At 70.4% G+C, this 54,756-nt stretch carries 57 protein-coding genes and 1 pseudogene (2 of these 58 only partly in view); 33 read left to right on the top strand and 25 right to left on the bottom strand.

Annotated features, from left to right (window positions below):
- The 4 genes from ABFX50_RS25370 to ABFX50_RS25355 form a co-directional block, all read left to right on the top strand.
- A protein-coding gene (locus ABFX50_RS25370) for an RNA polymerase sigma factor (RefSeq protein ID WP_346149827.1) crosses the window boundary here: on the top strand, positions 1-960 show its 3' portion. It extends 321 nt beyond the left edge of the window; the window shows 960 of its 1,281 coding nt (coding positions 322-1,281); its start codon lies off the left edge, out of view; its stop codon occupies positions 958-960.
- A 97-nt stretch (positions 961-1,057) separates the two neighbouring features.
- Positions 1,058-2,488 (top strand): FAD-dependent monooxygenase, encoded by a 1,431-nt coding sequence (locus ABFX50_RS25365; RefSeq protein WP_346149826.1) that lies wholly within the window; start codon positions 1,058-1,060, stop codon positions 2,486-2,488.
- Positions 2,475-3,056 carry a TetR/AcrR family transcriptional regulator gene (locus ABFX50_RS25360; protein WP_346149825.1) on the top strand — a complete coding sequence of 194 codons (582 nt, stop codon included), beginning with the start codon at positions 2,475-2,477 and terminating at the stop codon, positions 3,054-3,056. The genes ABFX50_RS25365 and ABFX50_RS25360 overlap by 14 nt, the downstream gene beginning before the upstream one ends.
- Positions 3,057-3,358: 302 nt before the next feature.
- Complete coding sequence (locus ABFX50_RS25355; RefSeq protein WP_346149852.1) at positions 3,359-3,946, top strand: isochorismatase family protein; 588 nt, start codon at positions 3,359-3,361, stop codon at positions 3,944-3,946.
- 269 nt (positions 3,947-4,215) lie between these two features.
- Here the strand turns inward: ABFX50_RS25355 and ABFX50_RS25350 are convergent, their stop codons facing one another.
- On the bottom strand, positions 4,216-4,851 hold the full coding sequence (locus tag ABFX50_RS25350; protein ID WP_346149824.1) for a TetR/AcrR family transcriptional regulator: 636 nt from the start codon (positions 4,849-4,851) through the stop codon (positions 4,216-4,218).
- A gap of 104 nt (positions 4,852-4,955) precedes the next feature.
- Between ABFX50_RS25350 and ABFX50_RS25345 the strand changes: the two genes are divergently transcribed.
- The 5 genes from ABFX50_RS25345 to ABFX50_RS25330 all read left to right on the top strand — a co-directional run bounded on the left by ABFX50_RS25345 (position 4,956) and on the right by ABFX50_RS25330 (position 7,323).
- Positions 4,956-5,567: an NADPH-dependent FMN reductase gene (locus ABFX50_RS25345; protein ID WP_346149823.1), complete on the top strand. Its 612-nt coding sequence runs from the start codon at positions 4,956-4,958 to the stop codon at positions 5,565-5,567.
- A gap of 13 nt (positions 5,568-5,580) precedes the next feature.
- Positions 5,581-5,808, top strand: coding sequence for an aldo/keto reductase (locus ABFX50_RS25340; protein ID WP_346149822.1), 228 nt, complete (start codon positions 5,581-5,583; stop codon positions 5,806-5,808).
- A gap of 114 nt (positions 5,809-5,922) precedes the next feature.
- Positions 5,923-6,534: a transposase gene (locus tag ABFX50_RS51395; protein ID WP_379506390.1), complete on the top strand. Its 612-nt coding sequence runs from the start codon at positions 5,923-5,925 to the stop codon at positions 6,532-6,534.
- A gap of 93 nt (positions 6,535-6,627) precedes the next feature.
- The gene (locus tag ABFX50_RS25335) at positions 6,628-6,912 is read left to right on the top strand and encodes a putative quinol monooxygenase (protein ID WP_346149821.1); all 285 of its coding nucleotides are present in this window, start codon (positions 6,628-6,630) and stop codon (positions 6,910-6,912) included.
- A 138-nt stretch (positions 6,913-7,050) separates the two neighbouring features.
- Positions 7,051-7,323, top strand: a complete 273-nt coding sequence (locus ABFX50_RS25330; RefSeq protein WP_346149820.1) for a hypothetical protein — start codon at positions 7,051-7,053, stop codon at positions 7,321-7,323.
- Positions 7,324-7,356: 33 nt separating this feature from the next.
- On the opposite strand, the gene ABFX50_RS25325 is transcribed toward ABFX50_RS25330, so the two are convergent.
- Positions 7,357-8,355: a helix-turn-helix transcriptional regulator gene (locus ABFX50_RS25325; protein ID WP_346149819.1), complete on the bottom strand. Its 999-nt coding sequence runs from the start codon at positions 8,353-8,355 to the stop codon at positions 7,357-7,359.
- 60 nt (positions 8,356-8,415) lie between these two features.
- Between ABFX50_RS25325 and ABFX50_RS25320 the strand changes: the two genes are divergently transcribed.
- Together ABFX50_RS25320 and ABFX50_RS25315 are read left to right on the top strand one after the other, a co-directional pair.
- Positions 8,416-9,003: a DinB family protein gene (locus ABFX50_RS25320; RefSeq protein WP_346149818.1), complete on the top strand. Its 588-nt coding sequence runs from the start codon at positions 8,416-8,418 to the stop codon at positions 9,001-9,003.
- Complete coding sequence (locus ABFX50_RS25315) at positions 9,000-9,461, top strand: VOC family protein (RefSeq protein ID WP_346149817.1); 462 nt, start codon at positions 9,000-9,002, stop codon at positions 9,459-9,461. The genes ABFX50_RS25320 and ABFX50_RS25315 overlap by 4 nt, the downstream gene beginning before the upstream one ends.
- Before the next feature lie 26 nt (positions 9,462-9,487).
- Here the strand turns inward: ABFX50_RS25315 and ABFX50_RS25310 are convergent, their stop codons facing one another.
- The 5 genes from ABFX50_RS25310 to ABFX50_RS25295 form a co-directional block, all read right to left on the bottom strand.
- Positions 9,488-10,459, bottom strand: a complete 972-nt coding sequence (locus tag ABFX50_RS25310; protein ID WP_346149851.1) for an NAD(P)-dependent alcohol dehydrogenase — start codon at positions 10,457-10,459, stop codon at positions 9,488-9,490.
- A gap of 30 nt (positions 10,460-10,489) precedes the next feature.
- Positions 10,490-10,732 carry a DUF4386 domain-containing protein gene (locus tag ABFX50_RS51390; RefSeq protein WP_428834705.1) on the bottom strand — a complete coding sequence of 81 codons (243 nt, stop codon included), beginning with the start codon at positions 10,730-10,732 and terminating at the stop codon, positions 10,490-10,492.
- Between the two features lie 146 nt (positions 10,733-10,878).
- Positions 10,879-11,103 (bottom strand): helix-turn-helix transcriptional regulator, encoded by a 225-nt coding sequence (locus ABFX50_RS25305; protein WP_346149816.1) that lies wholly within the window; start codon positions 11,101-11,103, stop codon positions 10,879-10,881.
- Positions 11,104-11,105: 2 nt separating this feature from the next.
- A complete protein-coding gene (locus tag ABFX50_RS25300; protein WP_346149815.1) occupies positions 11,106-11,525 on the bottom strand; it encodes a hypothetical protein in 420 nt (139 codons plus the stop codon).
- A gap of 275 nt (positions 11,526-11,800) precedes the next feature.
- Complete coding sequence (locus tag ABFX50_RS25295; RefSeq protein ID WP_346149814.1) at positions 11,801-12,229, bottom strand: hypothetical protein; 429 nt, start codon at positions 12,227-12,229, stop codon at positions 11,801-11,803.
- Positions 12,230-12,571: 342 nt separating this feature from the next.
- Here ABFX50_RS25295 and ABFX50_RS25290 point away from each other — a divergent pair, with 342 nt between their 5' ends.
- The gene (locus ABFX50_RS25290) at positions 12,572-13,768 is read left to right on the top strand and encodes a serine hydrolase domain-containing protein (RefSeq protein ID WP_346149813.1); all 1,197 of its coding nucleotides are present in this window, start codon (positions 12,572-12,574) and stop codon (positions 13,766-13,768) included.
- Here ABFX50_RS25290 and ABFX50_RS25285 read toward each other — a convergent pair.
- The 3 genes from ABFX50_RS25285 to ABFX50_RS25275 are packed head-to-tail and all read right to left on the bottom strand — an operon-like array spanning position 13,756 to position 18,959.
- A complete protein-coding gene (locus ABFX50_RS25285; RefSeq protein WP_346149812.1) occupies positions 13,756-16,974 on the bottom strand; it encodes an AfsR/SARP family transcriptional regulator in 3,219 nt (1,072 codons plus the stop codon). The genes ABFX50_RS25290 and ABFX50_RS25285 overlap by 13 nt on opposite strands.
- A gap of 42 nt (positions 16,975-17,016) precedes the next feature.
- On the bottom strand, positions 17,017-17,736 hold the full coding sequence (locus tag ABFX50_RS25280) for a response regulator (protein ID WP_346149811.1): 720 nt from the start codon (positions 17,734-17,736) through the stop codon (positions 17,017-17,019).
- On the bottom strand, positions 17,733-18,959 hold the full coding sequence (locus tag ABFX50_RS25275; protein WP_346149810.1) for a sensor histidine kinase: 1,227 nt from the start codon (positions 18,957-18,959) through the stop codon (positions 17,733-17,735). The genes ABFX50_RS25280 and ABFX50_RS25275 overlap by 4 nt, the downstream gene beginning before the upstream one ends.
- Positions 18,960-19,213: 254 nt before the next feature.
- Here ABFX50_RS25275 and ABFX50_RS25270 point away from each other — a divergent pair, with 254 nt between their 5' ends.
- The 3 genes from ABFX50_RS25270 (at position 19,214) to ABFX50_RS25260 (ending at position 23,915) form a co-directional block, all read left to right on the top strand.
- Complete coding sequence (locus tag ABFX50_RS25270; protein ID WP_346149809.1) at positions 19,214-21,430, top strand: MMPL family transporter; 2,217 nt, start codon at positions 19,214-19,216, stop codon at positions 21,428-21,430.
- Between the two features lie 3 nt (positions 21,431-21,433).
- Positions 21,434-21,814: a dihydrofolate reductase family protein gene (locus tag ABFX50_RS25265; RefSeq protein WP_346149808.1), complete on the top strand. Its 381-nt coding sequence runs from the start codon at positions 21,434-21,436 to the stop codon at positions 21,812-21,814.
- A 622-nt stretch (positions 21,815-22,436) separates the two neighbouring features.
- Positions 22,437-23,915: a SulP family inorganic anion transporter gene (locus tag ABFX50_RS25260; RefSeq protein ID WP_346149850.1), complete on the top strand. Its 1,479-nt coding sequence runs from the start codon at positions 22,437-22,439 to the stop codon at positions 23,913-23,915.
- A gap of 87 nt (positions 23,916-24,002) precedes the next feature.
- On the opposite strand, the gene ABFX50_RS25255 is transcribed toward ABFX50_RS25260, so the two are convergent.
- Positions 24,003-25,193 carry a TolB-like translocation protein gene (locus ABFX50_RS25255; protein ID WP_346149807.1) on the bottom strand — a complete coding sequence of 397 codons (1,191 nt, stop codon included), beginning with the start codon at positions 25,191-25,193 and terminating at the stop codon, positions 24,003-24,005.
- Positions 25,190-25,693, bottom strand: coding sequence for a SigE family RNA polymerase sigma factor (locus ABFX50_RS25250; protein WP_183642842.1), 504 nt, complete (start codon positions 25,691-25,693; stop codon positions 25,190-25,192). Before ABFX50_RS25250 ends, ABFX50_RS25255 begins: the two co-directional genes overlap by 4 nt.
- A gap of 172 nt (positions 25,694-25,865) precedes the next feature.
- On the opposite strand from ABFX50_RS25250, the gene ABFX50_RS25245 reads away from it, so the two are divergent.
- The gene (locus ABFX50_RS25245; RefSeq protein WP_346149806.1) at positions 25,866-26,888 is read left to right on the top strand and encodes a LacI family DNA-binding transcriptional regulator; all 1,023 of its coding nucleotides are present in this window, start codon (positions 25,866-25,868) and stop codon (positions 26,886-26,888) included.
- A 50-nt stretch (positions 26,889-26,938) separates the two neighbouring features.
- Here ABFX50_RS25245 and ABFX50_RS25240 read toward each other — a convergent pair whose 3' ends face one another.
- Positions 26,939-28,333: a hypothetical protein gene (locus ABFX50_RS25240; protein WP_346149805.1), complete on the bottom strand. Its 1,395-nt coding sequence runs from the start codon at positions 28,331-28,333 to the stop codon at positions 26,939-26,941.
- 99 nt (positions 28,334-28,432) lie between these two features.
- On the opposite strand from ABFX50_RS25240, the gene ABFX50_RS25235 reads away from it, so the two are divergent.
- Both ABFX50_RS25235 and ABFX50_RS25230 read left to right on the top strand, forming a co-directional pair.
- Positions 28,433-29,089 carry a response regulator transcription factor gene (locus ABFX50_RS25235; RefSeq protein ID WP_183642851.1) on the top strand — a complete coding sequence of 219 codons (657 nt, stop codon included), beginning with the start codon at positions 28,433-28,435 and terminating at the stop codon, positions 29,087-29,089.
- A complete protein-coding gene (locus tag ABFX50_RS25230) occupies positions 29,086-30,231 on the top strand; it encodes a sensor histidine kinase (RefSeq protein ID WP_346149804.1) in 1,146 nt (381 codons plus the stop codon). The genes ABFX50_RS25235 and ABFX50_RS25230 overlap by 4 nt, the downstream gene beginning before the upstream one ends.
- Positions 30,232-30,298: 67 nt before the next feature.
- On the opposite strand, the gene ABFX50_RS25225 is transcribed toward ABFX50_RS25230, so the two are convergent.
- Together ABFX50_RS25225 and rsgA are read right to left on the bottom strand one after the other, a co-directional pair.
- Positions 30,299-30,868 (bottom strand): GNAT family N-acetyltransferase, encoded by a 570-nt coding sequence (locus tag ABFX50_RS25225; RefSeq protein WP_346149803.1) that lies wholly within the window; start codon positions 30,866-30,868, stop codon positions 30,299-30,301.
- Positions 30,865-31,941, bottom strand: coding sequence for a ribosome small subunit-dependent GTPase A (gene rsgA, locus ABFX50_RS25220; RefSeq protein WP_346149802.1), 1,077 nt, complete (start codon positions 31,939-31,941; stop codon positions 30,865-30,867). The genes ABFX50_RS25225 and rsgA overlap by 4 nt, the downstream gene beginning before the upstream one ends.
- A gap of 405 nt (positions 31,942-32,346) precedes the next feature.
- On the opposite strand from rsgA, the gene ABFX50_RS25215 reads away from it, so the two are divergent.
- Positions 32,347-32,844, top strand: coding sequence for a GNAT family N-acetyltransferase (locus ABFX50_RS25215; RefSeq protein WP_346149801.1), 498 nt, complete (start codon positions 32,347-32,349; stop codon positions 32,842-32,844).
- A gap of 141 nt (positions 32,845-32,985) precedes the next feature.
- On the opposite strand, the gene rox is transcribed toward ABFX50_RS25215, so the two are convergent.
- Both rox and ABFX50_RS25205 read right to left on the bottom strand, forming a co-directional pair.
- Positions 32,986-34,410, bottom strand: coding sequence for a rifampin monooxygenase (rox, locus tag ABFX50_RS25210; RefSeq protein ID WP_346149849.1), 1,425 nt, complete (start codon positions 34,408-34,410; stop codon positions 32,986-32,988).
- Between the two features lie 388 nt (positions 34,411-34,798).
- A complete protein-coding gene (locus ABFX50_RS25205) occupies positions 34,799-35,962 on the bottom strand; it encodes a ricin-type beta-trefoil lectin domain protein (protein WP_346149800.1) in 1,164 nt (387 codons plus the stop codon).
- Between the two features lie 361 nt (positions 35,963-36,323).
- Here ABFX50_RS25205 and ABFX50_RS25200 point away from each other — a divergent pair, with 361 nt between their 5' ends.
- From ABFX50_RS25200 to ABFX50_RS25185, 4 genes are read left to right on the top strand one after another with little or no spacing between them, the layout of a single operon-like run.
- Positions 36,324-37,091 carry an ABC transporter ATP-binding protein gene (locus tag ABFX50_RS25200; RefSeq protein ID WP_346149799.1) on the top strand — a complete coding sequence of 256 codons (768 nt, stop codon included), beginning with the start codon at positions 36,324-36,326 and terminating at the stop codon, positions 37,089-37,091.
- On the top strand, positions 37,076-38,896 hold the full coding sequence (locus ABFX50_RS25195; RefSeq protein WP_346149798.1) for a hypothetical protein: 1,821 nt from the start codon (positions 37,076-37,078) through the stop codon (positions 38,894-38,896). Before ABFX50_RS25200 ends, ABFX50_RS25195 begins: the two co-directional genes overlap by 16 nt.
- Before the next feature lie 35 nt (positions 38,897-38,931).
- Positions 38,932-40,140 carry a sensor histidine kinase gene (locus ABFX50_RS25190; protein WP_346149797.1) on the top strand — a complete coding sequence of 403 codons (1,209 nt, stop codon included), beginning with the start codon at positions 38,932-38,934 and terminating at the stop codon, positions 40,138-40,140.
- A complete protein-coding gene (locus ABFX50_RS25185) occupies positions 40,137-40,718 on the top strand; it encodes a response regulator (protein WP_346149796.1) in 582 nt (193 codons plus the stop codon). Before ABFX50_RS25190 ends, ABFX50_RS25185 begins: the two co-directional genes overlap by 4 nt.
- On the opposite strand, the gene ABFX50_RS25180 is transcribed toward ABFX50_RS25185, so the two are convergent.
- Positions 40,639-41,169 (bottom strand): PadR family transcriptional regulator, encoded by a 531-nt coding sequence (locus ABFX50_RS25180; protein ID WP_346149795.1) that lies wholly within the window; start codon positions 41,167-41,169, stop codon positions 40,639-40,641. The genes ABFX50_RS25185 and ABFX50_RS25180 overlap by 80 nt on opposite strands.
- A 55-nt stretch (positions 41,170-41,224) precedes the next feature.
- Between ABFX50_RS25180 and ABFX50_RS25175 the strand changes: the two genes are divergently transcribed.
- Entirely contained in the window at positions 41,225-41,998 is a 774-nt protein-coding gene (locus ABFX50_RS25175) for an alpha/beta fold hydrolase (protein WP_346149794.1), read from the top strand.
- A gap of 31 nt (positions 41,999-42,029) precedes the next feature.
- Here the strand turns inward: ABFX50_RS25175 and ABFX50_RS25170 are convergent, their stop codons facing one another.
- Positions 42,030-42,551 (bottom strand): CGNR zinc finger domain-containing protein, encoded by a 522-nt coding sequence (locus ABFX50_RS25170; protein ID WP_346149793.1) that lies wholly within the window; start codon positions 42,549-42,551, stop codon positions 42,030-42,032.
- Between the two features lie 59 nt (positions 42,552-42,610).
- Between ABFX50_RS25170 and ABFX50_RS25165 the strand changes: the two genes are divergently transcribed.
- The 4 genes from ABFX50_RS25165 (at position 42,611) to ABFX50_RS25150 (ending at position 46,509) form a co-directional block, all read left to right on the top strand.
- Complete coding sequence (locus ABFX50_RS25165; protein ID WP_346149792.1) at positions 42,611-44,302, top strand: MFS transporter; 1,692 nt, start codon at positions 42,611-42,613, stop codon at positions 44,300-44,302.
- A 164-nt stretch (positions 44,303-44,466) separates the two neighbouring features.
- Positions 44,467-44,772 (top strand): PadR family transcriptional regulator, encoded by a 306-nt coding sequence (locus ABFX50_RS25160; RefSeq protein ID WP_312895326.1) that lies wholly within the window; start codon positions 44,467-44,469, stop codon positions 44,770-44,772.
- Positions 44,769-45,647, top strand: a complete 879-nt coding sequence (locus tag ABFX50_RS25155; protein ID WP_346149791.1) for a hypothetical protein — start codon at positions 44,769-44,771, stop codon at positions 45,645-45,647. Before ABFX50_RS25160 ends, ABFX50_RS25155 begins: the two co-directional genes overlap by 4 nt.
- 31 nt (positions 45,648-45,678) lie before the next feature.
- On the top strand, positions 45,679-46,509 hold the full coding sequence (locus ABFX50_RS25150) for a hypothetical protein (RefSeq protein WP_346149790.1): 831 nt from the start codon (positions 45,679-45,681) through the stop codon (positions 46,507-46,509).
- 70 nt (positions 46,510-46,579) lie between these two features.
- Here ABFX50_RS25150 and ABFX50_RS25145 read toward each other — a convergent pair whose 3' ends face one another.
- The 4 genes from ABFX50_RS25145 to ABFX50_RS25130 all read right to left on the bottom strand — a co-directional run bounded on the left by ABFX50_RS25145 (position 46,580) and on the right by ABFX50_RS25130 (position 49,453).
- Positions 46,580-47,011, bottom strand: a complete 432-nt coding sequence (locus ABFX50_RS25145; RefSeq protein ID WP_346149789.1) for a carboxymuconolactone decarboxylase family protein — start codon at positions 47,009-47,011, stop codon at positions 46,580-46,582.
- Between the two features lie 101 nt (positions 47,012-47,112).
- Entirely contained in the window at positions 47,113-48,504 is a 1,392-nt protein-coding gene (locus tag ABFX50_RS25140; RefSeq protein WP_346149788.1) for a Dyp-type peroxidase, read from the bottom strand.
- A gap of 26 nt (positions 48,505-48,530) precedes the next feature.
- Positions 48,531-49,208: an HD domain-containing protein gene (locus ABFX50_RS25135; RefSeq protein ID WP_346149787.1), complete on the bottom strand. Its 678-nt coding sequence runs from the start codon at positions 49,206-49,208 to the stop codon at positions 48,531-48,533.
- Entirely contained in the window at positions 49,205-49,453 is a 249-nt protein-coding gene (locus ABFX50_RS25130; protein ID WP_346149786.1) for a DUF3817 domain-containing protein, read from the bottom strand. The genes ABFX50_RS25135 and ABFX50_RS25130 overlap by 4 nt, the downstream gene beginning before the upstream one ends.
- 279 nt (positions 49,454-49,732) lie before the next feature.
- Between ABFX50_RS25130 and ABFX50_RS25125 the strand changes: the two genes are divergently transcribed.
- On the top strand, positions 49,733-50,695 hold the full coding sequence (locus ABFX50_RS25125; RefSeq protein ID WP_183642900.1) for a GlxA family transcriptional regulator: 963 nt from the start codon (positions 49,733-49,735) through the stop codon (positions 50,693-50,695).
- Positions 50,692-51,294 (top strand): DJ-1/PfpI family protein, encoded by a 603-nt coding sequence (locus ABFX50_RS25120; protein WP_346149785.1) that lies wholly within the window; start codon positions 50,692-50,694, stop codon positions 51,292-51,294. Before ABFX50_RS25125 ends, ABFX50_RS25120 begins: the two co-directional genes overlap by 4 nt.
- A gap of 92 nt (positions 51,295-51,386) precedes the next feature.
- Here the strand turns inward: ABFX50_RS25120 and ABFX50_RS25115 are convergent, their stop codons facing one another.
- Positions 51,387-51,971: a TetR/AcrR family transcriptional regulator gene (locus tag ABFX50_RS25115; RefSeq protein ID WP_346149784.1), complete on the bottom strand. Its 585-nt coding sequence runs from the start codon at positions 51,969-51,971 to the stop codon at positions 51,387-51,389.
- Positions 51,972-52,035: 64 nt separating this feature from the next.
- On the opposite strand from ABFX50_RS25115, the gene ABFX50_RS25110 reads away from it, so the two are divergent.
- The 3 genes and pseudogenes from ABFX50_RS25110 (at position 52,036) to ABFX50_RS25100 (ending at position 54,434) form a co-directional block, all read left to right on the top strand.
- The gene (locus ABFX50_RS25110; protein WP_346149783.1) at positions 52,036-53,079 is read left to right on the top strand and encodes an FAD-dependent monooxygenase; all 1,044 of its coding nucleotides are present in this window, start codon (positions 52,036-52,038) and stop codon (positions 53,077-53,079) included.
- A 103-nt stretch (positions 53,080-53,182) separates the two neighbouring features.
- Positions 53,183-53,671 (top strand): annotated as a pseudogene (locus ABFX50_RS51385) (MFS transporter); the annotation flags it as partial.
- Between the two features lie 88 nt (positions 53,672-53,759).
- Positions 53,760-54,434, top strand: a complete 675-nt coding sequence (locus ABFX50_RS25100) for an MBL fold metallo-hydrolase (protein ID WP_346149781.1) — start codon at positions 53,760-53,762, stop codon at positions 54,432-54,434.
- A 108-nt stretch (positions 54,435-54,542) separates the two neighbouring features.
- On the opposite strand, the gene ABFX50_RS25095 is transcribed toward ABFX50_RS25100, so the two are convergent.
- Positions 54,543-54,756, bottom strand: the 3' portion of a protein-coding gene (locus ABFX50_RS25095) for an alpha/beta fold hydrolase (protein WP_346149780.1). It continues 680 nt past the right edge of the window; 214 of the gene's 894 nt are visible here — the last part of the coding sequence; the start codon falls outside the window, past its right edge; its stop codon occupies positions 54,543-54,545.

The following is a 54,756-nucleotide window of genomic DNA, read 5'->3' as shown; positions in this document are numbered from 1 at the left end:
CGGGCCAAGCTGGCCCAGTTGCGCTGGCCGGAGCCGCAGGCGACCGATGACCGGCTGCGGCTGATCTTCACCTGCTGCCATCCGGCGCTGGCTCCGGCGGCGCGGATCGCGCTGACGCTGCGGGTGGTGTGCGGGCTGTCCACGGCGCAGATCGCCGCGGCGTTCGTGGTTCCTGAGGCCACGGTGGCCCAGCGCATCACCCGGGCGAAGAAGAAGATCGGCCAGGCCGGCATCCCCTACCGCGTCCCCGCGGCCGAGGAACTGCCGGAGCGGCTGGCCTCGGTGCTGGCGGTCATCTACCTGCTGTTCAACGAGGGCTACCTGTCCAGCACGCCCGAACGGGCGCGGGCGCGTGACCTGGTCGACGACGCCGAATGGCTGGCCGCTCTGCTGGCGGGTCTGGCACCGGGCGAGCCTGAGGTGGGCGGGCTGCTGGCGTTGATCCGGCTTCACCGGGCCCGCGACGCGGCCCGCTTCGACGAGCACGGCCGGTTGGTGCTGCTGGCCGATCAGGACCGCTCCCGCTGGGACCATGACGCCATCGAGGAGGCGACCGCGCTGTTGACGGGGGTGGCCCGGACGCACCGCCGGCCGGGGCCGTACCAGCTGCAGGCGGCGATCGCGGCCTGTCACGCCGAGGCGCGGTCGTTCGAGGACACCGATTGGGCGCAGATCCTGGTGCTGTACGACATGCTGCTGCACCTGGCGCCCTCGCCGGTCACTCGGCTGCACCGGGCGATCGCCCTGTGCCGCGTGCACGGGGCCGCGGCGGCGCTGGCCGAAGTCGACGCGCTGGAACACGACCTGGTCTCCTACGGGTTGTGGCACGCCACCCGCGCCGAGTTGCTGCGTGAGCTGGGCGAGGCCGAGCAGGCGCGCGCCTGCGACGAGCGGGCGCTGGATCTGACCGCCAACCCCGCTCAGCAGGCGCTGCTGGCCGAGCGGCTCACCTGGAACTGACCGCGGGCGGGGCGTTCAGCTGCGCGACTGCCAGGGGCGCGAACGGCATCCGTACGCTATAAATGTAGCGATACACTTGTAGCGAATGGAGGGTGTCATGCATGACGTCGTCATCGTGGGGGCCGGCCCCACTGGGCTGATGGCCGCCTGCGAGCTCGCACTGGCGGGCGTGTCCTGCACGATCCTGGACAAGCGCGACAGCGAGTCCAACGTCACCCGAGCGTTCGGTCTGCACGCCCGCGCCCTGGAGCTCCTGGACGCGCGAGGCATGGGCGACGAACTGGTCGCGGGAGGCAACCCACTCAGGACGGTGTATCCCGCCTACGCCTCACGGGTCGACTTCGGGCGGCTCGACACGCGATACCCGATGCTGCTGCTCGTGCCTCAAAACGGCACCGAGAAGCTCCTTCAGCAGCGCGCCGCCGAGCTCGGCGTGCAGATCCGCCGCAACGCTCATGTGGTCGGCCTGACCCAGGACGCCGGCTCCGTACGGCTGAGGCTCGAGGATGGAGGCGAACTGGAGTCCGGGTACGTCATCGGCGCCGACGGCGCCCACAGCACTGTCCGCGACCTGATCGACGTCGGCTTCGACGGCGCGGCCTACAGCCTGCCCATGCTGCTGGCCGACGTCCGCATCCCCACCTCCGAGCCGCCACCCATCACGCAGGTCGGCACCCAGGGCGTGGTGGTGACCCTTCCCTTCGGCGACGGCTGGTTCCGGGTCGGCGCATGGCTGCGCGAACAGCAGAGCAACCCGGACTTCGCCCAGATCCGCGAGGCGTTCCGGCACATCGCCGGCACCGACTATGACATGAGCGAGCCGCGCTGGTTCTCCCGCTTCACCGCCGAACGCCGCCAGGCCCGCAGTTACCGGTCGGGGCGGGTCTTCCTCGTCGGGGACGCCGCCCATGTGAACTCACCCATCGGCGGCCAGGGCATGAACACCGGCATCCAGGACGCTGCCAACCTGGGCTGGAAGCTTGCCGCCACACTGCACGGCTGGGCCCCACCCTGGCTGCTCGACACCTACCACGCCGAACGGCACCCCGTCGGCTCCGCCGTCCTTGCCATGACCGACCACCTCACCGGGCTGGTGCTCAGCGGCTCACGAGTACGCCTGGAGATCAACCGGCGCGTCATGGCGACCCTGCTCCACACCGGTCCAGGCCGCCGCCGTATCCTCGGAAGGCTGTCCGGGCTGGAGTTCGCCTACCCGCCCGGCGAGCCGGGCGCCCACCCGCTGGCCGGGCGCCGCGCAGCCGACGGCCCGACGGATGCGGGCCGTCTGTACGAAGCGCTGCGCGCCGGCACCTTCGTCCTGCTCTCCGACAAGGGCGTGCCGACCTCCTGGCGCAATCGCGTACGGGCGGCCAGACCTCTTGACGGCACCAGTCCCGAGGCGACGCTGATCCGCCCGGACGGCTACGTGGCCTGGGCCGGAGATCACACCGGTATCGAAGCGGCTCTGGTGAAATGGTGTGGCCCGGCCGACCACCCCAACGGAGAAGGTGACCATGCCGCCGCCTAACCCACAGCGCCGCGACCACCTGGCAGACGCGGCCATTACGGTGCTGGCCGAGCAGGGGTCACGCGGGCTGACCCACAGGGCCGTCGACACCGCCGCCGCCGTGCCGGCCGGCACCACCTCGCGCTACTTCCGCACCCGCGACGCGCTGCTCGACGGGGTCATCGAGCGGATCACCCGCCGGCTCGGCGAACGCGTGGACGCCTACACTGTCCGGCCGATCTCGCCCGCCGATCTGGAGGAGGCGCTGGTCGCCGTCCTGACCACGATGCTGACCGGCGGCCGGCACGATCCGCTGGCCCTGTTCGAGCTGCACCTGGAGAGCACCAGAAATCCCCGCCTGCGACACACGCTGACCGACGCCCTGCACGGCCGAAGCGACCTCATCGTCCGCCAATGCCGCGCCGCCGGAATCGACATCAGCGAGGACGACGCCATGCTCCTGGAGATGAGCGTGCTGGGCATCCTGTTCACCGCCCTCACCACTGGCATCCCCGACGCCCCGGGCGAGTCGATCCGCACCGCCGTACGGGCTCTCCTGGCCCACCATCGAACGCCGACAGCTACCTGACCGCCGCCATCTGGCACAACCGTGCCACCGGCCGGCCCCATCACCTGATCACTGATCGCCTCCGACCACTGACCCTGACATAGGACTTACTCGTCTAGCCCCTTATGCCACCAACATGCGACCACGCATAGTGAGTATACTTACACTCACAGTCATAATCGGGCGGATGTGGCCCGAATCTGGAGCGGTGAGCCGTGTTGCCATGCACGCCATGCCGGTCGGTGACCGTCCGGCGAGAGGCGTGTCCACCCACCGGCGGAAGGGTGATTCGCCGCGGTTCACCCGAGGGAAGGGGATTTTCCGTGAGTCGTGCGCTCATCATCGTGGATGTGCAGAAGGACTTCTGTGAGGGCGGTAGCGTTCCGGTGAAGGGCGGCGCGGACCGAGCCGCGGCCATCGCCGATCTGGTCCAGCGCGCCGACGGGCAGTATGCCTTCGTCGTTGCCACCCGTGACCACCACATCGACCCAGGCGCCCACTTCTCCGACAACCCCGACTTCCAGGACTCCTTCCCCGTGCATTGCGTCCTCGGCAGCGAGGGAAGCGAGTTCCATCCGGATTTCGCGCCCGCCGTCGACTCCGGACACGTCGACGAGGTCTTCTTCAAGGGCGCGAACTCCGCCTCCAAGAGCGGTTTGGAGGGCTCGACCAAGGACGGCACGACACTGTCAGCCTGGCTGAAGGCCCGTGAAATCGCCGAACTCGATGTCGTCGGCATCGCGACCGATCACTGCGTGAAGGCCACCGCTCTGGACGGAGCGCGCGCGGGCTTCACGGTGCGGGTCCTGCTCGACTACACCGCCGGCGTCGCCGCCGACACCACCCGCACCGCACTCGACGAACTGCGCCGGGCCGGTGTCGCGCTGAGCGGCGAACCGGTCGTCGCCTGAACGGGGTCCCGTTAGTAACGGCGGCAGGAAACAACAGATATGCAGGTCAGCGGCGTCCTCCAGGCTGAGCTCGGAGGGGCTTACAGGGCTCCGACCTGCATATCCGTTGGAAATTTCGCCATTGCTACCGGAACCCCCGATTCGGCCTATGGACCGTTCGGCTGCAGGCCGCCGAACCCGCCCGCTTTTCTGGCCTCCTTTGCCTGCCCTCCCACCACCGACTTCCGCGCCGATCCTCCTCAGCGGCCGGTATCGCGCCTGCACGGCACTCAGCGGAGGTGACCGTGCAGGAAGGTGTGGATGCCTGCAGCGACTGTCTTGGTGAGCTCATCGGTGGGCAGAGCGGCATGGTGGGCCGGCAGTTCGGCTGAGATCAGCAGCAACAGGTGTAGGGCCGCACGGTCGGGGTCGTCGATCCGCAGCAGCCCCCGGTCGGCCATCTGTCGCAGGTGACGGCCCAGTTCACGGCGGACGCGGCGCGGCCCGGTCTGCTGCCAGGCATCGATCGCTTCCTGAGGAATGTGGCCCGCTTCGGCGTTGATCTGTCTGACCAGGGAGAAGTGGGCAGCGCTGTCGGGCCTCGGCGTCACCCAGTCCAGCCCGAACTCGATGAGGTCGGCCTCCACATCGGTGATCTTGCGTAGATGGCGGTCGATGACGGCGATCTGCACGTCGGCCGCCCGAGTGGCGCTCTCCTGAATCACGGCCAGGAACAGCCCGGCCTTGTCGGTGAAGTGGTTGTAGATAGTCCGGGTGGACACTCCGGCTTCAGCCGAGATCGCGTCGATGCTGGCGCGCGTGAAGCCGTCGCGGGCGAACACCGTCAGGGCGCCGTCCAGGATCGCCTGCCGCTTACCGGTCAGCCCGCCGCGAGGGCGCGTCTTCGCGGTGTTTTCCCTGGTCATCCAGATCCTCCAGCACTTTTACAGTCATCGTTTTACTTTTTGCCATGCACGTTGTACTTTACCTCACGTCGGGCCACTACGGTCCGCAATGAGGAGGGACAAGCATGATCAGGATCGCCCTTGTCATCGGCAGCACCCGCCCGCGCCGCCGTACCGCGGTCGCGGCCCGCTGGGTCGCCGAGGTCGCCAACCGTCACCCCGCTGTCATCGCAGGGGAGGCGACGTTCGAGGTTGTCGACCTGGCCGAATACGGGCTGTCGGTACTTGACGAGCCTCTGCCCGCGCTGTTCGGCGATTACCACCACGCCCACACCAACCAGTGGGCCCAGACGATCGCGTCGTTCGACGGGTTCGTCTTCGTCACCCCTGAGTACAACCACTCGGCCCCGGCCGCGCTGAAGAACGCCATCGACTTCCTGTTCGCCGAGTGGAACAACAAGGCGGCCGGTTTCGTCAGCCACGGGGTGCACGGCGGCGTGCGTGCCGTGGAGCACCTGCGGCAGGTCATGACCGAGCTCCAGGTGGCCAACGTGCGCACCCAGGTGGCGTTGTCGGTCTTCACGGACTTCGAGATCACCGACCCGGCCGAGCCCGGCATCATCGCCCCCGGCCCGCACCAGGAGCCGACCCTGAACGAGTTGTTCGACGAGGTGATCGCCTGGTCCCGGGCACTCAAGCCGCTGCGTGCGGCGGCCGGTCAGACGGTGGCCGCGTGAGCATGCGCTAGCGGTGCTGGGCCGCACCGGACTGCGGGTCTCCGAGGTCTTCCTCGGCGCGATGACGTTCGGCGAGGAGCAGATCTGCTCCTCGCCGCAGGAGGCCCGCCGCATTCTCGACCTGTACGGCGAAGCGGGCGGCAACGTTATCGACACCGCGAACTTCTACTCCGGCGGCCGGAGCGAGACCATCCTGGGCGAACTGCCGGCGGGGTCGCCGCGATCGGTTCGTGGTGGCTAGCAAGTACTCGGTCTGGCTCGACGGCGGCGACCCCAACGGCGCCGGCAGCCACCGCAAGAACCTCACCCTGTCGCTGGAGGCCAGCCTGCGGAGACTGGGCTGGCCGGCGTAGCGGTGACGAGGCGGCACGACCTGACTGACGGGCAATGGGCAGCGCTGGAACCGCTGTTATCTGCCCCTTCGGGCCGCGGTCGTCCGCTGAAATGGAGCAGGCGGCAGTTGATCGACGGGATCCGGTGGCGGATCCGGACCGGCGCGCCGTGGCGGGACGTGCCTGAGCTCTATGCGCCCTGGTCAACGGTGTATGGCCGGTTCCGCCGCTGGCAGTGTGATGGCACCTGGGCGAAGATCCTGGCAGCGTTGCAGGCGCATGCGGACGCCGCCGGGAAGATCGGCTGGACGGCGAGTGTGGACTCCACGATCAACCGGGCCCACCAGAGCACAGCACTTTGCTGGGTGCGGCGGGCCGCGAACCATAGAGCAGGGGAGCGGGCGGAGCCTGGAGCGCGGCGGTCCAGGTGGAAGAGCTGCTCGCGCTCCCTGGCCGACGGCTCCTCGGGGGAGGGGAGTGGCTACAAGGGGGCCACCTGCTCACCAGGGAGAAGGGCATGGCGCAGACCTGTGACCCCGACCGGCCTGACCGGGCGTCGTTGTCGAACCGGCAAGAAGATCGACCCTTGTCGCCAAGGCCACATGGCGTGCCGAGTGAATTGTTCTACTTTGTAAAGGCGTCCGGCTGTTACACCTCCAAATCACGGCCCAAAAACAACCACAGTGACAAAGGACCAGGCGGACACGAGCGGTTCGTATGATGGCGGCGTGATCATCATTTCGGGCTGGATCAGTGTCGATCCCGATAGCCGCGACGACTACCTGCGGGGCTGTGTGAGCGTGGTCGAACAGGCACGGGCCTCGTCCGGCTGTCTCGACTTCGCGCTCAGCGCCGACCTCGTCGAGACAGGCCGGATCAATGTCTATGAGCGGTGGGAGTCCGGGGAGAGCCTCGACGCCTTCCGCGGCTCCGGGCCGAGCGACGATCAGTCGGCGGTGATTCGCGCCGCTGAGGTGGCTCGCTATGAGATCTCGGGTGTCGGCCCTGCCTGATCGGGCCGGGGTGGGCGTGGGCGCGTGGTGGCGTTGGTCCCTGTCAGGGGCCATGGCGGCCTCACGCCGGTGTTGACCTTGGACACATATTTGTCCTTGGGCAGGCTTCGGGGGCTTCCGCCGGGGGAGACTCGCGGCATGACCAACGATGCGCGGCCGACGGCCGATGATCTGCTGCGTCACGCTCGGCAGTTCCACGAGCTGGCCGTCCTGCTGAGGTATGACAAGGACTTCGAGGGCAGGTTCAGCGCCGCTGTCGAGGCGGGCGATGAGGGGGAGCTCTCGAGTCTGCTGGCGCCTTTGGGGATGGAGGGGGCCTCGGTCGCGGCGGAGGGTGAGCGGGGGTTCGATCCGTGCGAGCGGTGCTGGTTCTGGCAGGGAAAGCTGGTCTGCGTTCCCATCTGCATGTAGCGGGTGATCTCATCGCGTCGGGAGCGGCGCGGTTCATGGCTCCTTCTTGTCCGGAGCCGGTGAGGTGGTCGCTCCGGCTGACAGCAGTTTCTCCGCCAGTGCGTGGCAGCGCTTTCTTAGTTCCGGGGGGTCGAGTACCTCGAAGTCGTGCCCCAGGAGGAGCACGTGCATGAGGACGAAGTCGAGGCTGCCGGCGCCGCTGGTCACTTCGCAGAGGTCGCTCCCGCGTTGTCGTACGACGGCCGCCGAGGGTGGAATCTGTGCGCGCACCGTGTCGGCGGGGGCGTGCACGAGGAAGCGCGCCTGGTGCGGGTAGACCCGGCTCGCGACGCTCTCCTGGACGTAGGTGGCCGCGTCGGGGGCCGGGCGTGGGTGGTAGCGCCAGGTCCGTGCGGACACCTGGGTCATGCGGTCGACGCGGAAGTTGCGCCAGTCGTCGCGGTCGAGGTCGTAGGCGAGGAGGTACCAGCGGCGGTCGGAGGCGACCAGGCGGTATGGCTCGACGCGTCGTCGTCGGGTCTGGTTTCCTGCCGGGTAGTCGAAGCCGGCTTCGACCTGGTCGCGGCAGGCTTTGGCCAGCGTCATGAGTATTTCGGGGTCGGCTGGTGTGCGGCCTCCGCCGAAGGACTCGACTGAGGCGGAGAGTGCGCGGACTTCGTGTCGTAGCCGGGTGGGCAGGACTTGGTCGAGCTTGGTCAGTGCCCGGAGTGCGGCGTCGCCGGCGCCGGTGACGGCGTCGCCTGCGCCGGTGAGCAGGGAGACCGCGGTGGCGATCGCCTCTTCGTCGTCGAGGAGCAGGGGTGGCAGGTCTTGTCCTGGGCCGAGTTGGTAGCCGCCGCCGACGCCTTGGCTGGCTTGTACCTGGTAGCCGAGTGTGCGTAGCCGCTCGATGTCTCGGCGTACGGTGCGCGGTGTGACGCCGAGCCGGTCGGCGAGCTCGGGGCCGGTCCAGACCTGGCGCTGCTGCAGGAGTCCGAGGAGGGTGAGTACTCGCTCTGTCGTTCCTCGTTCTTCGCTGGTTGCCGCGTCCATGTGGCCAAGCCTGCCAGATAGCGGACCGATGCTGTCCGCTAGGGGTGTCAGGGTGGTTCCATGGATGCGGACGAACTGGACTGGAACCGGACGCTGCGTGAGCAGTGGGAGTTCCATTGGAACCATCAGGTCCGGGCCCGGCTCGAGGGCCTTACCGACGAGGAGTATTTCTGGTCGCCGGTGCCGGATGCCTGGAGTGTGCGGCCGCGTGGTAGTTCGGCGGCGCCTGTGCAGGTGGGGGCTGGGGACTTCACGTTGGACTATGCCTTTCCTGAGCCGGTTCCTGCGGCTTTCACGACGATCGCGTGGCGGCTCGGTCATGTCATCGTCGGTGTGCTGGCCGCGCGCAATGCGGCGCATTTCGGCGCGCCGGCGGCGTCGTATGAGTCGTGGGAGTACGCCGGTGGCGCGGCCGCCGCGCTCGGCCAGCTCGAGGCTCAGCTGGAGGTTTGGCTGGCGGGGGTGGGGGGCTTGGGTGAGGCCGGGCTTCCGGTTGCGGTGGGGGAGAAGGAGCCCTTTCCCGAGGCGCCCATGGCGGATCTGGTGCTGCATGTTCATCGGGAGCTGATTCACCATCTGTCCGAGGTCTGCCTGCTGCGGGACCTCTACGTGCACACGAAGTCTGTGACGAACGGAGAAGATCGATGAGCCGCGACATTCAGGTCACTTTCGATGCGCGTGACCCGCGGGCGTTGTCGTGTTTCTGGCGCGATGTTCTGGGTTATGTCCATCCTGGCCCGCCTGGGGTAGATCTGCCGGGGGATGCCGATCCGCTGGCGGCGTGGGATGAGTTTCTCGCGCGGGTGGGTGTGCCGGAGGAGCAGCGCAACTCGAGTTCGGCGCTTGAGGATCCGGATGGTCGGGGGCCGCGGTTGTTCTTCCAGCAGGTGCCGGAGGGCAAGGTCGCCAAGAATCGCGTTCATCTGGACGTTCGTGCGGCTCCTGGGCTGCGGGGGGAGGAGCGGATGGCGGCGTTGGAGGTCGAGTGCGACCGGCTCGTCGGGCTGGGTGCGAGGCGGGTGCGTCGCCACGAGCCTGCTCCTCCGATGAGCGCGGGTTTCATCGTGATGGCCGACCCTGAGGGCAACGAGTTCTGCCTGGACTGACGTGGCTCGGTTCGTGTGGCCGCGTGTCACACGGTGAGGGTGATCTTGCCGCTCGCGTGGCCGCTTCTCAGGTGGTGGAGGGCCTGCGGGGCCTGGCTCAGTGGGTATGTTCTGTCGATGATCGGCGTGAGTTTGCCGGTCTCGATGAGTTCTGTCAGGGTCTGCAGGTCTTGTCGGCGGGGTGTCGACATCAGCCCGGTCAGGTTCTGGCGGGTGAAGGGTGACAGCATTCCGGCTCGGAGTTGGCGGCCGGCGCCTTCTGTCCATCGTCCTGTCTGCGCGCCTCCGACGATGACGAGTGTGCCCGTGGGGGTGAGGGCGCGTCGCAGGTGGGTGAGGGGGCGGTTGCCTGCGGTGTCGAGGATGAGGTCGTAGCGGTCTGGCCTGTCGGTGAAGTCTTCGCGGGTGTGGTCGATGACGTCGTCGGCGCCGATGGATCGGACCAGTTCTGTCTTGGTCGTGCGGCAGACGCCTGTGACGTGTGCTTGGTATGCCTTGGCCAGTTGTACGGCGAAGGTTCCGACGCCGCCGCCTGCTCCGGTGATCAGTACTTTCTGTCCGGGCTGGAGTCGTCCTTTGTCGCGGAGGCCTTGGAGGGCGGCGCAGGCGGAGGCGGGCAGCGCCGCGGCCTGTTCGAAGGTGATGGTGGAGGGCTTGAGGACGATTGCGTCGTGGTGGGCGCCTGCGTACTCGGCGAAGGAGCCGTGGCAGGTGCCGAACACTTCGTCGCCTGGGTGGAAGCGGGTCACGTTTTCGCCGACTGCTTCGATGTGTCCTGCGACGTCGTGGCCGGGTATGCGGGTTTTGGGGGTGCGTAGTCCGTAGCCTGCCAGGCGGAGCAGGTAGGGCAGGCCGGTGATCAGGTGCCAGGCGCCTTGGTCGACGCCGGCGGCGTGGACGCGTATGAGCACGTCGTCGTGTCCGATGGTGGGTTTGTCGATGTCGCCGAGTTTGAGCGCGTCGGGTGAGCAGTAGGTGTCTCGGAAGATCGCTTTCATGGTCGTCACGTCGTTGCCTTTCGGTGTGGTTCAGGCGGGGAGGGGGGCTTGGCCGTCCTGTTGCGGGGTTTTGACGCCTTTGACGAGGAGCCAGAAGAGCATGGTGATCTCGGCGATGGCGGCGGGGGTGACGAGGTAGGGGTTCAGGGCCGCTCCGAGGTCCGGGGCCAGGAACAGGGTGAGGGTGTCGAGGAGGTAGCCGGCGCATCCGGCGCTGAGGAGGACGCCGAGGGGGCGGGGGAACAGGCGGGAGGTGTAGGTGAGGTATCCCAGACGTTGGCGCGTACGTAGAGGTGGGCGAAGCCGCCGAAGAGGGCGACGATCAGGTAGAGGAGTCCGGCGGTTCTGGCGAGGCGCTGGGGTGAGCGCATGACTTGCCCTGGTTTGGGGTACGGCCGGCGGCGGCGAGGGGGTGGCGGCTATGCCTGGGTGTCGGGGTATTGGAAGACGTCGTCGAGTGGCACCTGGAAGACCCGCGCGATCTGGAAGGCCATTTCCAGTGAGGGGGAGTAGCGGCCCTGTTCGATGGCGATGATGGTCTGGCGGGTCACGCCGATGCGTTCGGCCAGGTCGGCCTGTGTCATCTCGCCGTGGGTGAAGCGCAGGGCTCGGATGGAGTTGGTGACTTTGGTGGGCTTGGGCACGGTCAGAGGCCTCGGCGGTACGCGACGATCTTCACGATCGACGAGGTGAGTGCGGACAGGACGAATGCCAGGTAGAGCGTGTGGGCGATCCAGAAGGGGGCGGATTCGGCCATGGTGAGGCCGAGCGGGATGAGGGCGAGGATGCTCATGACGTAGAACGCGATGTGTTCGCCGAGCCGGTTGATCTGCTTGTCGCGTTCGTCCTTTTTGTCGGCCTCCTTGGGGGAGGCGAGCGCGGCGGCGATGGTCGTGATGATGTTGGCGGCGATGGCGCCGCCGATGGCGGCGAGCATGGGGCCCACGTAGGCGATCTGTGTGACGTCGGTGGTGGGGATCTGGCGCAGGATGAGCGCGAAGTAGATCACGGGAACGCCGGCCGCGATCGCGGCATAGATCCATGCGCGTTTTTCTTCGAATGACATGTCGGTGCCTGCTCCCATGTAAAACAAACCTGACATGGTTCAACGTAAAGCAGGGCGGACATGATGTCAACGATTCTTAACTTCTGCTAGTGGGGGTCGCCGCGTTGGCCGTGGAAGCGGTGTTCCCTGTTGTCCGCCCCGACCAGGCGGTTTCCGTCGAAACGCGCGTCGCCCCGCCGGCCGGAAGTGCCCGGCCGACGAGGCGACGGTCCCTGCTCAGCCCATGTCGCGGGCTTGGTGGACATGCCTACGCACGTGAGCGGCGCGGTCTCGCGTCACTGGCCCACGTTGGCGCAGATCGCGTAGGCCTTGACGCCGTAGCTGATGGCGGACAGGTTCGTGACCCCGATCTGCCATGCGTTGCCCGCCTCGTTGGGCCGGCTCGCGACCACGTGCACGTCCCGGTCCTGGACGCGGTTTCCGGACTCGATGATGTGGCCGCCGCCGAGGACTCGCTTGCCCTCGCCGCACGACACCTCGACGACCCTCCCCAGCTGCCCGGGTGCCACGCTGGTGAGCGGTGAGACCACGCGCTCCCATCCGGAGAATCCCTTGTGGCCCTTGTCCGGCTCCGGGAAGTCGGCGGCCGACCGCCCGGCGGCGTTGACGGGCGTCTGGTATGACGAGGCCACGGCGGCGGGCCCCGCGAACAGGAGCAGGCCCGTGGTGGCGGCGGTCAGCACCGGGATGACGTGCTTGTACATGCTGATGTGTCCCTCTGTGGGTGATGATCCGATCTTCCGTCGCGATAGTTACCCATAGTCACTGATCGAATACTCTATGCGTTCTAAGATCATTTATGACGGACGCGATCTTCGAGGTGGCCGACGGCGTGCCGAGCCGGCGGTGCTGGGGGGTGCCTGGGGGGTGGCTGACAGCGTGCTGAGTGCGGTTTGTGAGTGGCGGGCTGGAGGGTGAGGTCGTCCGCGTCGCCTACAACCCGGAGGAACGGGTCGATGTCATCACATGTTTTTTCCTCGCATCGCGCTGCACGGCCGCGTTGGCCGCGCACGGTCACGGCGTCGGCGCTGGCCTTGGGTCTGTCCGTGGCCGCGGCGCACCCGGCAGCCGCCGCGGCCACGCCGTCCGCGGCCTCGAGTGACGCCGCCGCGCGGCGCGCCCAGCTCCAGCAGTTGGCGCGCAAGCTGGTGGAGGCCGGGGCGCCCGGCGTGATCGTGCGGGTCGACGACGGCCGCGGCCGTCCGGTCGAGATCGCCGAGCAGGCCCCCTGGACCCGACGAGATCACGTGCTCAAGGTGGGGGACGAGTTCCGGATGGGGTCCAACACCAAGACCATGGTGGCCACGCTCGTGCTGCAGCTGGTCGCCGAGGGCAAGCTCTCCCTGACCGACCCGGTGGAGAAGTGGCTGCCGGGCAAGGTGCCGGGCGGCAGGGCGATCACGTTGCGCATGCTGCTGAACCACACCAGCGGCCTGTTCGACTACACCGACGACGCCGCGATCCGGCCCTCGATGCTCGGCAAGGACCGGCGGCGGTGGACCTCGGCGCAGCTGCTGGCCGTGGGGGTGAAGCACGATCCGCTGTTCGCGCCGGGCACGAAGTGGTCCTACAGCAACACCGGCTACGTCGCGCTCGGCGCCGTCCTGGAGCGGGTCACCGGGGTGGGCCTGGCCGAGCTGGTCCGGGACCGGATCGCCAGGCCGCTCGGCCTCGGGCACACCTACTACGCCGCGGGCTCGGCCTGGCGTGGCTCTCATGCCCACGGCTACGAACGGGATGCCGCCCACATGCCGCCGGGTGTGCCGGCCGAGTTCAGGGACCTGGCAGGCGAGCGCCGGCACGGTCACGTGGACGTCTCCGACAACGACCCGGGGTGGGGCGGGGCGGCCGGGGCGGTGGTGTCCACGACGCAGGACTGGTCCCGGTTCCACACCGCGTTGCTGTCCGGCAAGCTGCTGCCCGCCGCCCAGATGGCGCAGCTGCGCACCACGGTGCCGATCGACTCACGCCAGCCGGACGGTCCCGGCTACGGGCTGGGCATCCAGACCGGCGCCACCCCGTGCGGCACGTTCTGGGGGCACGACGGCGGCATGCCCGGCTACCTGACGACCAACCTCGCCGACCGCACCGGCAGCCGCACGGCGACCGTCCTGATCTCGACGGAGTTCTGGGCCGAGTTCGAGGCCGATCCGAAGATCGCCAAGGCCGCGCAGGCGCTCCAAGGCGCCGTGACCTGCACGATGTTCGGCAAGCCCGTGCCGGCCGCGGCTCAGGCCGGCTGAGCGGCGCGCTCGGCCGCGGGTGCGGTGATGATCGCGGACACCAGGTGTTCGGCTTCGGCCCGCGACATCAGCGCGCCCGCGACGTGCGCGGCGGCGAACCCTGCGGCGCCCAGGGCGGCGGTGGCCCGCTGTGCGATCATCCGCACGTCGATGTCGTCGAGGTCGTCGCGGCCCCGCAGCGCGGTGGCGGCCCCGAGCAGCCGTCCCGCCCGCTCCGGCCGGTCGCGGCACAGCTCGATCGCGGCGGCCACGACCGCGATCGAGGCCGCGACCGGCGTCTGCCAGGTCAGCGTCAGGTGCACCGCCGGGTGGTCGAGCCTGCGGGCCGCCTCCTCCGGGAGACCCTGCGCGAGGTCCACCTGGGCGAGCACGCCCAGCAGCAACGCGGCCAGGTGCGGGGTCGACCGGCCGGGTGGCGCCTCGGCCAGACCGGCCCCGGCGTGTTCGCGGGCCGCTTGCGGCCGGCCTGCGCGCCACTCCAGTCGTGCCAGGCCCAGGCACACCTGAGCCCGTGACTCCGCCGAGCCGGCCTGCGCGACCTGGTCGAGCAGGCCGGTCAGCTGCCGCCGCCCGCCGTCCACGTCGCCTGACTGGGCCCGGTGCAGTGCGGCCGCCACCTCGCTCTCCATCGTGTGCTCGGGCATGCCGAGTTCCTGGAAGTACCGGCCGGCCCGCTCGGCCAGTCCCGCCGCACCGGCCGGGTCGCCGGCCCGCTGCAACGCCGCGTTCAGGGTGCTCAGCGTGATGCCCAGGCCCCACCGCTCGCCGACTTCCTCGAAGCCGGTCAGCGCGCGCGACAGCACGTGCGTCGCCTCGGCGGCGCGCCCGGTGTTCATGGTCAGCACGCCTCGGACCAGCAGCGTCAACGACCGGCTCCACGGATCGGTCGGCTCGTCAGGGGAGTCGGGCACGTCCGGTGCGGCTCGCTCCGCCGAGCCTACGGCGAGTGCCAGCCGGGCCATCTCCACGATGGGGTGGGTGCCGGGGGTGACGTGCTCCAACGCCTTGCCGATCCGGTCGAAGGCAGCCTCGGCCTCGTCCGGCCGGCTGATGGTCTCGACGGTGGCGAGCGCGTGCGCGGCGACCACGAGCGCGCGGGCCCGCGGGTCGGTCGAGCCGCGCGCCTGGATCATCCGGCCGAGCAGGTCCAGCGACTCCGGCGGGTTGTCGCGCAGGAACCAGAACCAGCACAGCGCGACGCCGAACCTGACCGCCAGGTCGGTGTCGCCGGACTCGACCGCCCAGCGGATCGCCGCCGACAGGTTGTCCCGTTCCGCGGACAGGCGGACCAGCCAGCGCAGCTGGTCGGAGGTGCGCAGGTGTGGGTCCGCGCTCTCGGCCAGCTGAAGGAAGAAGGCGGCGTGCCTGCCGCGGGCGTCGTCGGCCTCGTCACGCCGGGCCAGTCGCTCGAGGCCGTACTCCCGGATGGTCTCCAGCATGCGGTAGCGCGGCTCGACCGGGTCGGCGGTCTCCACCGGGTGCAGCAGGCACTTGTCGACCAACGCCGTCAGCAGTTGCCGGACCTCGCCCGACCGGGCGATCGCCTCCGCCGCGTCCTCGGTGAAGGCGCCGGGCACGACCGACAGTCGTTCCAGCAGCGCTCGCTCGTCGGTGTCGAGCAGGTCCCAGCTCCAGGCCACCGCGGCGCTCAGGGTCCGGTGGCGCGGCAGTGCGGTGCGGCTGCCCCCGGTGAGCAGCCTGAAGCGGTCGTCCAGCCGTGCCGCGACCGCCTCGACCGGCAGAGCGCGTACCTGTGCCGCGGCGAGCTCGATCGCCAGCGGCAGGCCGTCCAGGCGGCGGCAGATCTCGATCGCCGCCGTCAGCGCGCTGCCTTCGGCGGTGAAGCCTGGCCGCACCGCGGCGGCCCGGTCGTGGAACAGCCGGACCGCGGCGCAGGCGCGGGCCCGCTCGAGCGTCGCTCCCTGTTCGGGCAGCTCCAGCGGGAGCACCGGGTGCAGGGTCTCGCCGTCGATGCGCAGGGGTTCACGGCTGGTGGCCAGCACCCGCAGCCTCGGGCACCGGCCGAGCAGGGCCCCTGCGAGCCTCGCGGCGGCCTCGATCGCGTGCTCGCAGTTGTCCAGCACCAGCACCAGGTCGTCGTCGGCGAGCGTGTCGACCAGGTGGTCCAGGACCGTCTCGGCGGTGACGGGCCGCGGCGGCGGGCTCTCTTTGCGCACCCGCACCAGCTCGAGCACCACGCGGGGCACGTCGTCGGCGCCGACCGGGGCCAGCGGGACGAACCACACCCCGCCGGACGGCGTGAGCTGCCGGCCGATGGTGTTGGCCAGCCGGGTCTTGCCCGCTCCTCCGGGGCCGACCAGGGTGACCAGCCGTCCTCGGCCGAGCAGGTCGGCCACGCGGCGGACGTCGTCGTCGCGGCCCACGAAGCTGGTGAGCGGGACGTCGAGGTTGCCGTGCGATCGGCGGGAGCGGGGCAGCTGGCCGCGCAACACCGCCAGGTGGGCCTCCTGCAGCTGCGGTCCTGGATCGCCGCCGAAACTGTCGGCCAGCAGGTCGCGGATCCGCTGGTAGGCGGCCAGCGCCTCGGCGCCGCGGCCGTTCAGCGCCAGGGCGCGGATCAGCTGGGCGGCCAGCCGTTCGCGCAACGGGTGCGCGGCGGTCAGCGCTTCGAGCTCGGAGAGCAGGTCGAGGTCGGCGCCCAGCGCGAGCTCGGCCTCGATGCGGTCCTCCAGGGCGGCCAGCCTGGCCCGCTCGAGCCGTTCGGCCTCGGCGGCGGCGAACGGCGCCTCGCGCACATCGGCCAGGGCGGGGCCGCGCCACAGGCTCAGGGCCTCGCGCAAGGTGGCGGCAGCCTCGGCGGGCCGCGACTGCGCGTGCGAGCGCCGGCCCGCGCGGGCCAGGCGCTCGAAGCGGACGGCGTCGACCGCGTCCGGCTCGACGGCCAGCCGGTACCCGGCAGGGCCCGAGGTGAGCAGCCCCGGCTCGCCCAGGAGGCGCCGCAGCCGGGACACCAGCGACTGCAGCGCGTGCAGGCGGTCGGCGGGTGCCGCCTCCTCCCACAGCGCCTCGGCCAGGGTCTCGGGCCGGACGGCACGCCCGGCCTCCAGCGCCAGCCGGGCCAGCAACGCGCGCAGTCGCGCGCCCCCGACCGGTGTCGGGCCGGTGGCGGTGTCCAGCAGCAGGGGACCCAGGACGCCGACGCGCACCCCTCCGCTGTCGCCGGACGCCTCGATCGCATCTGCCATGGCCAGCAGTGTGCCAGCTGGGGAAGGCGGCGCCGGTCCCCGCTACCGGGTGTGCCCGTCGCCGGGCGGGTCGCCGGCTGCCGCGCGGGCGGTGACCAGGCCCGATTCGTAGGCCACGATGACCGCCTGGGCGCGGTCGCGGACGGAGAGCTTGTCGAAGATGCTGGTGATGTAGTTCTTGACGGTGGACAGGCTGATGTCCAGGACGCGGGAGATCTCGGTGTTGTCGAGGCCGGTGGCCATCAGACGCCACACCTCGACCTCGCGGGGCGTGAGGTCGTCGAGGCCGGTGGGGGTCGGACGGGTCGCGTGGGGGGCCCGTACGTAGGTGGAGATCAGCCGGGTGAGCAGGCGCGGCGCGACGGCGGCATCGCCGGCGTGGACGGTGCGGATCGCGGCGCTCAGGTCCTCAGGGGAGCTGTCCTTGGGCAGGAACCCGTAGGCTCCCGCGCGTAGGGCGCCCACGAGGTAGTCGTCCATGTCGAAGGTGCTGAGGGCCAGGACCCGGCAGCCGGGCAGGGTGGCGGCGAGCTGCCTGGTCGCGCCGACCCCGTCGAGGACGGGCATCCGGATGTCCATCACCACGACGTCGGGGCGCAGCTGGTGGGCGAGGGTGACGGCCTGCGCGCCGTTCTCGGCCTCTCCCACCACCTCGAAGGACGGGTTGGGGGAGAGGATCAGCGACAGGCCGCGCCGGACCAGCAGCTGGTCGTCCACGATCAGCACCCTGATCGGCGGCGGCGTCGGCCCGGTCCCGGTCATCGGCGTGCCTCCTCGTGCTGGACGGCCGCCTCGGCCGCCTCGTCGGTGGTCAGCGGCAGGTCGGCCACCACGGCGAACCCGCCGTCGGCCTGCGGGCCGGCGGTGAGGGTGCCGCCGTGCAGGGCAACGCGTTCGCGCATGCCGATCAGGCCGTATCCGCCGGAGCCCACCGTCGTCGCCCCCTCCTGCGGCGGTGTGCCCCCGCCGTCGTCCCGCACCTCGACGGTGACCCGATCCTGACGGTAGGTCAGCTGGACGGACGCGCGGGCGGGCCCCGCGTGCTTGCGGGCGTTGGTGAGGGCCTCCTGGGCGATCCTGAACACGGTGAGGCCGACGGTCGGCGGCAACGGGCGCTGCGGCCCGTGGACGCCGAAGTCGGTCGGCAGGCCGGCGAGGCGGGACTCGGCCACCAGGAGGCCGAGGTCGTCGGCGCCCGGCTGGGGCTGCGACGGCGCGCTCTCCGGTTCGTCGCCGTCCCGCAGCACGTCGAGGAGCTGGCGCATCTCACGCAGCGCGAGCCGCCCTGAGGACTCCAGGGTGAGCAGGGCGTCCCGGACCACCTCCGGTTCGGCGATGTTGGCCCGGGCTCCGCCGGCCATCATCTGCATGGTGGTGATGTGGTGGGCCACGATGTCGTGCAGCTCCCGTGCGATGCGGCGGCGTTCGTCGGCCACCGCGCGGTCGGCAAGGAGTCTGCGGTTGGCCGCCACCTCCCGCTGCCAGCGGTTGACCGCCATGGCGGTGCCGACGACGATCAGGGTGGTGAGGGGCGAGGTGACGGCGTCCTGCCAGGGCGGTACGCGGCCGTCGCTCTGGCTCAGCAGCGTCAGCGACACCGTCGCGGCGGCCGCGAGCGCCGTGACCCGGCCGGGGCAGGCCCTGGCGACGGAGTACAGAGCGACCACCAGGACGGCGCCGAAGTGCCTGGGCAGTGGCACGGTCAGGGTAGCCGTCGCATCGAGTAGCAGGACGGCGGTGAGCGCCGCCACCGGGTGGCGGCGCCGGGCGAGCAGCGGCAGGGCCGCCAGCGCGACCAAGAGGAACCCGGCCACGCTCACGGCGTGACGGCCGTCGGGGGCGTTGAAGAAGACGTAGCTGAGCAGGTTCATCACGCAGGCCCCGCCGGTCACGAGCGCGTCGTTACGGGTCCACGGCGGCTCGGCGCTGTCGATGTGCGGCAACTCCCGGGCCTGGCCAGGCCGCGCGTGTCGGCTCCTGCGCATGTCTGTTCCCCCTGTATCCGGCCTCCCGGCCCCCGGAACAGGGTCGCACAGCAGCCGCGGTGCAATCGCCGGCGACGGTGGTCGGCCGACCGGGAGACCAGGACCAGGGGCCTGGTCTCCGGCCGGGGGAAGGCCCCAGGGCCCCGGCCAGGATCATCCGCTGCCACGAGGCCTGCGGCCTTTCGCAGTGATGGTCTGGATACCGGCCGGGAGCCCCCGGCAGACAACTGCAAGTGCGTCCGCCGGAGGACATCGTGATCCGCGCCCTGACCGGATACTCCACCAGACACCCGTGGAAGGTCATCGCCCTCTGGGCGGTGCTGGGTGTCGTACTGAGCGCCCTGACCCCGACGCTGTTCGACCGCGTCACCCAGAACCAGGCCGGGGACTTCCTGCCCCGCAGCTACGACTCGGCCGCCGCGCTGCACATCGCCAAGGAGCAGTTCGGGGTGAACCCCGACGCCACCACGGTGACGGTGCTGGTCGCCAGGGCCGACGGCAAGGCGCTCAGCACCGCCGACCGCAAGCGGGTCGAGGCCGAGGCGGCGAAGCTGGCCAAGCGCCGGGTGATCATGCCAAGGGAAGACGACGGCCCGCAGCAGTTCCTGATCCCCGACCGCTCCCAGACCCCCCGGATCGGCCCTGCCATGACGGCGCCCGACCGGAGTTTCGAACTGCTGTCCGTCGAGCTGATCGGCAATCGCGCGGACACGGGGGTCCAGGGCGTCTACCGGGCCTTCAGGGACGCCGCCCGGACCCAGTTCTCCGAGGCGGGGATGCGCACCGGATTCACCGGGCCTCTCGCCGACACCGTCGACACCGTCGATTCCCGCAAGACGGCCACGACGGTCGGGAGCGCCCTCATCATGGGGCTCATCGTCCTGCTCAACGTGCTGGTGTTCCGCAGCGTCCTGGCGGCCCTGCTGCCGCTGCTCGCGGTCGCCGTGATCGGCTCCGTGGCCGCGGGAGCCGTCGCGGCCGCCGCGATGCTCACCGGGCTCAAGCTCGACGCGGGCACGCCAGGGCTGATCAACGTGGTCCTGCTCGGCATCGGCATCGACTACCTGCTGTTCCTGCTGTTCCGCTTCCGTGAGCAGCTGCGGGCCAGGCCCGAGCAGTCGGCCCGCGAGGTGGCCGGGCAGGTCGCCGGCCGGGTGGGCACCGCGATCACCTCGGCGGCGCTGACCATCGTGGCCGCGTTCGCCACGCTGGGCCTGGCCACCTTCGGGCAGTTCCGCTCGATGGGCCCCGCGATCGCCGTCGCGGTCCTGGTGATGCTGCTGGGCAGCCTCACCCTGCTGCCGGCGCTGCTCGCGGCCACCGGGCGCGCGATGTTCTGGCCCTCCAAGGCGGCCCTGCGCCCCGAGGCGCGCGAGGGCCGTGCCGCCCGCCTGGGCGCGCTGGTCACGCGACGACCGCTGATGATGCTGACCGCCTCCGTCGCCCTGCTTGCCGCGCTGGCCGCCGGGTTGATCGGCATCCGCATGGACTACGGCCAGGGCGGCCCCGCCGCACAGACCCCCGCCGCGGCCACCGCGGCCGAGATCTCCCGCACGCTGCCGGCCGGCGTGTCGGACCCGACGAGCGTCTTCGTCACCTCCACGGACGGCGGCGCCCTCACCACCGGCGGGCTCGACGGTCTGTCCCGTGCGCTCACCCAGGTCAAGGGGGTAGGCCAGGTCGCAAGGACGGTCCTGAGCAAGGACCACCGTGCCGCCCGGATCGACCTCTACCCGACCGCGGACCCGCAGAGCCCGCAGGCTCGCGACCTGGCCTCAGGACCGATCCGGGCCGCGGTCGCCCAGCACGCGCCCGCCGGGACGAGGGCACACGTGGGCGGGACGCCGGCGATCATCGCCGACATTTCGACCGCCGTCGACCACGACCTCACGATCGTGTTCCCGGTCGCGGCCGCGCTGATCGCGTTGATCCTCCTGCTGCTCCTGCGCAGCCTGCTCGCCCCGGTGATCCTGATGCTCTCCGTCGGGCTCGGCTTCGCCGCCACCCTCGGCGCCGTCACCCTGCTGTTCCAGCACGCCCTCGGGAGGCCGGGAGTGAGCTTCACCCTGCCGCTGGTGCTGTTCCTGTTCGTCGTGGCCCTGGGCACCGACTACAACATTCTGATCGCCGACCGGATCCGGGAGGAGATGCAGCGACCGGGTCAGGCCCGGGCCGCGGTGGCCCGCGCCGTACGGCACACGACGCCGGCCATCGCGACGGCCGGCCTGGTTCTGGCCGCCTCCTTCGCCGGCCTGGCCATATCCCCTGGCAACGAGCAGATCGCCTTCGCGATGACGCTCGGCATCATGCTCTCCGCGCTCGTCGTGTCGCTGGTGCTGGTCCCCGCCCTTGCCGCGCTCTTCGGCCGGGCCATCTGGTGGCCGGTCCGCCCGGGGCCCGCCGCGGGCGGCCACCCGCAGGACCGTGCGACCGTACCTGCCCCGCGACCCGACCGGGTCACGGCCCGCTGAGGTGTGGATCGGAGCGCCGCAGGCGGTGAAGCGGCAGGGAACTGCCCGAGAAACCTGCCCAAGTACGTCGTGTCCTCGACCCTCGAAGATCTCGGCTGGCGCAACTCGACGGTCCTGCGGGGGGAGGTGGTGAACGAGGTCTCGAAGCTGAAGCAGACGGTGGAGGGGGACATCGTCGTCTATGCCAGCGGTCGGCTCGTGCGCACGCTCATGGAGCACGACCTCGTCGACGAGTTGCGGCTGATGACCCACCCGTTCGTGCTGGGAGGCGGCGAGCGTCTCTTCGGCGAGACCGGCGAGCGGAAACCTTTGCGCCTCGCCGGTGCCCGTACCGTCGGTGACAGCCTCGTCCTCCTCACCTACCGGCCCCTCCGAGACGCCTGACCGCCGTCGCGTCGGGGCCGGCCGGCGAGCTCCTCCATGGGTCACCGTCCCCGGCGTGCTCTCGCCAGACGCCCTCCGACGCGCGTCCATCGAAGCAGGCCGTCAGAAGCAGGCCGTCAGCGGCGTGCGAGCTGACGGGCTCGGCCCCCCGCTGCGTTCAAGAATCGATCGAAGGTAGAGTTGCCGAAGGCCGGGACGCCAACGGTGTCGTCCCCCTGGCCGGCCGTGCAGGCCCCGGCCACGCCGCCGAAGGGTTCGGGCAGGACCGGACCACAGGCACAAGGTCCTCAAGCAGCACGGCGGCGACTGACGGCGGGACGAAACGAACACGAGGTACGGACCATCGACGCGCGCATGCCCCTGACCGTCACCGCCTGCTGCCCGCCGTGACCTCCTCGCGGTAGGCCAGGCACCGCCACCGGCCTGCCGCCCCCCGCCGTCGGGCGCCCGCCTGGTGCCTCGCGACCCCGTCGAGCCGCCTTCTCTCCCCTCGGGCCTCTGCCTGCGCTGCGCGCCGTCGTCGCGCCCACCAGCACGGGTTGCCGCCTGCTCACGTTGCCCGCTCATGTTGAAGGATGTCCTGTTGCCCAGTTCCCCCACGCCTGCCCGCACGCCCGCCGCCCTGGCCGCGCGGCTGCGGCCGGGCCGCCCCGCCTGGCTGTCGCCGAAGGTCGCCCGCACCGAGATCCTGGCCGGGCTGGTGGTCGCGCTCGCCCTCATCCCCGAGGCGATCTCCTTTTCGATCATCGCAGGGGTCGATCCGAGCGTCGGACTGTTCGCCTCCTTCACCATGGCCGTGGTCATCGCCGTCGTCGGCGGGCGCCCTGCGATGATCTCGGCCGCCACCGGTGCCATCGCCCTGGTCGTGGCGCCGCTGGTGCGCGAGCACGGTCTGGGCTACCTGATCGCCACCGTCATCCTCGGCGGCCTCATCCAGGTGGTGCTCGGCGCGCTCGGGGTGGCCAAGCTGATGCGCTTCGTGCCTCGCTCGGTGATGGTCGGCTTCGTCAACGCCCTCGCCATCTTGATCTTCATGGCGCAGGTGCCCGAGCTGATCGACGTGCCGTGGGTGGTCTACCCGCTGGTCGGCGGCGCGCTGGCGCTGATGGTGTTCCTGCCGAGGTTGACCAGGGCGATCCCGGCCCCGCTGATCTCCATCGCCGCGCTGACCGCCCTGACCGTCGGCGCCCACCTGGCCGTCCCCACGGTCGGCGACCGCGGCGCGCTGCCGTCCTCGCTGCCCGTCCCCGGCCTGCCCGAGGTGCCGTTCACCTTCGGCACCCTGTCCCTCATCGCCCCGTACGCCCTGGCCTTCGCGCTGGTCGGGCTGATGGAATCGCTGATGACCGCCAAGCTCGTCGACGACCTGACCGACACCCGCTCCAGCAAGACCCGCGAGTCCATCGGCCAGGGCATCGCCAACATCGTCACCGGCCTGTTCGGCGGCATGGGCGGCTGCGCCATGATCGGCCAGACGATGATCAACGTCAAGAACGGCGCCCGCACCCGGCTGTCGACCTTCCTGGCCGGCGCCTTCCTGATGGTGCTGTGTATCGTCTTCGGCCCGCTGGTTTCCCAGATCCCGATGGCCGCGCTGGTCGCCGTCATGATCCTGGTCTCGGTCGGCACCTTCGACTGGCATTCCGTCGCCCCGGCCACCCTGAGGCGCATGCCCGCCGGCGAGATCACCGTCATGGTCGTCACCGTGGCCGTCGTGGTCGCCACCCACAACCTGGCCATCGGCGTCGTCGTCGGCTCGCTGACCGGCCTGGTCATCTTCGCCCGCCGGGTCGCTCATCTGGCGCAGGTCTCCGCCGTGGTCGACCCCGACGGCGGCCATGCCCTGTACGCCGTCACCGGGCAGCTGTTCTTCGCCTCCAGCAACGACCTGATCTCCCGGTTCGACTACGCCGGCGATCCTGACCACGTCGTCATCGACCTGTCCGACGCTCACATCTGGGACGCCTCCAGCGTCGCCGCACTGGACGCCGTGCAGGCCAAGTACGCCGCCCGCGGCAAGACGGTTGAGATCGTCGGCCTCAACGAGGCCAGCGCTCGCATGCACGGCGCCCTGTCCGGCGAGCTGTCGGGCAGCCACTGACCCTCCGGCCACTGACCCTCCGGCCACTGGCTCCCGGCGCCGAGCGCTGGCCGGGCCGTCCGGTGGCGGGTTCACCGACAGGTCGCCTCAGCGGATCCTGGCGAGGTCGATGATCACATACCGGCCCTCCAGCTCGTACGCGACCAACCGATCGTAGGGGTCGATACCCGGCTGGATGCTGCTTACTTCTCCCTTGGCGTCGGGGCGCAAGCCGAGGTCGCCGGACCGGCCGGTGGTCAGGTCGAGCAGGACCTGGCCGCGCCTGGGGTGCAGATGGACGGTCACGAAACGGTCGAAGGCCAAGCCCAGGGTGCGCTCTGGCAGGTCCTGTTCGCTGGAGCCGTCGCGTAGGCGGTGGAAGAAGCTCCCGTCGGGCCTGCGGCCGGTGCACGTTGTCACGCCGCAGCGCACGTCTTCCTCGCCGGGCCGGACGAGCGCCTTGCTGACCTGCCCCGTTTCGGCATCGAGGATCTCCTCGAAGCTGGGCTCGTTGTCCGGGGTGTACTGGCCCGGCGTGCCCACCCAGGGCCAGTTCAGGATGTGGTGGCGGTCGGCGCCCTCGACGGGTGTCACGGCGCCGCCCTCCAGCGGAAGCGTGAAGACGCCGCCCTCATGGAGGGAGAAGGCGATCTTGTCGCCGGTCACGACGAGCCCGTCACCGCGTCCCTTGATCGGTGTGTCGGTCTCGACGGCGGCGGGCTGCCCGCCCGACAGCGGCGCCGACCAGAAGTTCGTCCGCATCTTGTCGATCGTCTGCCAGACGATCCGGCCCCCGCCCACCGCGTAGTTCGAGGCGAAGACGCCCTTCGGGGTGCGGATGTCGGTGATCTTCCGGGGCTGGTCGGTCTTGAGGTCGTAGGCGTAGAGCGCGTCGGCCTTCTCGAAGCTCTGCCACGTTTCCAGCAGGAGCGTGCGATCGTCGATCAGGGTCAGCGGGCGGCCTTTGCGGCCGTTGGGGAGTTTCATCGGGATGGTGTGGACCGCTTGCGGCCACACCTGGGCAACGGGGGCGGGCATCGGCATCGTGAGGGACGGCGTCGCGTCGGGCGTGGGGGTGGCCGCCACCGGAGGCTCGCCACTCAACGTCGCCCGCACGGCCACGCTGCCCCCTCCTGCGACGAGCACCACGGCCGCCGCCGTGAGGAGGGCCTGTATCCGGACCTTGCGGCGGCGGGAGCGGGCCAGGATCTGAGTCGAGTAGTCGGCAGGGGCCCGTGGTGCACGCTCCGCCGCGCGTGCGATGACCCGAGACAGGTCGCGTTCCGGCTCTACGGTCATAGGGTCGTCCTCCTCCTTGTGGGCATGACGTGCGGTATGGCCGAACGGAGCCTGCTCAGGCCGAGCGACGCGTGGCTGCGAACAGTGCCCTGGGAAATGCCCAGGAGAACGGCGATCTCGGAGTCGGTGAGCTGTTCGTAGAAGCGCAGGACGAGCACGGTGCGCTGTTTCCGGGGCAGCTCGCGCAGCGCCTGCCACAGCTCCTGGTCGGCTTCGAAGGGCAGCGCGTCCTCCAGCGGGATGTCCGGGACGGTCCACGTGAGTTGCTCGCGACGTCGGCGCCGCCAGATGCTGATGTGCAGCCGCGCCATGATCATTTTGGTGTAGCTCTCCGGGTCCTCCTTCCTGCGCACGCGTGACCAGGCTCGGTGCAGCCTGATGAGCGCCTCCTGGGTCAGGTCGGCCGCGTCGTGCGTACTACCGCTCAGCGCGTAGCCGTACCGCAGCAATGCATCGGCGCGTTCAGCGACAAACTCGACAAAACGCGAGTCGTCTTCCACTTGGCTTCGCCCTTCCGTGGTCCGTCACCACGTAGACGGATTCGACCCCCGATTTGTTGAACCGCCATGGATGGGAAGGCGCGGCGTTCAGCGGCGCGCAGGGCGGGGGTTCAGGCGTGGTAGCTTTCGCGGCGCAAGGCATAGCGGATATCTGGTTGAGTCAGAGGGCCCGGTGAAGCGACCGACGATTGCAGACATCGCCCGGCGGGCCGGGGTGTCGAAGGTGGCGGTCTCCTACGCGCTGAACGGCCGGTCCGGGGTGTCGGAGACGACCCGGGCCAGGATCGTCGCCATCGCCGAGGAGGTCGGCTGGCGACCCAACAGCGCCGCCCGCGCGCTGAACGGCGCCCACGCCCGCTCCATCGGCCTGGTCCTGTGCCGACCGGCGCGGATCCTCGGCATGGAGCCGTTCTTCATGGAGCTCATCAGCGGCATCCAGGACGAGCTGTCCGCCCGGTCCTACGCCCTGATGCTGCAGGTCGTCAAGGACCACGCCGAGGAGATCGAGATCCACCGGCGCTGGTGGGGGGAGCGGCGCATCGACGGCGCGATCCTGGTCGACCTGCATCTGAGCGACCCGCGCGTGGCGGTCCTGAAGGAGCTCGGCATGCCGGTCGTCGTGATCGGCCATCCCTCGGCGGCGGGGTCGCTCCCCTCGATCTGGTCCGACGACCGCGCGGCCGTCAGGGAGACGGTCCAGTACCTGGCCGCGCTCGGCCATCGGCGCATCGCCAGGATCGCCGGGCTGCCCGAGCTGGTCCACACCGTCCAGCGAGACCAGGCCTTCACCCGGACCTGCACGGAGCTCGCCCTCGACCATCACGTCATCGAGCACACGAACTACACCGGCGAGCAGGGAGCGCAGGCGACCCGGCGGCTGCTGAGCGCGCCCGGCCGTCCTTCGGCGATCGTCTACGACAACGACATCATGGCCGTGGCCGGGCTGTCCGTCGCGCAGGAGCTCGGGGTGGACGTCCCCGGTGAGCTGTCCATCGTGGCGTGGGATGATTCGCCCCTGTCGCAGGTGGTGCGTCCGCCGCTGTCGGCGGTGGGCCGCGACATTCCCGCCTACGGCGCCCACGCTGCGCAGATGCTCATGTCGCTGATCGCGGGCGAGCAGGTACAGGACGTCCAGGACGTGACCGCCGGTCTCACCCCCCGAGGGAGCACCGCGACAGCGAAGCGGTCACCCTAGCTCCACGCCTCGTACCAGTCCGCCGTCGTTTCGGCGGGAGCGCGGGACCCTCATCGTGGCCGTTCCCGGCCGAGCAGGCGACCCGCTCGCAGGGAGGTGAGCATGCCGTGCAGTCCCATCGCGGCGGCCAGGCAGGCCAGAGGTATGGCGGGCAGCACGTAGCGATGGTCGAAGTCGAGCGCGGCCACGGGCCCGACCAGCAGGACCATCGACATCGCCCACGGCAGCAGCGCGGCCCTGCGCCACAGCGCCGCGCTGAGGCCGCCGGCCAGCAGGAGCAGCCCGAACAGCGTGCCGTGCAGGAACCACGGGTAGCGGTAGTGGGACAGGATCGTGCCGTACGGCTCGACGGAGGCCATGCCTCGGATGTCGTTGTCGTACTCGGCGCGCACCTTGTTGACGAGGGGGAAGTGCCACGGCAGGTCCCACGCGCCCTTGGGGAAGGTCAGCGCGGGTGAGACCCGCTTGGGGTGGGCGACCGGTGTCCAGGTGAAGGCCAGGGAGGTGTCCTTGACCACCTCGCGCAGATAGTCGAGAGGCTGGGCGAGGATGACCTTGGTGGCGAAGGACCTGGCCAGGTCGTTGTGGGCGAACCTGCCGCCCGGCATCCGGTTCAGCGAGGCGCCGGCCGCCCAGACGTACTCCGAGGCGGCGTCGACCACGGTGCCGTTGGGGCAGAGCTCGGCCTCCTCGGGTGTCAGCTCGACGCGCCGGCAGTCGGCGAAGGTCATCGTCCTGGCCCACAGCGACACCCCGTCGGCGCCGGAGAGGGCGAAACGGCCGTGGTGGTGCTGGTACCAGCCGGCGTAGGCGGCCAGCGGAATCGCTCCTGCGAGCATCAGCGCGATGACGGGGCGCCGGCCGGCCCGCCGTAGCAGGAGGTAGAGCAGGGCCAGGCCGACAAGGGGGACGGCCGCGGTGCGGGTGAGCCCGGCCAGCGCCAGCAGCAGGCCGGCGGCGGCGCTCGAGGTGATCGTGGTGCGCCACATGAGCAGCGTCAGCGCCGCCATGATGAGGAAGTACACCTGCAGGTCGGACAGGATCGCGTGCTCGAGTCGGATGAAGGCCGGGTCGAACAGCACCGGCACGGTGGCGAGCGTGGCCGCCCAGCCCGGCGCCGACCAGCGGCGCAGCAGCAGGTAGATCATGACGGCCACGCCCAGCCCCATGAGGTGCTGCAGGCCCGCGACCAGCTTCACGTCGGAGAACAGCCAAAGGAACCAGGAGTATCCGGCCGGGTGGAAGGCGCCGCCAGGCCGCATGTGGAGCGCGGTGTCCAGGTAGGTGAAGGAGTCGTACCAGTACAGCTGGGCGGTGGTGTAGCCGAGCATCACCAGTGCGCGCAGGGCCGCCGCCGCGGCCAGCACGATCCCGAACAGGAGGTGGCCTCGCTGTCGGCCCGGGACGAGGGCGGGCGGCGAGGGCCGCAGAATTGTCGCGGTCATCGGGCCAGTCCATTGATCGCCCGCTAACCTGAGCGTCACTAAAAGTGGTTATGTCCGCGTTATATGCGTCTGTGAATCATCGGGGGAATGGAGGCGCGGGTGCGGGTGCTGATCGCCGAGGACGAGCGGATGCTCGCCGACTCGATCGCCGAGGGTCTGAGGGGTGAGGCCCTGGCAGTGGACGTCGCCTACGACGGGGAGGCGGCGCTTGAACGGCTGACCGTGCACGACTACGACGTTCTCGTCCTGGACAGGGACCTGCCGGGCGTGCACGGCGACGAGGTGTGCGGGCGGGTGGTCGAACAGGGCCTGATGGTCAGGATCCTCATGCTGACCGCCGCCTCAGAGGTGCGTGCGCGCGTGGCGGGCCTGTCGCTGGGGGCCGACGACTACCTGCCCAAGCCGTTCGCGTTCGAGGAGTTGCTGGCCAGGATCCACGCGCTGGGCCGCAGGGCCAGGCCGGCCGATCCGCCGCTGCTGGAGCGGGCGGGCGTCAGGCTCGACTGGGCGCACCGGCAGGTCTTCCGCGAAGGCCGCTACGTGCCGCTGGCCCGCAAGGAGTTCGGCGTGCTGGCCGAGCTGCTGCGCGCCAGGGGCGCGGTGGTCTCGGCCGAGGCGCTGCTGGAGAAGGTGTGGGACGAGCACATCGACCCGTTCACCAACACCGTCAGGACCACGATGACGAAGCTGCGCAAGAAGCTCGGCGAGCCGCAGATCATCGAGACCGTCCCAGGATCGGGGTACCGCATTCCATGAGCATCCGCCTGCGTTTCGGCCTGGCCTGCGGCGGGGTGTTCCTGCTCGTCGGCGCGCTCGTGCTGGCCGGTCTCTACCTGGTGGTACGGCAGACCCTCGAGCCCCGCAGGGGATTGATGACGCCGGAGTACATCAACACGCAGCACGGCTTCTTCGGCAAGGGGAGCCGCGGTTACGAGATCACCGCGGAGAGGGCGGCCACCGTACGCCGCGTCTACCAGAGCGACGCCCTGGCCAACGTGCGCACCTACGGCGCGCTCATCGTGCTGGGCGGCGCCGCGGCCTCGGTCGGGGTGGGCTACGGCGCCGCGGGCTGGGGGCTGCGTCCCCTGCGAGCGGTGACGCGCACGGCAAGGCGGGTGGCGCAGGGCCACGACCTGACCGGACGCATCGGCTACAAGGGCTCCAGCGACGAGCTGGAAGAGCTGGCGGGCATCTTCGACACGATGCTCGGCAGGCTCGCCCGCTCCTTCGACGGGCAGCGCCGCTTCGTCGCCAACGCCTCGCACGAGCTGCGCACCCCGCTGACGATCAACAGGACGCTGGTGGACGTGGCGGTGCGCAGGCCCGAGGCGACCGACGACGTCAAGCGGCTCGGCGAGTCGCTGCTGCTGGTCAACACCAGGCACGAACGGCTCATCGACGGACTGCTCGCCCTCGCCGAGGGGGAGAACAGCGTGCTGGACCGGCGTCCCTTCGACCTCACCGACGTGGCCGAGCACGTGCTGGACGCCGTGGCGGCCGAGGCCGCCGAGCGGGAGGTCACCATCCACCGGCTGCTGGACACCGCGCCGACGGCGGGGGAGGCGGTGCTGGTGGAGCGGCTGGTGCAGAACCTGGTGGAGAACGCGATCAGGCACAACCACGTCAAGGGCGAGGTGTGGGTGACCACGCGCCAGCGGGCCGAGCAGGTCGAGCTGGTCGTGGCCAACACGGGGCTGCAGGTGCCGCCGTACGAGATCGAGGCCATCTTCGAGCCGTTCAGGCGGCTGCACGGCGACAGGCTCCGCTCCGACAGGGGCAGCGGTCTCGGCCTGTCGATCGTGCGGGTCATCGCCGAGGCGCACCATGGCACGGTCGCCGCCCGTCCCCGTGAGGAGGGCGGGCTGACGATCACCGTCGAGCTGCCCGTCCAGCACTGACCGGGGGCGGCCGCTGTCGGGTGGCCCCCGCCACGCGCCGCGTGGCGGGGGCCTGTTGTTTCGGAGGTCAGACGCCGAAGGGGGCCGGGTAGACGATGGTGCCGGCGGGCACGGGCAGGGAGTCGTCGAACACCAGGGCCATCATCGCCTCGTCGGGGACCTCGAAGGACGGGCGGATGCCGTACCGGGAGGCCGGCACGAACCCGAACCTGGGGTAGTACTCGGGGTGGCCGAGAACGAGAACGAGGTTCTCGCCCAGGTCACGGGCGGCTCGCAGGCCCGCGAGGATCGCCGCCGAACCCGCGCCCCGCTTCTGGTGGCCGGGCAGCACGGCGCAGGGGCCGAGCGCCAGGGCCGGGCTTCGGTCCACGTGGCAGCGGGTGAGCAGCGCGTATCCCGCGACGGTGCCGTCGGCGTCCTCGGCGACAATGGACAGGCCCGGCAGCCACGCGGCGTCGGCGCGCAGCGCCTCGACGAGGTCGGCCTCCAGCGGGGTGGGGAAGGCGCCGAGGTTGACCTCGCGGATGGCGGGGATGTCCCGCTCGGTCTCCGCGCGGGTGGTCCAGATCTGCGACACGGTGATGCTCTCTTTCGCGATGGTGAAGTCGGTGAGGTGGATGGCGTCGATCTCGCTCATGAGCGGCGCTGCCTGTCACGGAAGGCGTAGGTCTGGCGCAGCGAGCGGGTGATCGCCTTCTTGACGTCCTCGCGCTGGGCTCGCGCGTCGCTGCGGGAGGTCGCCCACTCGTTCTCGCGCTGCAGCTTGCGGTAGCTGGCCAGGCGACGCTGGTCCAGCTCGCCGGAGGCGATCGCGGCCTGTACGGCACAGCCGGGCTCGCGTTCGTGGGAGCAGTCGGCGAACCGGCAGTCCCTGGCCAGCTCCTCGATCTCGGCGAACACCTGCTGCAGGCCGTCGTCGGCGTCCACGAGGCCGATGCCGCGCAGGCCGGGGGTGTCGATGAGCACGCCGCCGTTCGGCAGCGGGACCAGCTCGCGACGGACGGTGGTGTGGCGGCCCTTGCCGTCCTGGGCCCGCACCGCCCCCGTGGCCAGCACCTCGGCGCCCAGCAACGCGTTGCCCAGCGTGGACTTGCCCGCGCCGGAGGGCCCGAGCAGGACCACGGTCCCTGTCAGCACGCCGGCCAGCGCGTCGAGCCCCTGCCCGGTCTCCGCGCTGGTGGTGATCACGCTCACGCCCGGGGCCAGCCGGGCGGCATCGTCGGCCGACCGTGTGGGGTCGGCCACCGCGTCCGCCTTGGTCAGCACCAGGACCGGTAGGGCGCCGCTCTCCCACGCCAGGGCGAGCAGCCGTTCGACGCGGCCTGGATTGGACGCCGTGGCCAGGGAGGAGACCACCGCGACCGTGTCGACGTTGGCCGCCAGCGCCTGGCCGTGCGACCTGCGCGAAGGTGAGGATCGGACGATGACGCTGCGGCGCGGGAGCAGCGCCGCGATCTCGGGTTCGGCGCCGGGGGGTACGGCGGCCCAGTCGCCCGTGCACGGGGAGGCCACCGGATCGGCCGTCTTGACCAGCGAGGTGCCGGCGCGCAGCGGGCCTGCCTCGGTCACCGCGTCGCACCTGCCGCGGTCGACGGCGGCGATACGCGCGGGGACCAGGCCGGCGGCGCGGTGGGGGGCGAAGGCTCGGTCGAGCTCGTCGTCCCAGCCGTAGGCGGACAGGCCGCCTGGAAGAGAGATGTGAGAAGACAACAGTCTGGAACCCTTTGCCAGAAGGGCCCTCGGTGAACGGGACAGTCGCGCCCGATGCGGGCAGCGGCTAGTGGAAGGTCAGCCGAGGACCAGGGACGTAAGGATGGACCCGGCGCTGCGGAAAGCAGCCATCGCCACGACGGTCATCAACCTCACCTCCCTTGCAGAGCTCCGCTACCTGTTGCCGCTCTGAACTTACCACATCGATCATCGTCGCCGGTGTGCGGTTCGCCCCGGTTTGCCCGCGGTGGACGCGGTTGCTAGCGTCTCGAGGGACGTGATCGTCGCGGGTGACGAGGGAGGTTGATGAATATGGCTGCCACCGGCCGTGTTCAGCATGCCCTTGTCCGGTCCGCGCGAGGTTGAAGCGCGGCCCGGTCGTTCGACAACGACCAGGAGTGTCACGTGTCTTCTTTCGTCTCACCCGCCGATGCCGGCCTGAGCACCGACCGCCTCATCCTGCGGACCTGGACCGCGGGCGAGGTCGCCGCCGTCCTGGACGGCCGCAGGCTCGCCTACTGGGCCGAGGACTTCCCCGCCGAGGGCGACCGCGTCATCGCGGGTCTGTTCGGCGAGCACCCCGGCTGGCTGGGCGAGTACGGTCACCGCCAGATCGTCGAGCGCTCGACGGGCCTGGTGATCGGCTCCATCGGCCTGTTCTGGCCGCCCTCCGACGGCACCCTCGAGATCGGGTACGGCGTCGTCGCCTCCAGGCGGGGCCACGGCTACGCTTCGGAGGCCGCCAGGGCGCTGACGCGCTTCGCCCTCACCGCCCCCGGCGTCCACACCGTGAGCGCCGAGGTGGAACTGTCGAACCCGCCCTCGCTCCGCGTGCTGGAGAAGGCGGGCTTCCAGCGGTACAGCTCTGAGGAGAACCTAGCCAGGTTCCGCGCCACGAGGTAACCCTCCGCGGGGTCGGCGGCACGCCGCCGACCCCGCGTCACGGCCCTGAACTCCTACAGCTACGACGAGCCGCAAAGTAACGGGAGACCTCGCCTCTTCGCAGTTCGGGGCCGTGTACGGATGGCCATCGCCCAGGCGAGATCAGTCGGCGGGTTTGCCGAACCAGCGGGAGAGGTGGTCGTCCAGGTCCTGCTGATCGTCGCCGATCCAGGCGACGTGGCCGTCGGGGCGTAGCAGGACGCACGGAACATCCAGTGGCGCGGTGGGATCCGTGAGGTGATCGACGCGGTCGGACCAGCCGCCGACGGTCAGGCGTTCGGTGCGGTCCAGCAGCAGACCGCGGCCGCGACGCAGCAGGCCGTAGAGGTGGCCCTGTTTCACGTCGATGTCGGGCAGGCGGCGGCCGAGCAGGTCGGGGCCTTCGCCGAAGTCGTAGCGGATGCCGGTCGCGGTGATCTTCTCGATCAGGTGGCGGTTCACCTCGTCGAAGTCCATCAGTTCGGTGAGCAGCCTGCGCACGGCCCGCGGGCCCGGTTCGGTGGACAGCAGTTCCATCTGGGCGCGGGTGTTGTCCAGCACGTCCTCGGCGACCGGATGACGTTCGGACTGGTAGGTGTCCAGCAGGGTTTCCGGCGCCCAGCCGCGGATCTGTGCGGCCAGTTTCCAGCCGAGGTTGAACGCGTCCTGAACGCCCAGGTTGAGGCCCTGACCGCCGATGGGTGGATGGATGTGCGCCGCATCGCCGGCCAGTAGCACCCGCCCGACGCGATAACGTTCGGCCAGCCGGGTGGCATCCCCGAAGCGGGACAACCAGCGCGGGGAGTGCACGCCGAAATCGGTTCCGGCGACGGTGCGCAACTGCTGTTTGAAATCTTCGAGGGTGGGCGGTTCGGCGCGGTCGCTGACTGCCGCGGCGGGGACTACGACGCTGTAGACCCCTTCGCCGAAGGGCCTGAGCCAGAATCGCTGATGGGTCTGGCTGATGTCGGTTACCTTGGCGGCGATCTCCTCCTGCGGCACACCCACTTTCATCTCGCCCATGAGCGTGTCGGTCCGTGAGGGCTCGCCGGGGAAGCCGACGCCGAGCAGTTTGCGCACCGTACTGCGCGCGCCGTCACAGCCGACGAGGTAGCGCGAACGCAGTTGTTTCCCGTCGGACAGCTCGACGGTCACGCCCTCGTCGTCCTGCTCGAAACCGGCGACCGCACAACCGCGCCGGACCTGCGCGCCCAGTTCGATGGCATGTTCTGCGAGCAGATGGTCGATGACCGGCTGCGGGATGCCCAGCAGATAGGCGTACGCGGAATCCAGGCCCTCGGGCGCGGGTTTGGCGATGGCGGCGAAGATGCCGCCGACCGGACGCTTTCTTCCGCGTTCGATAAGGCGCTCGAGCAGTCCGCGCATTGCCATCAGCTCGAGACTGCGGATATGCAGACTGACTATGCGGACGAACGACGCGGGCTCGGTTTCCTTCTCCAGAACGAGTACCCGCACATCGTGCAGCCGCAGTTCGGCGGCCAGCATCGCACCGGTCGGCCCGCACCCGGCGATGATAACGTCGAACATGAGGGGCGCGCGATCGGCCCCGAAGGCCGACGACCGGACTCCGGGGACGTCGCCCACGGTGAAGTCGCGCTCGGCCGTACCGTCCGACGACGGCTCGGCGGTGAACTGCTGAGAGTGCACAGGTGGTGCCTTTCGGGAGTGTCTTGTTGTCGAGGCGCTCCCGGCGACACCTACGTCAATCGCCCGACCGTGACGGTAGGGGGAGCACCCACATCGATACAGCGTTCATGGGTCTCACCTCCTCAGGCGGTGTCACAGTCGACTGCAAGCTATAAGCCCGAGCATCACACCGTCCAATCCTTTCCCAGCCGCCTGGCCCCCCGAGGCGGACCGGATCTCGGAGGGCGCTGCCCTGATGAACCTCCAGCGAAACGACGGGACGGTGCGGTCAGGGCCTGGCCGGGATGGACCACTGCTGGTTGGCGTTGCTCCCGCAGGTCCAGATGATGAGGCGGGTGCCGTTGGCGCTGCTGCCGTTGGCCGCGTCGAGGCACTTGCCGCTGGCGGCGTTGACGATGCGGCCGTTGCTGTGACTCCATTGCTGGTTGGCGCCGCCGTTGCAGCTCCACTGGGTCACCGGCGCGCCGTTGGCGCTGCCGTTGGCGTCCAGGCAGGCGAACAGTTTCGAGCGGATGGTCCCGTCGTAGGCCCAGACCCACGCCTGGCCCGCGCCGCCGTCGCACGGCTGAAGGAGTGCGGGAGTGGCGTCGGCCGCGTCGGCGACGTTGACGCACTTGCCGCCGATGCCGCTCATCTGGCCCATCACCGAGTTGCCGATGGCGTTGACGTGCGTCGCCGACGATCCGCTGACGGTGACGGCGGCCTTGTCCGTGCAGGTCTGACCGGCGTGCGCGCTGGTGACCCTGGCCCGCAGGGTGCCGTTGTTGCCGACCGGCGCGGTGATCCTGGCGCGGGAGTAGGGCTCGGTGGCGCAGGAGGAGCGCGGATCGCTCCACCTGTAGTACTCGGTCCAGCTGACCGATCCCGGTGACATGGTGTCCGCGCCCACGCGGATGCTGCCGAGTTTGAACTGGGCGTTGGTCGAGGTGTTGGTGACGGTCATGCCCCACCAGCCGCCGCCTTCCGCGCGGTAGTGGAAGCGGTAGGTCTGTCCGGGGGTCCAGGTGTGCCAGATGCGGCAGCTCATGCCCTCGCCCTCGCCGCCGAAGGCCTCGCACCAGCTGCCCTGCGAGCCTGGCCTGGCCTCGGTGACGTCCCAGACGGAGAACAGGAACAGGCGGCGGGTGGTGCTGGCATTGGTCTGCAGACCGGCGTAGCCGCCGTGGCCGTTGGTCCAGGAGACCTGGTTGGACCAGTAGACCTGCGACTGGTCGCCGGGGTCGGCGTCGACGGTGATGGTGTAGGCGACGTCGCCGAGCCCACTGACGCCGTCGAACTGCCAGTTGGAGTAGGTGCCTGGGGTGTCTCCCGCGTGCGCCGCGCCGCCGGGTAACAGGGCGGCGGCGACGCCGGCGACGAGCAGGAGGATCAGCCGGAGTGGGTTGCGGCTGTGGCCGCGAGGCCGGGAGGGGGTGGGGGGTGTGTCGTCCACGGTGCTTCCTTTCTCGAGCTTCGGATGTGGTCGCGCCGGTATTGCGGGCGGCTGCACGAAGACCCGAGGTGAGGAACCGATCTCTTGATCGGACCTCTCGCCGAGAAGGTAACAACGGGTAGATATCCCTGGTAATGGACAAACGTCGGGTGGGCTTGGACGTTTCACGGGTGGAGTACGGCTTCTTCCACGATGACTCGAACAGGAAGGACGCGCATGTGCCGGTGGACAGCGGTGCTGGGACCCGCACCACGGACCAGCCGCTCTCCCCGCATCAACCGATCGGTTGATGCCGGAATCCACCATCCCGCTCTCCGGCCGGACGATCCGCCACCCCCTGCCCCCGCGCGATTCTCAAGGCATGCCAACACACCGGGAGCCCGCCCTCCGCACCACCGGACTCCGCAAAGCCTTCGGCGACCACCTGGCCGTCGACGACATCCACCTCACCGTCCCCGCCGGATCCTTCTACGGTCTGGTCGGCCCCAACGGCGCAGGCAAGACCACCACCCTGGCCATGGCCGTCGGCCTGCTCCGCCCCGACGCCGGCAGCGCCGAGATCTTCGGCGTCGACGTCTGGCGTGACACCGTTCAGGCCAAGGGACTGATCGGCGTGCTGCCCGACGGCAACGCCATGCCGGAACGGCTCACCGGCCGCGAGGTCCTCACCTACCTCGGCCTGCTGCGCGGCCTGCCGCCCGCCGTCGTCGCCGAGCGCACCGACGAACTCCTCCAGATCCTCGAACTGGACTCCGCCGAGCGGAGCCTGGTCATCGAATACTCCACCGGCATGCGCAAGAAGATCGGCCTGGCCGTCGCCCTCCTGCACGCGCCCCGACTGCTCGTCCTGGACGAGCCCTTCGAGGCCGTCGACCCCGTCTCCGCGGCCACGATCAGGACCATCCTGCGCAGGTTCGCAGCCAACGGCGGCTCCGTGATCATCTCCAGCCACGTCATGGCCCTCGTCGAGCAGCTCTGCGACCACGTGGGCGTCATCTCCGACGGCCGCGTCGTGGCCGCCGGGCCGCTGGCCGATGTACGCGGCGCCGGAACCCTGGAGGACGCCTTCGTCGATCTCGTCGGCGCCCGCGCCGGAGGAACGGAGGGGCTGGCATGGCTCACCTCCTGACGCCCGGCCCGGCCGCCCTGGCGCAGCACATGATCCGCATGCGGCTGGCTCTCATGCGCAACGCTCTGCGCGGTGATGACGCCGCCAACCTCTACACCGGCGTCTCGCTCGGGGTGCTCCTGGCCTTCGGAACGATCGCCGTCGCCGTGCTGTGGCCCGCCTACCTGCCCCACACCCTGGCCGCGTGGTTCGCTGGCTGGATCTTCGGCCCCATCCTCTTCGGGGGCGGCAGCGAGGCCCTGCGCCCCGAATACTTCTCCATGCTCCCGGCCACGCCAGGCCGGATCGCGGCGGCGCTGCTCGCTGGAGCTTTCGCGGGCCCCGCACCTGCGGTCAATCTCATCGCCCTGCTGTCCCTGCCCGTGTACGGCTGGCGCTTCGGCCCGGCCGGAGTGCTCATCGGCCTGGCAGCAGCCGTCACCACGCTCATCATCATGGTGATGGTCTCCCGCGTCATCGTGGCGCTCATCGGGCTGTTCGTCCGTTCCCGCGCCACCGCGGCCGCCGTCGGCATCGTGATCGGCACCGCCATCGCCCTGTGCAGCAACGGCTGGGCGCCCTTCGTAGCTCTGGGCGGCACCGACACCGCCGCCTGGTCCCAGGTCCTCGTCCGGGCCCTGCCCTCCGGCTGGGGCGTGGCCGCCATCGAAGCCCCCTGGCCCCTCGCCCTCGCCATCCTCGTCGCCGGCGCCGGCGTGATCGCCCTCCTCCTGGCCGCCTGGGCCGTCCTGCTGTCGAAGCGCGTCGTCTCGGCCGCTCGCGGCGGTATGCCAACCCGCCGCGGCGCTCCCCGCCCCTTCCCCGCCGCCGGCGGCGCCCGCATCGCCGCCGCCAAGGAACTGCGCGCCTGGTGGCGCGACCTCGTCCGCATCCAGCTCCTCGCCCTCGCCTTGTCCTATGCCATCGTCACCCCCCTCCTCCTCGTCACCATCGACTCCTGGATCATGGTCCCCTTCGCGGGACTCATCGCGATCGTGATGGCCGCCGCGTCCTCGGCCAACCTCTACGGCGCCGACGGGACTGCCCTGTGGCTCACCCTCATGACCCCCGGCGCGGAACGCGCCGACGTCCGCGGACGCCAGCTGGCCTGGCTCGTCGTCGTCGGCCCAGCCGCAGTGGTGCTGTCCCTGGCCGGCACCCTCGTCAGTGGCCAGGCCTGGGCCTGGCCCTGGGTACTCGGCCTGCTGCCCGCGCTCCTCGGCGGCGCCGCCGGGCTCATCGTCCTGCTCGGCGTCACCTCCCTCGTTCCCGGCACCGACCCCCACAAGCGCGGCGGCAACCCGCTCAGCACCGGTGCCGACGAAACCGCCGAAACCAGCGTCGCCTGGCTCATGCTCCTCGCGGTCCCCGCCACCGCCCTGCCCGCGGCCGGCGCCATCCTCCTCCACCCCTGGGCCGGCATCGCCACCGGTGTGCTGACCGGCGCCCTCAGCGCCTGGGGTCTCGGCCGGATCGCCCACCGCAGACTCGAGAACCATGGGATCGATCTGCTCAACCTCATGAAGCACGGCCCGGCACCCCAGGCCGACAAGCCCACCACCGCGGACCTGCCCATCCAGCACCGCATCGGCGTCACGATCAGCTACCTCATCGCCTGGCTTCCCCTGTTCCCCCAGGGACTCGTGCCCATGGTCATGAAGATCTTCGGTATCGAGGGCAGCGGATGGTTCCTCGCCCTTCATCTCCCGCCGATCTGGCAATGGCCCACCATCGTCTTCATGATCGCCCTGGGGCTGCTCATGTACGGCTACGCCATCCTGATCCCCATGCGCCTGAGCTCGCCCTCATCAGCCACGACCAGCTGAAACCCCAGCCGTACCCGAGAGGAGGGCACGCCCGGATGAACGACCCCTTCCCGCTCTCCCCTTGGGAACGACGCTTCGAGCACGCCGTCGAGATCGTCCCCTACCTCACCCTGGCCGCTTCCCTCCTCATCAGCCTGGCCTCACCCGCCCAGCCTGCGGGCGGCATTCCCCGTACCCTCGCGCTCACCGCCCTGGCCCTTGTCTGGATCGTCGGCACCCGCACCCTCCTCCCCGCCGCCGTGCGCGGACGCCGGGTCGCCGTCACCGTTCACTTCGCCGGCGTCCTGGCCACCGCCGCGCTGCTGGTCTTCCACCACCCAAGCTTCATCATCTACTGCATCTCCGGCTTCTTCCTCGCCGCCAACTTCGCTCCTTCCAGGTGGACCTTCGCCGCCGTCGCCGCCACCTCCTTCGTCCTGTACGGCTCGTCGCTCGACTGGACCCAGGCCACCATCCAGCTCATCGTCTTCTACCTGGCGATCATCGCCGTGCAGACCGTCGCCATCGGCGGCGGCTCCATCGCAGGCATCAAGATCGAGGACCGGCAGCGCAAATACCGCAAAGCAGTCAGCGACCTTCAGGCCGCCCTGGAGGAGAACGCCGACCTCCACGCCCAGCTCCTCACCCAAGCCCACCAGGCCGGCATCCTCGACGAACGCCAGCGCATGGCACGCGAGATCCACGACACCCTCGCCCAAGGCCTCACCGGCATCATCACCCAGCTGCGCGCCGCCCAGCGCGTCGAGGACGCCGACACCCACCTCGAACTCGCGCTCAACCTCGCCCAGGACAGCCTCACCGAAGCCCGCCGCTCCGTCGCCGCCCTCCAGCCCCACCAGCTCGAGGAAGCCCACCTCCCCGAAGCCATGACCACTCTGGCGCGCGAGTGGGCCCATACCACCGGCGTCGACCTCCACGTCGAAGTGACCGGCGACCGCGTCCCGCTCAGCCCAGCCATCGAGGTAACCCTGTTCCGCGTCGCCCAGGAAGCCCTCGCCAACGTCGCCAAACACGCGGGCGCCACCCGCGCCGGCCTCACCCTCTCCTACACCGGCGCCGTCGTCCTGCTCGACATCCGCGACAACGGCACCGGCATCCACAACCCCAACGGCAAAGGATTCGGCCTCAGCAGCATGAGACAACGCCTGCGCGGCGTCGGCGGCTCCCTCGAAATCGAGAGCACGCCCGGCGAAGGCACCGCCGTCAGCGCCACCATCCCCGCACTCCAAGGAAACCCCCGGTGATCCGCCTCCTCCTCGTCGACGACCACCCCATCGTCCGCGACGGCCTGCGCGCCGCCTTCGAAACCGAACCCGACATCCACGTCGCAGGCGAAGCCGCCAACGGCCGCGAAGGCATCGACCGCGCCGCCGCCCTCAAGGTCGACATCGTCCTCATGGACCTGCGCATGCCCGAAATGGACGGCGTCAGCGCCATCACCGCCCTGCGCCACTCCCACCCCCACATCAAGACCCTCGTCCTGACCACCTTCGACGGCGACTCCGACGTCCTGCCCGCCATCGAAGCTGGCGCCACCGCGACCGCGCCGCCGCCGTCGGCGAGGGGTATCGACGCGTTTGCTCAGTTAGTCGACGAACAGCCCGGCTTTGCGGCGACCCCCCGCCTACCTGCAGAACGCCGCAGATGGCGGCTGGTGGGGCCAGGTGCCGGCCGTCCGCCTTACCGACAGGCCGTTTCAGCGGGGCTCGAAAGTCGTACACGCCCTTGGGTCGCGTCCGGCTCTACGCCTGTGACTCCAGCGAGGCGAGCGTCTCGCGCAGCCAGGTCAGCTCCGTTCGTGTCGTGGCCGTCGCGATCGTGAACAGGCCCTGGCGGAACGGGTCGTCGAAGTCGGCGGCTCGCAGGGGCCGGTCACCGTCCCAGAAGAAGCTCGCCGGCTGGGTGAGGAAGTTCAGCCTGCGCCGCAGCACCGCCGCCTGCTGGGCGGGATCGTCCAGGTGCCGCAGGAAGGCCAGCAGGGTGAACCAGCGGTTCTCGTCGGTGATGAACAGCTCGTCGGGGTCGCGCAGCCGGTTCAGCAGCTCCTGCTCGCCGGCCGGGGTCAGCGACAGCATGTGCCGGGGCGCCGCCACCTGGCCGGGCTGCAGCTCGCGGCGCAGCAGGCCGGCTGTCTCCATGCGCTTGAGCAGCGGGTAGAGCGTGCCGTCGGCGATGGGCCGCACGTGGCCGGTCAGGGCCGCGATACGTCGTCGCAGGTCATAGCCGTGCAGCTGCGCATCGTAGAGGAATCCGAGGACGGCGAGCTGCATCATGGCTCCATCGTACCCTGTCGGCGGGATATATCGAGTTCGAGGTATATTCGGCGCCATGCACAGCGCACAGGTCCTCCCCGACGGCTCCCGCATTCGCTGGGTCGAGATCGCGGGCGTCGAGCCCACCCTGGTCTTCGTCCACGGGCTCGGCGCGAGCTCGGCCCCCTACTTCGCCCCTGTGGCGGCGCACCCGGCCCTCGCCGGGCGCCGGTCACTCATGATCGACATGCTGGGCTTCGGGATCAGCGACCGCCCCACCGACCTGGCCTACACCCTGGAGGAGCACGCCGACGCCTTGGCCGTCGCACTGGAGCAGGCCTCGGCAGAGGGCGCGGACATCGTCGCGCACAGCATGGGCGGCGCTGTCGCCATCACGCTGGCCGCCCGCCATCCACACCTGGTCGGACGGCTGGTCCTGGCCGACGCCAACCTCGACCCCACGCCGCTGCCGCAGACCAGGCGGCCGGGCAGCTCCGGCATCGCCGTCTACCGCACCGAACAGGACTTCCTCGACCACGGCTGGAAGGAGACCATGGAGTTCGTCGGCCCGCACTGGGCGGCGACGATGCGCCTGGCCGGGCCCGAGGCGCTCTACCGCAGCGCGATGAGTCTCCTGCGCGGCACCGTGCCGACGATGCGGGAGAACCTGGAGAAGCTGCCGATCCCGCGAGCGTTCCTCTACCCGGCCGCGGACGGCGTGCGCGCCGACACCGAAAGCCTCACCGGCGCCGGCGTCCGCGTCATGGCGATCCCCGACTGCGGGCACAACATCATGCTGGACAACCTCGACGGTTTCGCCCACGCCGTCGCCGACGCGCTGAGCGCGTAGAGCGCGGCGGCACCCGCGTCACCGAAAGGGCCTACGCCGTGGCTCGCGCGCGGTGCCGGCGTACCGCGTCGCAGTTGGCGCACCGCGGGGAGCAGTAGCGCTGCCGCCCGGTGCGGGAGGTGTCGGCGAAGATCGTGGCGCACCCGGCCAGGGCGCACCGCCGGAGCCGGTGCATGCCCCGCCCTGCCAGGTGCAACGCGGTGCCGACGGAGATCAGCGAGAACAGCACGGAGCCGAGCGGCTGGTGGTCGTCGCGGTAGTGCAGGTGCCAGCCGTGGCCGGCGTGGTCGGTCAGCCGCGGGTAGGCGGCGGCCGCCACCAGCATCCGGTTGACCAGGTCCGCGCGTTCGTGCTCGTCGACGGCGTCGACGACCTTCTCCCACTCGTCCAGTACGGCACAGAGGCGGTCCATGTCCTGCGCGGTGACCGGGCTCTCCAGCACCAGCCCGGCGGAGCGGCAGCGGTCGGCGAGCTCCTCCGCGCTCGTCGGGCGCCGGTTGGCCAGGTCCGCGGCCAGGTTCACGGCGTCCTCGCCGTAAGGGTTGAGGCGCATAAGCCCATTACATCAGGCTGGTCGGCATGGAAGAAACCGGACACCATGCCGAGAGAGCCATGAGCGCGGCCGACGCGACGAGCGACGGCGGGCCGGGCCGCCGTCCGGCGGTCACGCCGCTGCTCGCGGTGGACAACCTGCTGGTCAATCTCGGCCAGTACAGTCTCGTGCCGGTCCTTGGAATCCTGATCGCGACCCAGGACAGGAGCACGGGGGCCACCGCCGTCGGCGTGGGGCTGTTCGTCTATTTCGCGGCGGTCGGCGTCTCCTGCCTGCTGGTCAACCGGTGGCTTCCCCGATTCGGGTACACCACCGCGATGGTGGTCAGCGCGCTGTTGGCCGCGGTGGGCTTCGGGCTGCTCGCGTTCGTGCACGCCTTCGCCGCGCTGCTGGTGGTGCTGCTCGTGGCGGGGTTCGGCCAGAGCGTGCACCAGGTGCTGGCCCGGGTGCTCATCGCCGAGAACACCACCGGCGACGTCGAGCGGAACAAGGCGTACTCGACGATGAACATCGCCGTCAACGTGGCCGGGGCGCTCGGCCCGTTCATCGCGAGCGCCCTGTACGTGTCAGGGGGCGGGCGGCCACTCATGGCGGCGGTGGCGGTGTGTTACCTGCTCGGTGCCGCGATCCTGTTCGTCGGGCTGCCCAGGGCGCTGCCGCAGGCGGCCCGGCGGCCGCGGCCCACGGTGAACGCCTGGCCGGTGAGCCGGGCGGGGGTCGCGGCGGCGCTGCGCAGCCCGCACGCGTGGCGGACCGTCGTCGTCGCCACGCTCGCGACGTTCCTGTACGCCCAGTTCTACTCGGCCTTCGCACTGATGATCGCCGACGAGATCACCACCCCGGTGCTGCGGGCGGTACTGCTGTCCGGCCCTGCGATCATGATCGTGGTGCTGCAGCCGGCGATCACCGCGATGGTCACTCATCTGCTTCGCCGTGGGACGCGGCCGATGACGCTGCTCGGCGGGGCGGCTGTGATCTTCGGTCTCGCCTTCCTCGCGCTCGGCTCGGGCCTGCCGCTCGCCGCCGCATGCCTGCTCACCGTCGCGCTGTTCGCCGTTGCGGAGATGGTCTTCACGCCGATGTTGAACACCGCCTTCGCGGCGCTGGCCTTCGAGTCGCGGTTGGAGGCACTCAACTTCCGCCAGATCTGCTGGACCGCCGGTGAGGCGCTCGGCTCCCTCTGCGGCGGCACCCTTTTCTTCTGGTCAGCGACCGGGGACTGGGCCGCTTCTACTGGCTGGCGCTCGGCGCCGCCGCCATCGTCAGCACCGTGCTGCTGCTCCTTCCGCGACAGCGGACAGCGCACGGGCCCACCGGCAGCGGCGACACCCGGCCGCCCTCCCCGGCCGTCACGGCGAGCGCCGGATCGTCGCGATAGGCGACTGGAGATGGGGCAGGGACCGGCCGTGCCGCGCCAGCCCGCCGCCTCTCCTGAAATACCGACCCGTGGGGGTTACCTGGCGCGACTTCGGATAGAGAGCATGCGTGGAAAACGACGGGATTTTGTGCCAGGTGTGCCAGGGAGTGCTGCTCGCTTCCGACCGCAAGGCGTACACGCCTGCCCGAGGCAGGTTGATCGTCACCAACGGTTACTGCGGGGGTGGCTGCGCCGAGCGCCTGCCGCGGCGGCGGGTTTCCGCCGAGGCGGAACGGCAACAGCAACCCTCGATGCCGGCTCCGCAGGCGCCCCCGGTGCGGACGCCGACTTTTCAGCACTGACTTTTCTGCGAGAGGCGCCGCTCCCGGGGTGAGGGCGGCGCCTCTCGGTTGTCACGGGGGGATCGATGGGGTCGATCTCTGCCGGACGGCTGACCTCCTGACACGGCCTGCGATCTGACGCCCGAGGCGCGGCGACACCTTGCGATACTCTGTTCAACAGAGTATGTTGCCGGTCGTGCCGAGAAGATCATCAGAAGTGAGCGAGCCGATGTACTTCGTGCTCACCGCGCTGCTCGACGGTCCGCTGCACGGCCACGCGATCCTCAAGCGGATCGGCGAGCTGTCGGCGGGCCGGGTCCGGCCGACGGTCGGCACCCTCTACGCCATCCTCGAACGCCTCGCCGCCCGCGGGGTGCTCGCCGTCGACCATGAGGAGACGGTCAACGGCCGGGTCCGCCGCTATTTCCGGATCACCGACGAAGGGACGGCGATCGTCAGGAGCGAGGCCAGACGCATGAACGAGGCGGCGGCCCTGGTCCTCAATCGCGAGGCTCTCGCGTGACGCGGCTCGAGCGGCGATACCGCAGGTTCCTCCTGGCCTATCCCGCCGGCTACCGCAAGGCGCACGGCGACGAGCTCATCGACATCCTGCTCGACACGGCCGAGCCGGGGCGGCGCACACCCGAGATCAGGGAGGCCCTGGGGTTGCTGATGGGCGGGCTGCGCACCCGCGTCGAGCAGGCGGCGGCAGGGCCCGCCTGGCGCGACGGCCTGCACCTGGGGGTCGCCGCGCTGACCGTCGCCAACCTGGCCGCGTTACTCCCCTTCGTCACGGCGATCCCGCTGTGGACCGTCCTGTCCGCCTTCACCGTGCTGGCTGTCATACGGGGGCGGGTACGGCTGGCGCTCCCTCTCCTGCTTCTCACCGGAGCGAAGGCCACGGCGATCGCGTCAGGGGTGCCCCTGTTCGACCACGTGCTGATACCGATCACGTCAGGCCCCCGGTCGGTCGACGGGCTGTTCGCCACCACCGGCCCCCAGGTCGTGGCCCTGTCCTACGCGCTCGCCTTCGCCGGTTCGCTCGTGCTGGCGGCGGGCGTCCACCCGTTGAAGGCGCGCTCCTGGTGGTGGCTCGCGGTCGCGCCCGCCCTCTGCGTGGGCCCCGCCCTGATGGGGGAGTCGGAGTTCCCTGTCGGAGTGGTCCGGGCGGTCGCCGAGTTGGGGCTGCTGGCGGCGGCGGTCTGCGCGGCCCGCATGGCGAGAGACCCACGCTGGGGCGTGGCGGCGCTCGTCTACCTGATCTCGGTCACCGTCGCGATGGCCGAGCACGGGCCGTACCTCACCGTGCGGCATCTGGCCTACTGGGCCCTGCTCGCCCTTCCCGCCGTCACCGCGGTCCTGGTGGCGCGCGAGCACCGCAGAACCGCCCTGCGCTGATCCCTCGGCGCGTCGTTTCTTTGGAGATCTCATGAGAGCGTTCGTCACGGCTGCCCTGGCGCTTGCCGTACTGACCGGGTGCGCCACCGAGGCGCCCGAGCCTACCGCTCCGAGCGCCACCGGCGCCGGACAGGAGGCGAAGTGGAAGATGGAGCGGATCAAGGCCGACTGCATGAAGCAGAGGGGCTTCAAGTACACCCCGTTCGTCATGTCGGGACCCAAGGAGACGGAGGCGCAGAAGAAGGTGGCGGCCGGTGACTACGCCGCGGCCAAGGAGGTCAGGACGAAGTACGGCTACCGGGTCTTCGCCCAGTTCGTCTACCCCGACGACTCCGCCTCGGGCGCGCTGGTCGAGGACGAGTACGAGCGGGACCCCAATCCGGGGGCCCGCCTGAACGAGACGCAGTTCAACGCCTACAAGAAGGCGGAGGACGCCTGTATGGCCAAGGCCTTCAAGGCGGTCCTGAACAAGGACGTGAAGAACCGGATGGACGTGTTCAAGATGCACTTCGACCTGAAGAAGCAGCTCACCACCCGGCGGCTCGACGGCGACGCCGAACTGGTGCGCCTGGCCGCGACGTTCGGCGACTGCCTCAAGGGCAAGGGCTACGCGATCACCTCGCTCAAGCCGAGCGACCTGGCCGGCAGAGGAGAGAAGGCCATGTTGGCGCAGGTCGGCAAGATAGGGAAGGAACAGGGAACGTCCTGGCCAGAGCTCACGGCCGCGCAGGCCAGGCCGTACCTCACCAAGGAGATCAAGGACGCCCTCGACGACCTCGAGTGCGGCAAGGAGTTCTACGCGCGCTACTCACCCGTGAAGACGGCCGTCGACCAGGAGGTGGAGGCGCAGATCCCGTTGTGAGCCCGTTCCTCCGCTCCACCCCGCGCCCCCGCGCCCGGGTGGAGGCGCGGGGGCTGCGACCGCCCAGGAACTAGGCCGGGGCGTTGCGCAGGGTGACGTTGATGCGATTCCAGGCGTTGATCGCGGCGATCGTCATGACCAGAGCGGACAGCGCCTCCTCGTCGTAGTGGTCGGCGGCCGCTTCCCACACGTCGTCGGGGACGCCGACAGGGTTGTCGGACAGCCGCGTGGCCGCCTCGGCGAGCGCGAGGGCGGCGCGTTCCTCCTCGGAGAAGAACGGGGTGTCCCGCCAGGCAGCGACCGCGTGAAGGCGCTGGCCGGACACGCCGGCCTCCGTCGCCTCGCGGGCGTGCATGTCCACGCAGAAGCCGCATCCGTTGATCTGGCTGACCCGCAACCGCACCAGGTCGAGCGTGGCTCGGGGGACAGGGCTGGCGTTGAGGTACGTCTCCAGCGCGTACATCGCCTTCAGGCCGTCGGCGGCAGGCTTGCGGATGCTCATGCGCATCAGGGCTTCTCCAATCAGTTCATTCTGTACATTCTGGATATTACATAGCGAGAACTGTTTGGACAATCTGAGGGGTGAGCATTCGGTCCTTCGGGTCAGCGTTGGGGGAACAGGGCGGCTGCGAGGTGCCGGCCGGGCTGGACCGCACGAGGGATGGCGAAGATGGCGCTGCCGGTGTGCTGGATGAAGGCGTTGAGCCGGTCGGCGGCGGCCATCTTCTGCTGGGCGCGGATGAAGTCGCCGGGATCTCGGAGGTAGGCGCAGAACAGGACGCCGGTGTCGTAGGTGTCGTGCCCGGTTCCTGCGTGGTCGTGCAGGGGATCGTCGTGGCTGTGACCTGGCCGATCGGCTCCGTGGTGATCGTGCTCGCCGGCTGGTTCGGCCCTCGCCTGGAAGGCGTAGTCGTAGTTGTAGGAGCGCCGCAGCATCGGGATGTCGCGGACCAGAGCCAGGTGGGAGTCGGGCGGGATCACAGGCTCGCCGTCCGGTCCTGTCCTGCCGAAGTCAGGAGGGGTGAACTCGTGGCCGCCGCTGAGAGGGGCGCCGGTGTCGCGGCGACGGCCGATGGACTGGTCCTGCTGCAGTGCGGTGGAGGTGTCCCACTTCGGCAGGTCCATGCGGATCTTGCGGAAGACCAGGTAGGTGCCACCGGTGAACCAGGAAGGCTCGTCAGGTCCGCTGACCCAGACCGCGTCGTCGAACGCGGCGGTGCCGGCCCGCGGGTTGGCGGTGCCGTCCTTGTGGCCGAACAGGTTGCGGGGGGTGGCGTCGCCGAACCGGCCGAGGAAGCCCTGCTGGCTCCAGCGCAGCCGGGCGAGGCCGGGGGCGCGGCCACGGAGGGCGCGGAAGGCGTGGCTGATGCTCTGCGGGTCGTCGCCGCAGATCTGCACGAAGAGCTGACCGCCGCTCCAGGCGGGTTGGAGCTGGTCGGTGGAGAAGGCCGGCAGCTCGCGCAGGTGCCGTGGCCGCTGCTCCTGCCTGCCGATTGTGTCGAACAGCTCCGGTCCCAGGCCGAACGTCAGGGTGAGCCGGGAGGGCGGCAGGCCGTCGGCGACGCCGCTGTCGGCAGGTGCGCCGGGGCGGTTGACGGGGAGCGGACCGGCGGGCCTGCCACGCATGAGACGTTCGGCCGCCCCGCTCCAGCGCTCCATGAGGTGCTGGAAGTTGGTGGCGATCCGTTCGGTCGAGAGGCGCTTGCCCTTGGGGTCGCCGACTTCGAGGTCGAAGGCGGCGAAGTAGGCGTAGCGCTGCTGGGGTGTGGCGATGCCGGACTGGTGCGTCCCGTGGAACTGCTCCGCGGGCGGGCCTCCGGGGGCCGGGTTACGCGCTGGTGAGGCCGGCGCTTCGTCTGCGCCGACGGCGAGCGCCCCGCCCGCTCCCACGCCCGCGGTCACCACGAGTGAGGTGATCAGGGTACGTCGGGAGAAGGCGGAACCGCCGCGGCCGTCTGGCGTGGCGCCCTGTCGGTCTGCGGATGGGCTGGGCATGTGAGGTGTCCTTCGAGTGGAGAGGGTCAGGTCCTCGGCTGGTAGCCGTCGTAGTCGCCCCAACTCGGCGGCTGGGTCATCAGCTGCCGCCAGGTGGGCCAGTCCTGACCGGTGTGCTGGCGCAGGAGTTCGCCGGGCATGGTGAACGGCGGAGCCTTGTGGGGCTTGGCGAGCGCCTGGCCGACGATCGTGTCGTACAGCGCGGCGGCGGCGTGCAGGCGGGGAAGCACTGCGTGGATGCGGTCGGCGTAGCCGGCTGGGAGGGTGTGGCCGCCGTGGGGGCCGAGGTCGAAGCCTGAGCCTGCCGAGACGAGCGCTATTTCGGGCCGCTTGCGCAGGGCGATGTCGGGGTGCAGGTGCAGGGCGATGGCGTCCCAGACGATCTCGACGCGCTCGTCCGCCATCCCCTGGTCGGTGAGGAAGCGGGCGGCGTGGTCGGCGCCGTCGATGTCGAAGGGGTGCTCGCTGTCGCCCTGGTCACTGAGTCCGGCATCGTGGAGCACGCAGCCGAGGAACAGCAGTTCGTCGTCGTAGTCGACATCGGGGCGCCGGCCCTGCTCCTCGCCGAGGAAGCGGCCGTACAGGTAGCTGCGCATGCTGTGGTTGAAGATGGCCGGAGGCTCGATGTCCCTGGCGTGACGCATCGCGCTCAGGGCGAGGTCGGTGCGGGGAAAGGGCAGGGAGTCGTAGTCCACGGCAGTCATCCGTTCTGTGTGGTGTGAAGGTGCCGGAGGGCGAGCAGGCCGCCCACCCCCGGGACGAGGGCGCGCCAGCGCACGCCTTTGGCGGCCTGTGCCGCCGACGCGGCGACGATGACGGTCACATAGGCCATGCCGTGCAGGGGGCCCGCGAGGCTGGTGATCGGCTTGGCGTGGATCGTGAGCAGGTTGGTGAGCAGGATCGTGAGTGAGACGGCTTCGACGGTGGCCGCTATCCGCAGGATGCGCACGGCGTCACGCTCCCGCTTCCGCGCCTGGCACCACAGGCGATTCCGGTTGCCGCAGGGGTGGGGCCGGACGGCGTGCGGCCGCCGACGAACGGGCATGGGTCATGGATGTCCTCCTCAAACCTTCAGGCGTCCTGAAGCTTAGAGGGAGTTTCAGTTGCCCTGAAAGTGGGGGGCCGGCCTGGAGGAAACAGCAGGTCCGCGCACCGGTGAAGGTCGGTGGCGCGATCTGTGGGATATGTGTCGTTGACGCCATCGGGGCGCGGGCTGGAACGTGGAGGGGTGCAATCACACCGCATCGCCTTCGTGATCTTCGATGGCTTCCAGTCACTCGATCTGGTCGGGCCGCACGAGGTGTTCCAGCGGGCAGGGGGCTACGACTGCGCGATCGTGGCTCCCGAGCCAGGACCGGTGCGCGCTGAGAGCGGCCTGCCGTTGCACGCCGGGCACGGCGTGGCGGGGCTACGGCCGACCGGCATCGACACGCTGGTCGTCGTCGGCGGGGCAGGCGTCTACGCCGCCAGGCATGACTCGCGCCTGACCGGCTGGGTCGCCGCCGCGGCTCGCGGAGCCCGGCGGGTCGCCTCCGTCTGCAGCGGAGCGTTCCTGCTGGCCGAGGCCGGTCTGCTGGACGGCCGCCGCGTCACCACCCACTGGGCGAGGGCCGAACGACTCGCGCAGGACTATCCCTCCGTCACCGTCCAGCCGGACCCCATCTTCATCAGGGACGGCCACGTCTGGTCCTCCGCGGGGGTGACCGCGGGAATGGATCTCGCGCTGGCCCTGGTGGAGGAGGACCAGGGGCAGAAGGTGGCGCTGGAGGTCGCCCGTCACCTGGTGCTGTTCCTGCGCAGGCCCGGCAACCAGTCCCAGTTCAGCGTGGGCCTGTGGTCGATGCAGCCGGCCTCCGACCCCATCCGGCACGCCGTGACGGCCATCCACGCCGACCCCGGCGCCCGGCACGACATCGCCCATCTGGCCTCGCATGCCCGGCTCAGCCCTCGCCACCTGCAGCGCCGGTTCACCGCCGAACTCGGCATCCCGCCCGCCGCCTATGTCGAGCGGGTCCGGGTGGAGGCGGCTCAGCGAGCTCTGGAGAACGGCGGCGAGCCCATCGACGTCATCGCCCGCCGCTACGGCTTCGGCACCGCCGAGACCCTGCGACGCAGTTTCCACCGCTGCCTCGGCGTGGCTCCCTCCGACTACCGCGACCGTTTCCGATCCACCACGGGAGAACACCGATGACCACGTACGGACTACTGCTCTTCGACGTCGTCGAAGAGCTCGACTTCGCCGGACCCTGGGAGGTCTTCACCACCTCGGCCAAGCTGCGCGCGGACGCCGACCTCGCGGTGCTCGTCGCCGAACGGCCCGCTCCTGTCCGGTCCAGCAAGGGCATGCGGGTGCTTCCCGACTGCACCCTGGACGACCATCCGCCGCTGGACGTTCTGCTGGTGCCGGGCGGCCGCGGCGCCCGCGAGATCGAGCCGCACAACCGCGCGGTCACCGACTGGATCGCCAAGACCGCCGAGCAGGCCGCCTGGGTGGTCAGCGTGTGCACCGGCGCTTTCCTGCTGCACGCCGCCGGGCCCGCCCGCGGGCGGCGCGTCGCCACGCACTGGGGCTACGAGGACGCCCTCGAGGCCCGTGGGAACGTCACCGTCGTCCGCGACGCCCGCTACGTCGTGGACGGCAACCTGCTCACCAGCCAGGGAGTCTCCGCGGGGATCGACAGCGCGCTGTGGCTGGTCGGCCGGCTGCACGGCCGCGAGCACGCGCGGGCCGTGCGGCGCGAGATCCAGTACGACCCCGCCCCGCCCTATCTCGCCGACGAGCCCCTCTGACCGGGACGGCCAGGACCTGGGGCGCCTGACCGGCGGGACGGTGGCGGTGCCGGCGATGGTGCCCGTGGCCGGTACTGCCGCCCTCTCGCCGGTCAGGTCGTCGACCGGCGCGGATAGGTCGAGACGATGAGGCGGCTCAGGAAGGCGTCAAGGTCGTCGAGGCCGTAGGAGGCCAGCACGTCGGAGGGCTGGCTGAGCAGATGGCTGAGCGCCCCGTTGATCGCCAGCGTGACCACGGCGGCGCCATGGCGGGTGGCCGGGAGGCCGGCGGCCTGCTGGGCGGCCAGGTGCAGGTCGAGGTCGGCGCGGGAGAGCCGGGCCAGAGTCTGCCGCACCTGGGCGTTCCTTGCGGCTTCCGCGTGCAGTTCGAGGTAGGCCAGGATCCGGGACCGGTTGACCGTCAGCGCTCGGTCGATCATGTGGCGCAACACCGCGAGCAACTGGTCGACGGTGTGGATCTCGGCCTGCTGGAGCTCGCTCCAGTAGCGCTCCACGCACCGCTCGGCGGCGGCCTGCAGGAGGCTGTCGCGGGTCGGGAAGTAGTTCTTGGTCGTGCCCTCCGGCAGCCCGGCGGCCCGGTCCATCGCGCGGTGGGTCAGACCCCTCCCGCCCTCTTCCGCCAACACCTCGATGGCCGCGTCACGCAACCGGTCGCGCCGATCCCTGTTCTCCACCATGGCCCCCTATTCTCCCGTTCGACACGACCACCACTTCCGTAGTACCACATATGTGGTGATGAGAATGAGAAAAGCTGTCATCGTCGGCGCCGGAGTAGGCGGGCTGACGACCGCGATCGCGCTGCGCGCGATCGGCTGGGAGGTTTCGATCTTCGAGCGGTGGCCGCGGATCGTCGCCGAGGGAACGGCGCTCGGGATCCGCCCGGACGCCCAAGCCGGCCTGGCCGGTCTCGGACTGGGTGAACGACTGCGCGAGCGCACCGTCCCCTACCTGCGCGCGCAGATCCGCACTCCTGGCGGAAGGCGCCTGGCCGACCTCCCACTGGACCGCATCCAACGGCGTGGCGGAGCGCCCGTCCGCATGCTGTCGAGGGTCTCGCTGATCGAGATGCTGGTGCAGGAGGTGGATCCTGCGACGATCAGCACCGGCGTGGAGATCACCGACCCCGCCGCGCTGCGCGCCGACTACGACCTGGTGGTCGGCGCCGACGGGGTCCGCAGCGCGGTGCGCCAGGCGTTCTTCGCAGCCCCCACCCGGCCACGCTACGCGGGCATCGTCGCCTGGCGCGGAGTGATTCAGGGCTTCGAGCCGCAGGACTACGGCGAGACCTGGGGCCGCGGGCAGATGTTCGGGATGACACCGCAGTCTCCGGGCGTCACCAACTGGTACGCGCCCGTGCGGACCCCGGAAGGAGCGCGCGAGACTCTCGACGATCTGCGCGCCCGCTTCGCCGGCTGGCACGACCCCATACCCCGCGTGCTCGCCGCCGCCGAAGAGGGCGCCGTGCTGAGGCATGAGGTCCACGACCTGGCGCCGCCGCTGGCCTCCTACGTCGCCGGGAACGTGGCGTTGATCGGGGACGCCGCCCATGCGATGACGCCCGCGCTGGGACAGGGCGCCTGCCAGGCCCTGCTCGACGCGATCGAACTCGCCGCCTGCCTGCGCGCCCAGCCCGGCGACGTGGCGCGGGCGCTGCGAACCTATGACGCCCGGCGCCGCCCGGCGGCTCAGCGGATGGTCACGGCGTCCCGGTGGATGACCCGCCTGGCCGGAGCGGGCCGCCTGGCGGGACCACGCAACGCCCTGATGCGGGTCCTTCCCCTCTGAACACCTCCCGGTCGACCGTGCCCCCGTTTCACGAGCCGGGCCGCTCACTCCTACCCCGAGCAGGCCGAACACCTCGACATCGCATCGTAAGGAGGCGAACGACATGCCGCTTCTGGTCTTCTCGCTCATGCTCGTGGTCTTCGGCCTGACCACAGGGGAGTTCGTCATCGCCGGCATCCTGCCGGACGTGGCCCGCGATCTGTCGGTGTCGATTCCGGCCGCGGGGCTGCTGGTCAGCGCCTACGCCGTCGGGATGATCGCCGGAGGGCCGGTGATCACGACCCTGATCGCGCGGCTGCCCCGTCGGCCGCTCATCGTCGGGCTCATCGTCACCTCCATCGCAGGCAACGCCGCGTCGGCGCTCGCACCCACCTACCCGGTCCTGCTGGCCGGGCGCTTCGTCGCAGGCCTGGTGGTGGCCACCTTCTTCGCCGTCGCGGTCGCCACCGCCGTCTCCACCGCCCCTCCGGGCAGGCAGGCCTCCACGGTGGCGAGGCTGACGTTCGGCATGAACCTGGGCATGATCGCCGGCACTCCGCTGTGCACCTTCGTCGGTCAGAACCTCGGCTGGCGAGCGACCTTCGCCACGATCGCCGTGTTCACCGCCATCGCCCTGACGCTGGTGGCCCGCCAATCCCTCCGGCACCGACATCTACCTGCCCGCCGCGGCGGTGCCGTACGTGGAGTCCTACATCCGCGCATCCGCGGAACTCAACCACGGAGCAGGCTTCGATCCCGCCCTGGCGGCGAATCACCGCCTGCACGGCGTGGAGCGGGACGACGAGTTCAGCTTCGGACGCCAGGGACACCATGTGCGGGTGGTGGAATGCGAGCACAAGGTGCCCTGCGTGGGGTACGCCTTCTCGCAGCGGAGCAAGACGCTGCGACCGGAGTTCGAACAGCTGCGGCAGTCCCTGGTACAGCAGGGCAGGGGTGGCGAGTTCGGGCGCGTCATGGCGCGCAAACGGCAGGAGGGAATCGACGTCGACGCCGCGATCCGGCGACCGCTCTTCGCCTTCCTGGGTGACACGCATGTGAGCGTCTTCGAACGCAACCCCTGGCTGTTCGACTACCCGGTCATCATCACCGAGTGCACCTTCCTCGAGGACACCGGACTGGAGCGCGCGAACCGGGTCGGGCACACGGTCTGGAGCCAGCTGCGTCCCTGGGTCGAGGCCCATCCTCGGACGCTGTTCGTCCTGATCCACTTCAGCCTGCGCTACTCCGACCGGCAGGTTCTCACCTTCTTCCGGCAGCAGTGGGAGCAGGCGGACACCTCGCGGCCGGACAACGTCCTCCTGTGGGTTCACCCGGCCGGTCACCTGCCTGAGCAGCACCAGCACCGCAGTTCCTGACCCGCGATGGCGGTGAACGGAGGGGGTTCGCCGGTCATCTCGTGGGGACGGCCTCCTCGAAGGCGGGCACCGGGCCGGATGCGCGAGGGGGCCTGTGCCGGACCCGGTTCAGGCGAGGAAGTCGAGGAGGTGCCGGGCCGTCTCGTCGGGCGCCTCCTCGGGCAGGAAGTGGCCGGAGTCGATGGGGCCGCCGCGCACGTCGTCGGCCCAGGCCCGCCAGATGTCGAGCGGCTCGTACCACTCGGCGACCGGTCCTGCCGCGCTCCACAGCGCGAGCGTCGGGCAGCCGATGCGCCGCCGCATGCCACGGTCGGCCTCGTCA

This window comes from Nonomuraea recticatena (assembly GCF_039533245.1).
In the GTDB taxonomy this organism is placed as follows: domain Bacteria; phylum Actinomycetota; class Actinomycetes; order Streptosporangiales; family Streptosporangiaceae; genus Nonomuraea; species Nonomuraea roseola.
Note: the sequence above shows the minus strand (reverse complement) of the source record. Positions and strands in the feature narration are given on the sequence as shown.

Bases quoted from the DNA above. Each gene is read 5' to 3' on its own strand.
- ABFX50_RS25135 (WP_346149787.1), bottom strand. From the start codon at position 49,208: ATGACTGCCGTGGACTACGACTCCCTGCCCTTTCCCCGCACCGACCTC.
- ABFX50_RS25330 (WP_346149820.1), top strand. From the start codon at position 7,051: ATGACCAACGATGCGCGGCCGACGGCCGATGATCTGCTGCGTCACGCT.
- rox (WP_346149849.1), bottom strand. From the start codon at position 34,410: ATGTTCGACGTTATCATCGCCGGGTGCGGGCCGACCGGTGCGATGCTG.
- ABFX50_RS25115 (WP_346149784.1), bottom strand. From the start codon at position 51,971: ATGGTGGAGAACAGGGATCGGCGCGACCGGTTGCGTGACGCGGCCATC.
- ABFX50_RS25280 (WP_346149811.1), bottom strand. From the start codon at position 17,736: ATGACCGGGACCGGGCCGACGCCGCCGCCGATCAGGGTGCTGATCGTG.
- ABFX50_RS25120 (WP_346149785.1), top strand. From the start codon at position 50,692: ATGACCACGTACGGACTACTGCTCTTCGACGTCGTCGAAGAGCTCGAC.
- ABFX50_RS25150 (WP_346149790.1), top strand. From the start codon at position 45,679: ATGAGAGCGTTCGTCACGGCTGCCCTGGCGCTTGCCGTACTGACCGGG.
- ABFX50_RS25360 (WP_346149825.1), top strand. From the start codon at position 2,475: ATGCCGCCGCCTAACCCACAGCGCCGCGACCACCTGGCAGACGCGGCC.
- ABFX50_RS25285 (WP_346149812.1), bottom strand. From the start codon at position 16,974: ATGGCAGATGCGATCGAGGCGTCCGGCGACAGCGGAGGGGTGCGCGTC.
- ABFX50_RS25230 (WP_346149804.1), top strand. From the start codon at position 29,086: ATGAGCATCCGCCTGCGTTTCGGCCTGGCCTGCGGCGGGGTGTTCCTG.
- ABFX50_RS25225 (WP_346149803.1), bottom strand. From the start codon at position 30,868: ATGAGCGAGATCGACGCCATCCACCTCACCGACTTCACCATCGCGAAA.
- ABFX50_RS25300 (WP_346149815.1), bottom strand. From the start codon at position 11,525: ATGTCATTCGAAGAAAAACGCGCATGGATCTATGCCGCGATCGCGGCC.
- ABFX50_RS25345 (WP_346149823.1), top strand. From the start codon at position 4,956: ATGATCAGGATCGCCCTTGTCATCGGCAGCACCCGCCCGCGCCGCCGT.
- ABFX50_RS25350 (WP_346149824.1), bottom strand. From the start codon at position 4,851: ATGACCAGGGAAAACACCGCGAAGACGCGCCCTCGCGGCGGGCTGACC.
- ABFX50_RS25140 (WP_346149788.1), bottom strand. From the start codon at position 48,504: ATGCCCAGCCCATCCGCAGACCGACAGGGCGCCACGCCAGACGGCCGC.
- ABFX50_RS25320 (WP_346149818.1), top strand. From the start codon at position 8,416: ATGGATGCGGACGAACTGGACTGGAACCGGACGCTGCGTGAGCAGTGG.
- ABFX50_RS25240 (WP_346149805.1), bottom strand. From the start codon at position 28,333: ATGACCGCGACAATTCTGCGGCCCTCGCCGCCCGCCCTCGTCCCGGGC.
- ABFX50_RS25195 (WP_346149798.1), top strand. From the start codon at position 37,076: ATGGCTCACCTCCTGACGCCCGGCCCGGCCGCCCTGGCGCAGCACATG.
- ABFX50_RS25180 (WP_346149795.1), bottom strand. From the start codon at position 41,169: ATGATGCAGCTCGCCGTCCTCGGATTCCTCTACGATGCGCAGCTGCAC.
- ABFX50_RS25325 (WP_346149819.1), bottom strand. From the start codon at position 8,355: ATGGACGCGGCAACCAGCGAAGAACGAGGAACGACAGAGCGAGTACTC.
- ABFX50_RS25175 (WP_346149794.1), top strand. From the start codon at position 41,225: ATGCACAGCGCACAGGTCCTCCCCGACGGCTCCCGCATTCGCTGGGTC.
- ABFX50_RS25275 (WP_346149810.1), bottom strand. From the start codon at position 18,959: ATGCGCAGGAGCCGACACGCGCGGCCTGGCCAGGCCCGGGAGTTGCCG.
- ABFX50_RS25200 (WP_346149799.1), top strand. From the start codon at position 36,324: ATGCCAACACACCGGGAGCCCGCCCTCCGCACCACCGGACTCCGCAAA.
- ABFX50_RS25190 (WP_346149797.1), top strand. From the start codon at position 38,932: ATGAACGACCCCTTCCCGCTCTCCCCTTGGGAACGACGCTTCGAGCAC.
- ABFX50_RS25295 (WP_346149814.1), bottom strand. From the start codon at position 12,229: ATGTACAAGCACGTCATCCCGGTGCTGACCGCCGCCACCACGGGCCTG.
- ABFX50_RS25310 (WP_346149851.1), bottom strand. From the start codon at position 10,459: ATGAAAGCGATCTTCCGAGACACCTACTGCTCACCCGACGCGCTCAAA.
- ABFX50_RS25145 (WP_346149789.1), bottom strand. From the start codon at position 47,011: ATGAGCATCCGCAAGCCTGCCGCCGACGGCCTGAAGGCGATGTACGCG.
- ABFX50_RS25165 (WP_346149792.1), top strand. From the start codon at position 42,611: ATGAGCGCGGCCGACGCGACGAGCGACGGCGGGCCGGGCCGCCGTCCG.
- ABFX50_RS25170 (WP_346149793.1), bottom strand. From the start codon at position 42,551: ATGCGCCTCAACCCTTACGGCGAGGACGCCGTGAACCTGGCCGCGGAC.
- ABFX50_RS25315 (WP_346149817.1), top strand. From the start codon at position 9,000: ATGAGCCGCGACATTCAGGTCACTTTCGATGCGCGTGACCCGCGGGCG.
- ABFX50_RS25365 (WP_346149826.1), top strand. From the start codon at position 1,058: ATGCATGACGTCGTCATCGTGGGGGCCGGCCCCACTGGGCTGATGGCC.
- ABFX50_RS25255 (WP_346149807.1), bottom strand. From the start codon at position 25,193: ATGACCGTAGAGCCGGAACGCGACCTGTCTCGGGTCATCGCACGCGCG.
- ABFX50_RS25110 (WP_346149783.1), top strand. From the start codon at position 52,036: ATGAGAAAAGCTGTCATCGTCGGCGCCGGAGTAGGCGGGCTGACGACC.